General features: G+C 70.3%; 47 protein-coding genes and 1 riboswitch (2 of these 48 cut by a window edge). Of the genes, 18 read left to right on the top strand and 29 right to left on the bottom strand.

The genetic code is table 11. From position 1 onward, the window contains the following. A protein-coding gene (locus KBX71_RS00725) for a DUF2332 domain-containing protein (RefSeq protein ID WP_210815940.1) crosses the window boundary here: on the bottom strand, window positions 1-407 show its 5' end (the start). The gene continues 529 nt to the left of window position 1, outside the view; the window shows 407 of its 936 coding nt (coding positions 1-407); it begins with the start codon at window positions 405-407; its stop codon lies off the left edge, out of view. A 145-nt stretch (window positions 408-552) separates the two neighbouring features. On the opposite strand from KBX71_RS00725, the gene KBX71_RS00720 reads away from it, so the two are divergent. Further along, window positions 553-1,665, top strand: a complete 1,113-nt coding sequence (locus tag KBX71_RS00720; RefSeq protein WP_307846904.1) for an FAD-dependent monooxygenase — start codon at window positions 553-555, stop codon at window positions 1,663-1,665. 23 nt (window positions 1,666-1,688) lie between these two features. Here KBX71_RS00720 and KBX71_RS00715 read toward each other — a convergent pair whose 3' ends face one another. Together KBX71_RS00715 and KBX71_RS00710 are read right to left on the bottom strand one after the other, a co-directional pair. Further along, window positions 1,689-2,660, bottom strand: coding sequence for a CU044_5270 family protein (locus KBX71_RS00715; RefSeq protein ID WP_210815938.1), 972 nt, complete (start codon window positions 2,658-2,660; stop codon window positions 1,689-1,691). Between the two features lie 10 nt (window positions 2,661-2,670). Further along, window positions 2,671-3,240 (bottom strand): RNA polymerase sigma factor, encoded by a 570-nt coding sequence (locus KBX71_RS00710; RefSeq protein WP_210815937.1) that lies wholly within the window; start codon window positions 3,238-3,240, stop codon window positions 2,671-2,673. A 140-nt stretch (window positions 3,241-3,380) separates the two neighbouring features. Then, window positions 3,381-3,462: riboswitch (ZMP/ZTP riboswitch) on the top strand. A 13-nt stretch (window positions 3,463-3,475) separates the two neighbouring features. On the opposite strand from KBX71_RS00710, the gene KBX71_RS00705 reads away from it, so the two are divergent. Beyond that, window positions 3,476-4,375 (top strand): bifunctional 5,10-methylenetetrahydrofolate dehydrogenase/5,10-methenyltetrahydrofolate cyclohydrolase, encoded by a 900-nt coding sequence (locus KBX71_RS00705; protein WP_210815936.1) that lies wholly within the window; start codon window positions 3,476-3,478, stop codon window positions 4,373-4,375. A gap of 118 nt (window positions 4,376-4,493) precedes the next feature. Here the strand turns inward: KBX71_RS00705 and KBX71_RS00700 are convergent, their stop codons facing one another. Beyond that, on the bottom strand, window positions 4,494-4,712 hold the full coding sequence (locus KBX71_RS00700; protein ID WP_210815935.1) for a hypothetical protein: 219 nt from the start codon (window positions 4,710-4,712) through the stop codon (window positions 4,494-4,496). Window positions 4,713-5,018: 306 nt separating this feature from the next. Here KBX71_RS00700 and KBX71_RS00695 point away from each other — a divergent pair, with 306 nt between their 5' ends. Together KBX71_RS00695 and KBX71_RS00690 are read left to right on the top strand one after the other, a co-directional pair. Then, entirely contained in the window at window positions 5,019-5,879 is an 861-nt protein-coding gene (locus KBX71_RS00695) for a DUF5753 domain-containing protein (protein ID WP_210815934.1), read from the top strand. Window positions 5,880-5,889: 10 nt separating this feature from the next. Then, window positions 5,890-6,072 carry a DUF397 domain-containing protein gene (locus tag KBX71_RS00690; RefSeq protein ID WP_210815933.1) on the top strand — a complete coding sequence of 61 codons (183 nt, stop codon included), beginning with the start codon at window positions 5,890-5,892 and terminating at the stop codon, window positions 6,070-6,072. An 805-nt stretch (window positions 6,073-6,877) separates the two neighbouring features. Here KBX71_RS00690 and KBX71_RS00685 read toward each other — a convergent pair. After that, the gene (locus tag KBX71_RS00685; protein WP_210815932.1) at window positions 6,878-8,731 is read right to left on the bottom strand and encodes an ATP-dependent endonuclease; all 1,854 of its coding nucleotides are present in this window, start codon (window positions 8,729-8,731) and stop codon (window positions 6,878-6,880) included. Window positions 8,732-9,094: 363 nt separating this feature from the next. Between KBX71_RS00685 and KBX71_RS00680 the strand changes: the two genes are divergently transcribed. Further along, on the top strand, window positions 9,095-9,616 hold the full coding sequence (locus KBX71_RS00680; RefSeq protein ID WP_210815930.1) for a hypothetical protein: 522 nt from the start codon (window positions 9,095-9,097) through the stop codon (window positions 9,614-9,616). A gap of 176 nt (window positions 9,617-9,792) precedes the next feature. Here KBX71_RS00680 and KBX71_RS00675 read toward each other — a convergent pair whose 3' ends face one another. Then, window positions 9,793-12,666, bottom strand: a complete 2,874-nt coding sequence (locus tag KBX71_RS00675) for a vitamin B12-dependent ribonucleotide reductase (protein ID WP_374102562.1) — start codon at window positions 12,664-12,666, stop codon at window positions 9,793-9,795. 67 nt (window positions 12,667-12,733) lie between these two features. Next, complete coding sequence (gene nrdR / locus KBX71_RS00670; RefSeq protein ID WP_124822215.1) at window positions 12,734-13,222, bottom strand: transcriptional regulator NrdR; 489 nt, start codon at window positions 13,220-13,222, stop codon at window positions 12,734-12,736. A gap of 539 nt (window positions 13,223-13,761) precedes the next feature. Here nrdR and lexA point away from each other — a divergent pair. Continuing rightward, the gene (gene lexA, locus KBX71_RS00665; protein WP_210815926.1) at window positions 13,762-14,547 is read left to right on the top strand and encodes a transcriptional repressor LexA; all 786 of its coding nucleotides are present in this window, start codon (window positions 13,762-13,764) and stop codon (window positions 14,545-14,547) included. Between the two features lie 73 nt (window positions 14,548-14,620). Here the strand turns inward: lexA and KBX71_RS00660 are convergent, their stop codons facing one another. Both KBX71_RS00660 and hflX read right to left on the bottom strand, forming a co-directional pair. Beyond that, window positions 14,621-16,342 carry a hypothetical protein gene (locus KBX71_RS00660; RefSeq protein WP_210815924.1) on the bottom strand — a complete coding sequence of 574 codons (1,722 nt, stop codon included), beginning with the start codon at window positions 16,340-16,342 and terminating at the stop codon, window positions 14,621-14,623. Window positions 16,343-16,392: 50 nt separating this feature from the next. Then, window positions 16,393-17,847, bottom strand: coding sequence for a GTPase HflX (gene hflX, locus KBX71_RS00655; RefSeq protein ID WP_210815921.1), 1,455 nt, complete (start codon window positions 17,845-17,847; stop codon window positions 16,393-16,395). Between the two features lie 183 nt (window positions 17,848-18,030). Here hflX and KBX71_RS00650 point away from each other — a divergent pair, with 183 nt between their 5' ends. Continuing rightward, window positions 18,031-19,497 (top strand): NAD-dependent malic enzyme, encoded by a 1,467-nt coding sequence (locus KBX71_RS00650; protein ID WP_210815918.1) that lies wholly within the window; start codon window positions 18,031-18,033, stop codon window positions 19,495-19,497. Window positions 19,498-19,632: 135 nt separating this feature from the next. On the opposite strand, the gene dapF is transcribed toward KBX71_RS00650, so the two are convergent. From dapF to KBX71_RS00635, 3 genes are read right to left on the bottom strand one after another with little or no spacing between them, the layout of a single operon-like run. After that, a complete protein-coding gene (gene dapF / locus KBX71_RS00645; protein WP_210815916.1) occupies window positions 19,633-20,469 on the bottom strand; it encodes a diaminopimelate epimerase in 837 nt (278 codons plus the stop codon). Window positions 20,470-20,476: 7 nt separating this feature from the next. Further along, window positions 20,477-21,400 carry a tRNA (adenosine(37)-N6)-dimethylallyltransferase MiaA gene (gene miaA / locus KBX71_RS00640; protein WP_210815914.1) on the bottom strand — a complete coding sequence of 308 codons (924 nt, stop codon included), beginning with the start codon at window positions 21,398-21,400 and terminating at the stop codon, window positions 20,477-20,479. Next, window positions 21,397-22,164, bottom strand: a complete 768-nt coding sequence (locus KBX71_RS00635; protein ID WP_210815913.1) for a hypothetical protein — start codon at window positions 22,162-22,164, stop codon at window positions 21,397-21,399. The genes miaA and KBX71_RS00635 overlap by 4 nt, the downstream gene beginning before the upstream one ends. Window positions 22,165-22,314: 150 nt before the next feature. On the opposite strand from KBX71_RS00635, the gene KBX71_RS00630 reads away from it, so the two are divergent. From KBX71_RS00630 to KBX71_RS00620, 3 genes are all read left to right on the top strand, one after another. Then, window positions 22,315-23,523: a DUF349 domain-containing protein gene (locus KBX71_RS00630; RefSeq protein WP_196927862.1), complete on the top strand. Its 1,209-nt coding sequence runs from the start codon at window positions 22,315-22,317 to the stop codon at window positions 23,521-23,523. 899 nt (window positions 23,524-24,422) lie between these two features. Continuing rightward, window positions 24,423-26,021, top strand: coding sequence for a cellulase family glycosylhydrolase (locus KBX71_RS00625; RefSeq protein WP_210815911.1), 1,599 nt, complete (start codon window positions 24,423-24,425; stop codon window positions 26,019-26,021). A 236-nt stretch (window positions 26,022-26,257) separates the two neighbouring features. Further along, window positions 26,258-27,619: a cellulose binding domain-containing protein gene (locus KBX71_RS00620; protein WP_210815909.1), complete on the top strand. Its 1,362-nt coding sequence runs from the start codon at window positions 26,258-26,260 to the stop codon at window positions 27,617-27,619. A gap of 48 nt (window positions 27,620-27,667) precedes the next feature. Here KBX71_RS00620 and miaB read toward each other — a convergent pair whose 3' ends face one another. Further along, complete coding sequence (gene miaB / locus KBX71_RS00615) at window positions 27,668-29,194, bottom strand: tRNA (N6-isopentenyl adenosine(37)-C2)-methylthiotransferase MiaB (RefSeq protein WP_210815907.1); 1,527 nt, start codon at window positions 29,192-29,194, stop codon at window positions 27,668-27,670. Window positions 29,195-29,414: 220 nt separating this feature from the next. Here miaB and KBX71_RS00610 point away from each other — a divergent pair, with 220 nt between their 5' ends. After that, window positions 29,415-30,323 (top strand): alpha/beta hydrolase, encoded by a 909-nt coding sequence (locus KBX71_RS00610; RefSeq protein WP_307846902.1) that lies wholly within the window; start codon window positions 29,415-29,417, stop codon window positions 30,321-30,323. A gap of 78 nt (window positions 30,324-30,401) precedes the next feature. Here KBX71_RS00610 and fxsT read toward each other — a convergent pair whose 3' ends face one another. The 6 genes from fxsT to KBX71_RS00580 all read right to left on the bottom strand — a co-directional run bounded on the left by fxsT (window position 30,402) and on the right by KBX71_RS00580 (window position 39,596). After that, window positions 30,402-34,271, bottom strand: coding sequence for an FxSxx-COOH system tetratricopeptide repeat protein (fxsT, locus tag KBX71_RS00605; RefSeq protein WP_210815903.1), 3,870 nt, complete (start codon window positions 34,269-34,271; stop codon window positions 30,402-30,404). Beyond that, the gene (locus KBX71_RS00600; RefSeq protein ID WP_210815901.1) at window positions 34,268-35,539 is read right to left on the bottom strand and encodes a TIR-like protein FxsC; all 1,272 of its coding nucleotides are present in this window, start codon (window positions 35,537-35,539) and stop codon (window positions 34,268-34,270) included. Before KBX71_RS00600 ends, fxsT begins: the two co-directional genes overlap by 4 nt. Continuing rightward, window positions 35,536-36,195, bottom strand: coding sequence for a TIR-like protein FxsC (locus KBX71_RS00595; protein ID WP_210815899.1), 660 nt, complete (start codon window positions 36,193-36,195; stop codon window positions 35,536-35,538). Before KBX71_RS00595 ends, KBX71_RS00600 begins: the two co-directional genes overlap by 4 nt. Before the next feature lie 52 nt (window positions 36,196-36,247). After that, the gene (locus tag KBX71_RS00590) at window positions 36,248-37,072 is read right to left on the bottom strand and encodes an AAC(3) family N-acetyltransferase (RefSeq protein ID WP_307846900.1); all 825 of its coding nucleotides are present in this window, start codon (window positions 37,070-37,072) and stop codon (window positions 36,248-36,250) included. Continuing rightward, on the bottom strand, window positions 37,056-39,344 hold the full coding sequence (locus KBX71_RS00585) for an FxsB family cyclophane-forming radical SAM/SPASM peptide maturase (protein ID WP_307846899.1): 2,289 nt from the start codon (window positions 39,342-39,344) through the stop codon (window positions 37,056-37,058). Before KBX71_RS00585 ends, KBX71_RS00590 begins: the two co-directional genes overlap by 17 nt. 63 nt (window positions 39,345-39,407) lie before the next feature. Then, window positions 39,408-39,596, bottom strand: coding sequence for a hypothetical protein (locus KBX71_RS00580; protein WP_124817660.1), 189 nt, complete (start codon window positions 39,594-39,596; stop codon window positions 39,408-39,410). A gap of 164 nt (window positions 39,597-39,760) precedes the next feature. Between KBX71_RS00580 and KBX71_RS00575 the strand changes: the two genes are divergently transcribed. Next, the gene (locus KBX71_RS00575) at window positions 39,761-40,009 is read left to right on the top strand and encodes a DUF2277 family protein (RefSeq protein ID WP_124817658.1); all 249 of its coding nucleotides are present in this window, start codon (window positions 39,761-39,763) and stop codon (window positions 40,007-40,009) included. A gap of 48 nt (window positions 40,010-40,057) precedes the next feature. Here the strand turns inward: KBX71_RS00575 and KBX71_RS00570 are convergent, their stop codons facing one another. Next, window positions 40,058-40,537: a hypothetical protein gene (locus KBX71_RS00570; protein WP_124817656.1), complete on the bottom strand. Its 480-nt coding sequence runs from the start codon at window positions 40,535-40,537 to the stop codon at window positions 40,058-40,060. 228 nt (window positions 40,538-40,765) lie between these two features. Further along, window positions 40,766-41,755, bottom strand: a complete 990-nt coding sequence (selD, locus tag KBX71_RS00565) for a selenide, water dikinase SelD (RefSeq protein WP_210815894.1) — start codon at window positions 41,753-41,755, stop codon at window positions 40,766-40,768. A gap of 195 nt (window positions 41,756-41,950) precedes the next feature. Between selD and KBX71_RS00560 the strand changes: the two genes are divergently transcribed. From KBX71_RS00560 to KBX71_RS00545, 4 genes are read left to right on the top strand one after another with little or no spacing between them, the layout of a single operon-like run. Then, a complete protein-coding gene (locus KBX71_RS00560; protein WP_088946762.1) occupies window positions 41,951-42,706 on the top strand; it encodes an amino acid ABC transporter ATP-binding protein in 756 nt (251 codons plus the stop codon). 56 nt (window positions 42,707-42,762) lie between these two features. After that, window positions 42,763-43,641, top strand: coding sequence for a glutamate ABC transporter substrate-binding protein (locus tag KBX71_RS00555; RefSeq protein ID WP_210815893.1), 879 nt, complete (start codon window positions 42,763-42,765; stop codon window positions 43,639-43,641). A gap of 41 nt (window positions 43,642-43,682) precedes the next feature. After that, complete coding sequence (locus KBX71_RS00550; protein WP_210815892.1) at window positions 43,683-44,390, top strand: amino acid ABC transporter permease; 708 nt, start codon at window positions 43,683-43,685, stop codon at window positions 44,388-44,390. Beyond that, complete coding sequence (locus KBX71_RS00545; protein ID WP_210815891.1) at window positions 44,387-45,379, top strand: amino acid ABC transporter permease; 993 nt, start codon at window positions 44,387-44,389, stop codon at window positions 45,377-45,379. Before KBX71_RS00550 ends, KBX71_RS00545 begins: the two co-directional genes overlap by 4 nt. Before the next feature lie 94 nt (window positions 45,380-45,473). Here KBX71_RS00545 and rny read toward each other — a convergent pair whose 3' ends face one another. The 8 genes from rny to KBX71_RS00505 all read right to left on the bottom strand — a co-directional run bounded on the left by rny (window position 45,474) and on the right by KBX71_RS00505 (window position 55,948). Then, complete coding sequence (gene rny, locus KBX71_RS00540) at window positions 45,474-47,240, bottom strand: ribonuclease Y (RefSeq protein WP_210815890.1); 1,767 nt, start codon at window positions 47,238-47,240, stop codon at window positions 45,474-45,476. A 930-nt stretch (window positions 47,241-48,170) separates the two neighbouring features. Next, window positions 48,171-48,860, bottom strand: coding sequence for a regulatory protein RecX (locus KBX71_RS00535; protein WP_210815888.1), 690 nt, complete (start codon window positions 48,858-48,860; stop codon window positions 48,171-48,173). Window positions 48,861-48,874: 14 nt separating this feature from the next. Continuing rightward, complete coding sequence (gene recA / locus KBX71_RS00530) at window positions 48,875-49,921, bottom strand: recombinase RecA (RefSeq protein ID WP_053656326.1); 1,047 nt, start codon at window positions 49,919-49,921, stop codon at window positions 48,875-48,877. A gap of 184 nt (window positions 49,922-50,105) precedes the next feature. Then, window positions 50,106-50,306, bottom strand: a complete 201-nt coding sequence (locus KBX71_RS00525; RefSeq protein ID WP_030489422.1) for a DUF3046 domain-containing protein — start codon at window positions 50,304-50,306, stop codon at window positions 50,106-50,108. 5 nt (window positions 50,307-50,311) lie between these two features. Then, complete coding sequence (locus tag KBX71_RS00520; RefSeq protein WP_210815884.1) at window positions 50,312-51,703, bottom strand: MFS transporter; 1,392 nt, start codon at window positions 51,701-51,703, stop codon at window positions 50,312-50,314. A 195-nt stretch (window positions 51,704-51,898) separates the two neighbouring features. Further along, window positions 51,899-53,503, bottom strand: a complete 1,605-nt coding sequence (locus tag KBX71_RS00515) for a flavin monoamine oxidase family protein (RefSeq protein ID WP_210815882.1) — start codon at window positions 53,501-53,503, stop codon at window positions 51,899-51,901. 149 nt (window positions 53,504-53,652) lie between these two features. Further along, complete coding sequence (locus KBX71_RS00510; protein ID WP_210815879.1) at window positions 53,653-54,357, bottom strand: UdgX family uracil-DNA binding protein; 705 nt, start codon at window positions 54,355-54,357, stop codon at window positions 53,653-53,655. A 250-nt stretch (window positions 54,358-54,607) separates the two neighbouring features. Next, a complete protein-coding gene (locus KBX71_RS00505; RefSeq protein WP_210815877.1) occupies window positions 54,608-55,948 on the bottom strand; it encodes an aminotransferase class I/II-fold pyridoxal phosphate-dependent enzyme in 1,341 nt (446 codons plus the stop codon). 34 nt (window positions 55,949-55,982) lie between these two features. Between KBX71_RS00505 and KBX71_RS00500 the strand changes: the two genes are divergently transcribed. Next, window positions 55,983-57,227, top strand: a complete 1,245-nt coding sequence (locus tag KBX71_RS00500) for a bifunctional pyridoxamine 5'-phosphate oxidase family protein/GNAT family N-acetyltransferase (protein ID WP_210815875.1) — start codon at window positions 55,983-55,985, stop codon at window positions 57,225-57,227. Beyond that, window positions 57,227-57,671: the 5' portion of a leucine efflux protein LeuE gene (gene leuE, locus KBX71_RS00495; RefSeq protein ID WP_210815872.1), read on the top strand. 227 nt of this gene lie beyond the right edge of the window; 445 of the gene's 672 nt are visible here — the first part of the coding sequence; its start codon is at window positions 57,227-57,229; the stop codon falls past the right edge of the window. The genes KBX71_RS00500 and leuE overlap by 1 nt, the downstream gene beginning before the upstream one ends.

Below are 57,671 nucleotides of genomic sequence, written 5' to 3'. Positions count from 1 at the left end.
TGATCGCCGTATCGGTAGGCGTACCGGTCGGGGTAGAGGCAGAGCCCGGCCGACGCGCCGACCTCCAGCAGAGCGAGGGGCTGTGGCAACGCGGCGAGCACCGGCAGCAGGACCGCGCACCGGCCCGCCTCGTTCGTCTGGGTGGCCCGGATGAGCAGTTCCGTCTCGACGGCCGGCCAGTGCGTCACCACGAAGTCGTGGAAGGCGACCGGGTCGTCGACCGGGCCACCGAGCCAGCGGACGACGCCGAACAGCAGATTCGGCTGCCGCTTGGCCGGCGGGAGCCCGTCGATCAGGGCGAGGAGGTCGTCGTCGCGGGCGACGGCCTGCGCCAGCCGCTCGTACGTGGGCGACACTCCGCGCGCCTCGCGGCTGCCGAACTCGGCGTACGCCTCAGCGGTCGTCATGCCCTCATCGTCGCAGCCCATTCCTCGGAAATTCAGCCCCCATTCCCGTGCGCTGACTCACTCGCCTCGTAGAGTGCTGCGGCGGCCGGGACCGTTGAGCAGCAGCTCAGCGGGGTCGGGCAGGGGCAACGGGGAGGAACGTGTCGTGCGGGGTGACGGTGTCCGGGTACTGATCGTCGGCGGTGGTGTCGCCGGACTGGCGACGGTCGCCGCGCTACGCGAGTGGGGCGCGACGATCGACGTGGTCGAGCGGGCGCTCGGGCCGACCGACTCCGGCACCGGGATCTACCTCACCGGCAACGCGACCCGGATGCTCGACGTACTCGGTCTGCGGGAGCCGGTCGCCGACGTCGCCGTGGAGATCACCCGGCAGCGTAGCGCCAACCAGCGCGGGCGTCGCCTCTTCGACATCGACGTGGCCGCGCTGTGGCAGGGCGTCGGGCCGTGCGTGTCGTTGCCCCGGGCGCAGCTGCACCGGGCGCTGCTCGACGGCGTGGGCGACGCCCCGATCAGCTGGGGCCGTCAGCCGGTCGCGCTCCTGCAAGAGGGCGATCAGGTCGCCGTCGAGTTCGACGACAACAGCACCCAACGGTACGACCTGGTGCTCGGCGCGGACGGGGTGAACTCGACTGTCCGCCGGCTCGCCTTCGACGGCCAGGCCGCCCGGGACCTCGGCCAGTACGCGTACCGGTGGGTCGCTCCCCGCATCGACGACGAGCCCGTCTGGTCGGTGCAGTTGGGGCGTGGAAGGCAGTTCCTGACGATCCCGATCAGCGCCGAGCAGACGTACTGCTACTACAACGACGGCCCGGTGGCCGACCGGCCCGACTGGCGCGACGACCTGGGTGCGACGTTCACCGAGCCGGTGGCCACCATGCTCAAGGCCCTCGACTACGACGACAGCACCCTGCACGCCGGGCCGAACCAGGAGGTCGTGCTCGACTCCTGGTCCCGGGGGCCGGTGCTGCTGATCGGCGACGCCGCCCACGCCACCTCACCGAATATGGCCCAGGGCGCGGCGATGGCCCTGGAGGACGCCGTCGTGCTCGCGTCGTCGTTGGCCACCGCCGACTCCGTCGCCGACGCGCTGCGTGACTATGAGGCGCGGCGTCGACCGCGTACGAACTGGGTGCTCAGTCAGACCCACCGCCGCGACAAGGCCACCGGACTCCCGCCCGCGCTGCGCGACCTGGTCATGCGCCGCCTCGGCGAGCAGTTGTTCCGCTCGAACTACGGGCCCCTGTTCGCCCAGCCCTGACCGGTCTGCCGTGGCCAGCCCGCTCACGGCAGCTGGCCCGGCCGGTCGACGATTGCGACCCGCAGGAGCGCGGCAGCCGACCCCAGCGACTCCTTGCCGTTGCGTATCACCGAATTACGGGTGCCAAGGTAGACGTGGGAGTCCCGATCGAAGATGAGATCCAGGTTGCCGCCGATCACGCCGGGCATACGAATCGCCACCCCGTGCCGCCCGGCGACGTCCACCACGTCACCCGATATGACGAGCGCTCCGGGCTGCCGTGCCAGCACTTCGAACAGCGCCGCCAGCGCTCGGGGCGGCACGTAGCCGTCGAGCATCGACCACGCTGTGGTGTACGCCATGCTCTCGCCCCCGTACACGGCCTCCTCGTCAGCACCTTCGGGAAGATGCAGGTCGACCGGGTTCTTCCGAAGGTACCGAAACAGCTCGTCCGGGTCGGTGGGCAGATCGCCCTGGTACGCGGGCGGCTGGAATGCGTCGATTTCCCTGTCGGGATCGGCGGGATCACCCATGCGGAGCACCTTCAACTCGCTCCACCCGTTCGGGTCGCTCTCCGGTCGGTAACGTCCCTGCGTGTACGCGACTCCGCCGGCCGACTGCCACAGTTGGTTCCGGATGGTCTGGTACGGGCCGCTGGCCGGCATCTCCCGGATCGTCGCCAGGGTTTCCGTGAAGACGTACTGCTCGGGTCGGGCGGTGAGTTCCGGCTGCTGCCGGGCGGCGTCGGCGGCCAGATGGAAAATCTCCGACGCACTGGCCGTCGGCGGCGGCTGATTGCCCAACCTCATCGTCTGAACCGCCAACGCGCCGGCGGTCAGCGTGACTGCCAACCCGAACGCTCCGGCGAGGCGCCACCCGCCGAGGAACCGGGTACGGCGGCCGGAGGGACGGGCCGCCGACGCCATCTCGGCCCGTTGGGCGACGTGGGCGGTCAGATCCCTGAGGAGTTGCTCCTCGAAGCCCTGCGGCGACCGTTCGATCTCTTTCATCGTCATCTCCGTCTCATCAGGCGAGGGTGGTGGCGGGGCGGGCGAGCACGGCGCGGACGACGCGGCGGGCACGATGCAGGCGGACCCGAGCGGCGACCTGCGACACCCCCAGCACGGTCGCGGCCTCCGCGACAGTGAGGCCGTCCACGGCGACGAGTTCGACAAGCGCCCGGGTGCCCTCGGGTAACTCGCTCAATGCCCGATGGGTGCGGCGGGCCGCCGACTCGGCGTCGATCCGCTCCTCGATGCGAGCGATGTCATCGGGGCCCAGGTCCCGCCGTCCGGCCAGTCGGCCGGTCACCCGCAACCGTTGGGCCGCCCGACGCCGCTCGTCGCCGATGACGTTGCGGGCCACCCCGTACAGCCAGCCGATCTGGCTACCCCGGTCCGGCCGGTAGCCGGCCGCGGACTCGATCACCGCCAGGAACACGTCGGCGGTGAGGTCGGCGGCGAGGTGTGGATCGTCGACCCGCCGTGCCACGAACCGGCCCACCGCCTCCAGGTGCCGCCGGTAGAAGACCTCGAAGGCCACCGAATCGGCCCCGATGCCGGAAATGTCGTCGTCGGCTCGGCTTGGCTCACTCACAGGCCGTCCTCCCTCGTAGCCTTCACACCCCTTCTTCGTAAGCCGGAGCGCGGGTGTTACCGAACCATGGCGAGACTGCCCGGCGCTGACGGCGGCCCTGCTGGTCCAGTTGGGCAACCGCCCTGGTGATGCGGCATTATCGAAGCACCGGCGACTGGCGGCACGGGGATGGTTCAACCATCGGGGAGCCTGTCGCGGGCGTCGACCGCCTGGGCGCCTGCGTCGAGGAACCGTCATGACCACGATCAGCACATCCGTAGAGCAGCACACCCCGTCCGGCACGGCCCGGCTCCTGCCGGGCGCACCCGTCGCCGAGGCCGTCCTGGCCGAGACCGCCGCCGCGGCAGCCCGCCTCCGCAGCCGCGGGATCACCCCGAGCCTCGCCACCATCCTCGTCGGCGACGACGACGCCAGCGCCGGTTACATCGCCATCAAGCAGCGTCAGGCCGCGGCGCTCGGGTTCGCCTCCCCGCACGTGCATCTGCCTGCCACCGCCACCCAGGCCGAGCTGCACCAGGCCATTGCCCGGTTCAACAACGATCCGGCCGTGCACGGACTGCTCGTGCAGTACCCCGTACCGGGGCATCTGGACTACGACGCGGCACTGCAGACCATCGACCCGGACAAGGACGTCGACGGCATGCATCCGCTGAACATGGGCCGTCTCGCCGTGGGTCTGCCCGGCCCGCTGCCGTGCACCCCCGCCGGCATCGAAGCCCTCCTGGCGTACTACGAGATCCCCGTCGCCGGTCGAGAGGTCGTCATCCTCGGCCGCGGTGCCACCCTTGGCCGCCCCCTGGCGATGCTGCTCGCCCAGAAGCGCCCGACCGCCAACGCGGCCGTCACCGTCGTCCACACAGGTGTGCCCGACTGGGCCCGCTACACCCGCCGCGCCGACATCCTCGTGGCCGCCGCCGGCGTACCCGGGATCGTGCAGCCTGAGCACGTCAAGCCCGGCGGCGTCGTCATCGGCGCCGGCGTCCGCTACGACGGGCGGCGTCTCCTACCGGATGTGGACGAGGCGTGCGCCGAGGTCGCCGGCGCGATCACGCCTCGGGTCGGCGGGGTCGGTCCGACCACCGTCGCGATGCTGTTCCGCAACGCCGTACGCGCCGCCGAACGCGCAAGCCAGTAGCCCAGTTCCGCCGCCATAGCCAAAATCACCTGATGCTGAGTAGTCAAAACGGCTCGTCCACAACTACTCAGCATCAAGTGATCGAGCCGGCTTCCCTGCCCGTCCGGCCGGACGCGGTTCACCGGACCCAGCCCAGGAAGCGCCGGTGCAGCAGCCCGGCGGGCACCCAGGTCAGATCCTCGGCCGCCCAGACCAGATAGGACCCCATGTAGAGGGCCAACGACACAGGTGCGCCCTCGAACTCGGCACGCAGCTCGGTGCGCCGGGTCCGGCAGGGCCAGGCCATGGCGCACCCACCGCAGGTCCACACCGGAAGAACCGGGCCGTGCGTGGTCACTCCTGCTCCTCCCCTGGCCAGAAGCCTCGGCGGATCGGGATGCGGTGCCTGGCTCGGCACGGCAGGTCTGCCCCACATCGACAGATCCGCCGCCACCGCCGCCACGACCAGACCGGCCGGTGCCGTCGCGCCAGAGTCAGCGCCACCGCCAGCAGATAGTCGTCGTACGGCACCCGCGGTCCCATGAGGCTCCAAAGATGGACTCCTATTTTGGAAGCACATCAAGGCTAAGAGTTGGACTCCTATTTTGGGAGCCTCTTCGCGGCGTGTCGCGATGTTCGCCGACGGTCGGGCCATAATCAGCCGGTGGTGAACCCGACGATCCAGCGACGGCGCCTCGGACTTGCCCTCAAGCGGGCTCGCGAAGGTGCAGGCAAGACGCAGGACGAGGCGGCTGCTGTCATCGACGCGGCAGCAAGCAAGATCAGCAGAGTCGAGCTTGGACAGTCAGGGATCAGGCTCACCGACCTGAACCTGCTGCTCGATCTGTACGGGATCCGGGGCGATGAGGCCGAGCCCCTACGCGACCTCGCACGAGCAGGGCGGCAACGCGGGCGCTGGAGCACCTACCGGAACGCCGTACCTGACTGGTTCCGCCAGTACCTGGACCTCGAAGGTGATGCGTCAGAGATCCGCTGGTACCAGCCAGAGGTCATCCCCGGAGTTCTCCAGATCGAGCCGTACATCCGCGCCATGAACGCGATCGCCCATCCTCGCCCGTCCACCGATGAGGTCGACCGGCAGGTCGCCGTCCGCATGGAACGTCAATCGATCCTGCGGCAGAACGATGGGCCGGACCTGAACTTCATCCTCAGCGAGTCAGCGCTTCGACGAAGTCTCGGCGACGGGACGACCATGCGCAGCCAACTCCTGCACCTGGCGGAGGTCAGCGAACAACCCAACGTCGTGTTGCAGGTATTTCCGTTCGACGCGCAGACCTACGAGACGGCGTCGTTCAGCTTCATCATCCTGCGCTTCGGTGATGACGCGGCATCCGACGTGGTCTACGTCGAGACCTTCACCGACGCCGACTACCTTGACCGGCCCGACGCCGTGCGCGCCTACACTCGACTGTGGGACCGTCTCCGGGCAGCCGCTCTCGGACCGGTAGAGTCGCGCAAGCTCATCCTGCGGATGGCGGACGACATGGAGCGGCAACAGACCTGAGAGAGTGATCATGGGAACCTCGGATCGCCCGGTCTGGCGCAAGTCGAGCTACAGCGACAACAACGGCGGCGCATGCGTCGAGGTAGCTGTCGTGAACGGAGGCATCGCAGTGCGTGACAGCAAAGATCTCAGTGGATCGAACCTTCGCTTCACGAGAGGCACATGGACGAGCTTCATACGGAGCATCCGATAGCCCAAGTCCAACGCTCGAAACACCTGCCGCCGACCATCAACGCCCGCACCTTTGCGGCCCGCCCGCGCCCGCATTGTTGCAAGAGCATGCGCCGACCAACTTTGCCCGAGATGATCGTCAGCCTGTTCAGGACGACGATTTGGCGCGCGGACGACACGGATATCTCCGGGTCTCCCAATGACAGCAGGGCCTGGGCCCGTTTCGCAGGCCCGGACTCCAGCCACACCCTCGCGGTTGGTGGAGACAATCCGCTCGTGGATGAGCGCGGCAGCACCCGCGCTCGCCTCTTGTTGATCGTGCCGTCACGCCGACAAGAGTGCACTCAACCAGTCCAATAAGAGCGCAATCCCATCCTCTGATTCTCGGTGCGGGACAGCCAAGGCCGGGGCGACGCCGTTCGTCCCTACCTGCCCAACCGACCATGACGGGCAAAGTTGCGTGATTCTGCGGTTCAGTGCGTCTATCCGCCGGGCGCGTGACCGATGTGGAATATTGCGACTATAGTCCGTTTGCGCAGATCCCGACCTACGAGCCGAGAGTGGCCCTGACCAGGCGTTTTCTCAGAGGTCGGCTAGAAACTGTCGTACAACCGTGCGATGGTATGAGCACCTGCGGAGGGAGGGGCATCGTGTCGTCTGCCGCGCACCGCGTGCGCCATGCCGTTCCACCCCAACCCAACTCCTGCCGCTGGTGCGGAACGCCTGAACGCGAGCATGCCCAACGGTGGGCCCCTTCGAAGGGGTGGCACACGTGGGAGACCCCGACTGCTGCTCAGCGGCGGGCGCGAATGCTCGCGCGGCGAACATTACGAATCAAGGGCAGCTAGCTTCTCCAACTGCAGAAACGTGTCGCGGAGTTCTGCCGGAACCTCTGCAGGCGTCTTGAGACTTCGGGCCATCTCGTACATCATTGACGCCTTCGAGGTGGGACCGATATCGCTTCCTTCTTTAAACAAGTTCAGTAGCGAAGTACTGAACTTGCCAGCCCGCAGCGGTTCGACCGATTCCAGATCCCAAGACTTTCCGTCGTTGCGCGGCCACACCAGGTTCGCCACATCGCACCACTGCTCGTTCGTGAAGATGCACTCAAATTCTTTGTCAGGCGTCCCCAGTAAACGAACGTGATTGACGATGTCGATACCCTCCTTTGCCAGGTTCGCATCACTGAAGATCTTGTTGTTCCTTCGACTGTCTGCATCAATAACTAGCATCACCTGTCGCTTCGACCGGGCCAGGTATCCGACGAACTTTAGCGCGCCTTCGTTATTGTGGCATCCAACGATCACGATCCCTGCCGCGTGCACTGGCCGGCCCGTGCTGAGGCGGAAAAGCATCGGGAATGACAGTTGCTCAGTTACACCTTCTACGCCTACGAAGCATCGCTCGTGAAGCAATACCGTGTTGCGCAGCCCCAACGCGATAGCAACATCGGCGAGGTACTGCCCGTTCGCGTCGTTGTCCAGGTCGGACAGCAGCCGATTTATCCGCGTGCGTTCACCTTCAAGCCTTAGGTGAACAATGTCCTCGATTGCCGCACCGTCGATCAGATTCATGGAGTGTGTTGCTATCACCATCGAGACACCAGGGACGGAGCACTGCTCGCGTATGAGCGCCATTACACGCCGTTGCTGAAGGTAGTCAAGGTGAGTGTCAGGTTCGTCGTACGCCAAGACGACGTGCTGTTGGTCGTCAGGAGAAGGGTGACTCTCCGCATCCCGTCTAAGGAGCTCGCTTGCCCACTCCCAGACGGCAAGGCTGATACGGCGGTTTCTTCCCGCTCCCACAGTGCTGAGGCTAACCGTTTCACCGCTAGTGCGGGCCAGCAGTAGCTTGGTGGATCGCAGGCCAGAGGTGAAGGACACATTCGGCTCGACGTCTACGCGGACCAGGTCCGGGCACCGCTGTTGAATGTGTTCGACGAGCCCCTGCGCGTCCTCGCGAACCCGACGGCCGAGCTCCGCCTCCAAGTCTCGCACTCGCTGCTTGAGATCCTCGTCCTCAAGATGGGCTCTGTAGCGACTATTCAACGCCGCCTTGATCGCGGCTTCGGCTGATTCAGCGTCGCCGAAGAGTAGAAACTTCGGCAGCGCTGCACTGACATCCTTACTGGCCGCGATCCACGCCTGCGTTCGCGGCCGGGTGGCGGCGAACTGGTCCAGTGCTGTCACCCAACTACTCCTGGACCTGGCGTCAGCAACAGCCGAGACCCCGTGTCCGCCTGCGATGCGTTTCAGGTCGGCGAGCGATCGAGCCTCAAGATCACGGAGGTTTTCATCCTCGGGAGCGTCGACAAGCAGTTCCAGGCGAACCCCTGACTCCTGGTTTCGGATTCGGCGCATCCGGACCATGTCGGGCAGCCCAAGGGCAGATTCTTCTTTCTTAGAGAGTCGAAATTCACCCTCGACCCAGGTGGTCTCGACTCGCTCGACGAGATCTCGAGCCTCGACCTCGGACACAGCGTGGTCTCCACCAGAGGCCGGCGCGAAGGTCCGATCCTCGTCGGTGAGCGGATGAGTGCCGAGCAGGAATGCAAGCGCGTCGATCGTGGCGGACTTTCCGCTGTCGTTAGGGCCTGTCAAGATCGTAGGGCGTCGGACCGGGACGGGACCAACATCCTGCAAGCTACGGAACCCGCGCACCGAAATCGAAATGAGCTGCATGGACGTCCTCCCCGTTTCCGTCTCGCCTTAGCCATAGGCGAAAGCCCACGAGCGTGCAGCACCTATTAGACGCGACGCGCAAGTAGACAGGCTATACCAGGCCAGCCTCAAGATGCGGCAGGCCCACCGGCTCCCGGCGCTGCAATCCCAAGCGCGCTCGCGTCCTCGTCTGACGGACGAGTGTCAGGTGGTTGCAACATTCGCGGGTAATGGTTACACAAGGTGGTAACCGAAATAATCTCACTTTTTCCACTTAGGCCCACGCGGACACCAACTCCCGCTCCCAGTTAATGGAATTGCCTCACCGGGGGTGCCTCAGTAAGTTCTTAGGACGACCCCTCAAAACGCAATCAAGGAAGCGGTATGGATCTTTACGATTTGAACGACGCAACACGCGCAGCAATGATCAACGAGGTTGAGGCGGACATCGAGACCGGCAGCCTGTTCGTGAGTCGACGCCTGAACGGCACCGGCATGAGCCGGTGGCCCCGGATGATGATTGACGCCGCAAGGACTGGCGATCCGGAGTCACTGGCGTTCTGCATACGCAGCGAGGGTCTACTTGTCGATCTAGAGGTCTCTCACCGAAACGGCCAACCATACGAAAAGAAGGTCCCCACCAACGCTGCTGAAACCTTAGCGCAAGGGGAGTTTGTCCGCTTTTACATGAGAGCGGTGTGTATCCAAGCATTGAGCGCAGGCACGAAGGTTAGGGTCTATCGTGCGAAGTCCGCCATGAACCCTCGACGTGAGTCGGAAGCCAAGATCGGGAATGTCGTCGACCCTGCCGAACTGCTTGCGGACCTACGACGCAACGTCGGAATGGATACATTTCTCGGACTGCCACCCGGGCCTAATTCCGGTCTCTGTGTTCGACTGATCTGAGGCGAGACATCGCGGCTCACCAGGATCAAGTGATGAGAAGTAGGCCAGAGGCGGCACCGGGACCTACTTTTCATCACTTGATCATGGCGATGACGTCATGACGAACGGCATCGAAAAAACGGCGCTGCCCCGGCCTCCGACGAGGGAGACCGGGGCAGCGCCGCGTTTCGCGTACGTCAGCTGCAGCCGCTGGTGGAGCCGCAGCCCTCGCAGACGTAGCAGCTACCGGCGGGGCGCATCTTCGTACCGCAGGTGAAGCAGAGCGGTGCGTCGGCGGCCTTGCCGATCACGGCCTCCAGCAGTTCGGTGCTGGAACCCACGCTCGGAGCCGGCTTGGCGGCGGCCACGTCGGCCATCTCCTGGGCCGGCTGGGCGACGGCCTCGGACTTGGCCGGGGTCTCCACCGGTGCGGACGACGCCATCGCGGTCAGCTCGACGCCGGTGACGGCGGCGGCCTCCGCGTCGGCCTCGGCCCGCAGCTGCGCGGCCCGCTCCGAGGCGGTGAAGATGCCCAGCTCGGCACGGCGCTCGTAGGGCAGGAAGTCCAGCGCCAGGCGACGGAAGATGTAGTCCATCACCGAGGCCGCCATCCGCACGTCCGGGTCGTCGGTCATGCCGGCCGGCTCGAAGCGCATGTTGGTGAACTTGCTGACGAACGTCTCCAGCGGCACGCCGTACTGCAGGCCGATGCTGATGGCCACCGAGAAGGCGTCCATCACGCCGGCGAGGGTCGAGCCCTGCTTGGACATCTTCAGGAAGACCTCACCGAGGCCGTCGTCCGGGTAGGACGACGCGGTCAGGTAGCCCTCGGCGCCACCGACGGAGAAGCTGACCGTCTCGGACGGGCGCTTCTTCGGCAGGCGCTTACGCACCGGCCGGTACTCGATGACCTTCTCGACAGCGGCCGGCGCGGCCGCTGCGGTCTCGACGGCGGCCGGCTCGGTGGCCTTGTTGGACTTGGCCACCGAGAGCGGCTGCCCGACCTTGCAGTTGTCCCGGTAGATCGCCAGCGCCTTGAGGCCGAGCTTCCAGCCCTCGAAGTAGATCTTCTCGACGTCCTCGACGGTGGCCGCCTCCGGCATGTTGACCGTCTTGGAGATGGCGCCGGAGACGAACGGCTGAATGGCCGCCATCATCCGCACGTGACCCATCGGGGCGATCGTCCGCTCCCCCATGGCGCAGTCGAAGACCGGGTAGTGCTCCGGCTTGAGGCCGGGGGCGTCCACCACGTGGCCGTGGTCGGCGATGTGCTCGACGATCGCCTCGACCTGCTCCTCGGGGTAGCCGAGGCTGCGCAGGGCGCGCGGCACGGTCTGGTTGACGATCTGCATCGAGCCGCCGCCGACCAGCTTCTTGAACTTGACAAGCGCCAGGTCCGGCTCCACGCCGGTCGTGTCGCAGTCCATCATGAAGCCGATCGTGCCGGTCGGGGCGAGGACGCTCGCCTGCGCGTTGCGCCAACCGTTCTTGTCACCGATCTTGTTGCCCTGAGTCCACTGCTTGGTCGCCTCACGGACGATCGCGGTGGCCACCGGGCTGGTCGGCTTGATCTCGTCGTTGGCCGCGGCGTGCTTGCGCATGACCCGCTTGTGCGGCTCGGCGTTGCGGGCGTAGCCGTCGTACGGGCCGACGACGCCGGCCAGTTCGGCCGAGCGGCGGTAGGCGGTGCCGGTCATCAGGGATGTGATCGACGCGGCGACCGAGCGGCCCTGGTCCGAGTCGTACGGCAGGCCGGTGGCCATCAGCAGGGCGCCCAGGTTGGCGTAGCCGATGCCGAGCTGCCGGTAGGCGCGGGACGTCTCACCGATCTTCTCGGTCGGGAAGTCCGCGAAGCAGATCGAGATGTCCATCGCGGTGATGACGAACTCGACGGACTTGACGAACTTCTCCACCTCGAAGCCACCGTCGGCACGGAGGAACTTCATCAGGTTGAGCGAGGCCAGGTTGCACGAGGAGTTGTCCAGGTGCAGGTACTCCGAGCACGGGTTCGACGCGGTGATCCGCCCGGTCTCCGGGCAGGTGTGCCAGTCGTTGATCGTGTCGTCGTACTGCAGACCGGGGTCGGCGCACTCCCAGGCTGCCTGCGAGATGGAGCGGAACAGCTTCTTGGCGTCGACGGTCTCGATCACCGAGCCGTCCAGCCGGCCGCGCAGGTCGAAGCCCTTGCTGTTCTCCACCGCCGACATGAACTCGTCGGAGACCCGGACCGAGTTGTTGGCGTTCTGGTACTGCACGCTGACGATGTCGGAGCCACCGAGGTCCATGTCGAACCCGGCGTCACGCAGCGCGCGGATCTTGTCCTCCTCGCGCGCCTTCGTGACCACGAACTCCTGGATGTCCGGGTGGTCGACGTCGATGATGACCATCTTGGCCGCGCGGCGGGTCGCGCCGCCGGACTTGATGGTGCCGGCGGAGGCGTCCGCGCCGCGCATGAAGCTGACCGGACCGGAGGCGTTGCCGCCGGAGGAGAGCAGCTCACGGGACGAGCGGATCCGCGACAGGTTGACCCCGGAGCCGGAGCCGCCCTTGAAGATCAGCCCCTCCTCCTTGTACCAGTCGAGGATCGAGTCCATCGAGTCGTCGACGGCCAGGATGAAGCAGGCGCTGACCTGCTGCGGCGACGGCGTGCCCACGTTGAACCAGACCGGCGAGTTGAAGCTGAACACCTGGTTCAGCAGCATCCAGGTCAGCTCGTGCGCGAAGACCTCGGCGTCGGCCGGGCTGGCGAAGTAGCCGTACTCCTCACCCGCGGTGCGGTAGGTGGTGACCACCCGGTCGATCAACTGCTTGAGCGACCACTCCCGCTCCGGGGTCCCCACCGCGCCCCGGAAGTACTTCGTGGTGACGATGTTGGCCGCGTTGACGCTCCAGGACTCCGGGAACTCCACCCCACGCTGCTCGAAGTTGATCGAGCCGTCCCGCCAGTTCGTCATCACGACGTCACGGCGCTCCCAGGAGACCTCGTCGTACGGGTGGACACCCTCCGTCGTCCACACCCGCTCGATCTTCAGCCCCACGCCTGCCTTGCTTCGTGAACGGCTAGTTGTCACGCCGTTGCCCCCCTCGTCTGCGCGGTCACCCACCGCGCGTCCCAATCTCTCGAAAAACTGTGAAGACTCAGCTGGTACGGCCGGCGGCCTCGACCGCATCGACCCGGGCCTGCGCCGCGGCCCGCAACGTCTCGATCTCGCGCTCGAAGTCGGCGAGTGAGTCGAACGAGCGGTAGACGCTGGCGAACCGCAGGTAGGCGATCTCGTCCAGGTCGCGCAGCGGACCCAGGATCGCCAGGCCCACGTCGTGACTGGGGATCTCGGCGGCCCCCTTGGCCCGGACCGTCTCCTCCACCCGCTGCGCGAGCAGCGCGAGTGAGTCGTCGTCCACCGGCCGGCCCTGGCACGCCTTACGCACCCCGCCGATGATCTTCGTGCGACTGAACGGCTCGGTCACCCCGCTGCGCTTGACGACCGCGAGGACCGCCTCCTCGACGGTCGTGAACCGCTTGCCGCACTCCGGGCAGGAACGCCGCCGCCGGATGAGCTGGCCGTCGTCGGCCTCCCGCGAGTCGACCACCCGGGAGTCAGCGTGCCGGCAGTACGGACACCGCATCGCCCACCTCCATAAAATGATCAACTGCGAGCACACCGGACACTCCCGGACACGACCGACCGCGACGGTGCCATCCTCGGATGACGCCCGCCGTGATCGACGTTACGGGAGTGCGGTCGGTAGTCAGACCCAACCTGTAGGCAACTTACGCCCGTGTCACTACTACATCTAGGGGTCGACCGTATGTCGCCGGGGAAGCCGGGTCAAGTTGATCGGCGTGTCCGGCGCGTCACGGACCATCCGGCCATCCACGCCCCGCAGCACGCCCGAAGACCCAACGCCACGGCCCCACCCGGGTTACCGGCCGGTGGGCCAGACTCGGCCGGAAAACGGTCGACGATCGAACACCAGTGCTACCTGACGTACCATTTATCAGAACATCCGTACGACAGGAGTGCTTTTTCACCCCGACACGCCGGTGAGAGGTCGTACAGATGTTTGAAAATGACTGATCTCACCTATACGGTCATGAACAACGTGGCACCACCGCACGCACCACGAGCCGACGAGGCACCCAGCGCCGACCAGGGAGGACGGACGTGACCGAGGACCGGGCCAGCCGGCCGAAGAGCCCGCAGCAGATCACCGAGGCGGGCCCCCCGGCCACCCGACGCCGCAGCCCCGCGCGCAGCCGGACGGGCCAGCCCGCCGTGCGCCAGGTCACCCCGGTGGTCAGCGCCTTCCCCGACCCGGCGACTGTCGACCTGACCGCCCGTCAGCGCCGCATCCTGGAGTTCATCCGCAACTGGGTGGAACGACACGGCTACCCGCCGAGCGTCCGAGAGATCGGCGAGGCGGTCGGCCTGGTGTCGCCGTCAAGCGTCGCCTACCAGCTCAAGGAGCTGGAGAAGAAGGGCTTCCTGCGCCGCGACCCGAACCGGCCGCGCGCGGTGGACGTCCGCGCCCCCAGCGAGGCGATCGACGACGAGATGTCGAGGGCACAGCGGCCGACCCCGGCATACGTGCCGATGCTCGGTCGGATCGCCGCCGGTGGGCCGATCCTCGCCGAGCAGGCCGTGGAGGACATCTTCCCGCTCCCCCGCGAGCTGGTGGGTGAGGGCGAGGTCTTCATGCTCCAGGTCAAGGGCGACTCGATGCTCGACGCGGCGATCTGCGACGGCGACTGGGTGGTCGTCCGGCAGCAGCCGACCGCCGACTCGGGTGAGATCGTGGCCGCCATGCTCGACGGCGAGGCGACAGTCAAGACCTACCGGCGGCGCGACGGGCACGTCTGGCTGATGCCGCAGAACCCCGCCTTCGACCCGATCCCCGGCGATGACGCCACCATCATGGGCCGGGTCGTGGCGGTGCTACGCCGGATCTGACCGATCGGCGGGTGAGTGCTGACAGCGCTCACCCGCACCGGTCGGCAGGGTCTGACGAGCGCCTCAGCGCCGATCAGTAACGGTCACCCCGGTGGCCGCGACCGCCCCCGGGATACTGCCCGTACGGGTCGACGGGCGGCTCGTCGTCGTCGCGTCGGCGGCCGGGCCGCTGACCCCGGTAGTCGGGCTCCTGCCCACCGCGCCGGGGCGGCTCCGCGCGACCGGGCTGACCGCCGTCGCCGCCGTACACGCCACCACCAGGACGACCGCCGCCGCCCTGCGGACGACCACCGCCGCCCGCTGGGGGACGACCGCCGCCGCTGGCCGGGGGACGACCGCCGCCACCCGCCGGGGGACGACCGCCGCCGCCGTAGACGCCGGCACCGCCGCCGTCCGGTCTTGGCGCACCGTAGCCACCGTCAGCCGGGGCCGGCCGAGCGCCACCGCCGTACACCGCACCACCCACCGGGGCTGGGCCGCCGCGACCCGCACCACCTGCCGGGGCCGGGCCGCCGCGACCCGCACCACCGCCGTAGACCGCGCCGCCGGCCGGCGCGCCGCCCCCGTAGACACCGCCCCTCCGCTCGTCATCGGCCGGGAACCCGTCGACGGCACGACCCGCACGCGGGCCGAACGGCTCGCCATCCGGGTCGGACGTGTCTGACGCGTCAGCCCCAGGCGGCCGACTGCGGGCACGAACGATGCCGAAGATGCCGCCGGCGACCAACAGCAGGCCGATCAGCCCGACCGCCCCGACCAGGTACGTGATGTCGTCGAGGCTGAGCCCGTCGGTCCAGGATTTCGAGGCGGCTGGCTTGCCGCCCTCCTCCTCAGCCAACGGCGCGGCGGTCGAACTGGACGGGGTGTAGCTGAGGATGTCGAGTGGCTCGTCTTCGGCGAAACGGCCGGCGTCGGAGACGGTGAGGAACGACTTGCCGTCCGAGGTGTAGCTGATGGCCTCGCCGAACGGGTCGGCCAGCGGCGTCACCCGCGGCTTGCCGGTGGTAAGTGCGCCCACGATGTCGCCACCGGTCACGTCGAACTCGAAGGCGTCCGCGTAGGTGCGCAGGACCACCCGAGTGCCGTCCGGTGCCCGGGACGCGCCGGTGATGGCGATCCGGCCGAAGGTGTTGAGGGTGTTCTCCGTCTCGGTCTTCGGCAGCGTGATCTCGCCTGCCTTACGCATCGGCACCGGGTCGGTGTCGCCGCTCTTCAGGGCCGCCGACGGCGTGAAGATCTCGGCCTTGCCGCTGGTCACCTTTGTGATGATCAGCGGTTTTCCGTCGTCGCCGATGAGTAGCGCCTCGGCGTCGTGCGGTTTGGCCTCGGGGTAGGAGAGCCGGTGCAGCGTCGGCTCCTTGGCGCCGGTGACAGGCATCGACCAGAGCGCTACGCGGCTGCGGCGCTCCTTCGAGTCGGGGTTGTCACCGGTGTCGGCGATCCAGAGGGTGCGCCCGTCCTTGGACAGGGCGAGATCCTCGGTGTCGAACGGGCCCTGCCCCGAGTAACGGACCGGCTCCTTCGAGATCTTGCACTTGGTGTCCAGGAAGAAGACCCGCTTGCGTGCCGTGACCTCGGTGCCGTCGTTGATGACGATGTAGCCACTCTTGGTGGCGATCAGCCCGGACAGCTCCCGTAGGCGCTCGTCGGCGATCGTGCATCGCTTCTGGCCGGGTTTGGCGGCGGGCGGCCCCGACGCCCCAGGGGCGGGAGCCGCAGCGGCGACTCCGGCGAGCGCCACGGTTGCCCCGAGCAGGCCGAGGGCAACCGTGACCGAGGAAACAACGCGGCGCATTCGGCCAGTGTCGCATGCCGCGCGTTTCCGGTGGATGACGCCGTGGCCGCTCAGGACCGGCTGCCGGCCGCCTGCCCCTGCCGCTCCACGTCGAACGCCGCCAACTCGGCAGCCAGCTCCGCACTGACGCGGACATGCAGCAGGGTGCCCTCCGGCAGGTGCGAGGTGCTGAGCACCTCACCGGTGCGGTGCACCCGGGACACCAGGTCACCCCGGTCGTACGGCACGACCGCCCGGACCTCCACGGCCGGCTGCGGCAGCCGGTCCTCGATCGCCGCGCGCAGCTCGTCCATGCCCCGCCCGGAGTACGCCGATACGAAAATCGCGTCCGGCCAGAGCCGCTTGAGCCGCAGCAGGGTGTCCTCGTCGGCCGCGTCGGTCTTGTTGACCACCAGCAGCTCGGGGAGCCGATCCGCGCTCACCTCGGCGAGCACCTCGTGCACCGCACGGACCTGCTCCTCCGGATCCGGGTGGGTGCCGTCGACGACGTGCACCACCAGATCCGCCTCGGCGACCTCCTCCAGCGTCGAGCGGAAAGCCTCGACGATCTGGTGCGGCAGGTGTCGGACGAAGCCGACAGTGTCGGAGAGGGTGTAGACCCGCCCGTCCGAGGCGGTGGCCTTACGGGTGGTCGGGTCCAACGTCGCGAACAGCGCGTTCTCCACCAGCACGCCCGCGTCGGTCAGTCGGTTGAGCAGGCTGGACTTGCCGGCGTTGGTGTAGCCCGCGATGGCCACGGCGGGGACGGAGTTGCGGGTGCGTCGGGCACGCTTGGTGACGCGTACCGTCCGCATGTTCTTGATCTCGCGACGCAGCCGGGAGATGCGGTGGCGGATACGCCGCCGGTCGGTCTCCAGCTTGGTCTCACCGGGACCACGCACACCCACACCGCCACCGGCGCCGCCGCCCCGGCCGGAACCACCGGTCTGGCGGGAGAGCGTCTCACCCCAACCACGCAGTCGGGGCAGCAGGTATTGCAGCTGGGCCAGCTCGACCTGCGCCTTACCTTCCTTGCTCTTGGCGTGCTGGGCGAAGATGTCGAGGATCAGCGCGGTGCGGTCGACGACCTTGACCTTGGTGCGCTGCTCCAGGTTGCGCAGCTGCGACGGGGACAGCTCACCGTCACAGATGACCGTGTCGGCGCCGGTGGAGAGCACCACCGCGCCGAGGTCGTCGACCTTGCCGCGGCCGATGTAGGTGGCCGGGTCGGGTCGGGTACGACGTTGGATGAGCCCTTCGAGCACCTGCGAACCGGCGGTCTCGGCCAGCGCGGCGAGCTCGGCCAGCGAGTTTTCCGCGTCGGTGACCGTGCCTTCGGTCCAGACACCCACCAGGACGACCCGCTCCAGCCGCAGCTGCCGGTATTCCACCTCGGTGACGTCGGTGAGCTCGGTTGACAGGCCCGGGACGCGTCGGAGGGACTGCCGCTCCGACAGCTCCATCTCGCCGGTGGTGACGTCGTCGAGCTCGTCCTCGACGGGGACAAAGCTCTCCTGGTCTCGCAAGCGGTTCTCCTGTCCGTTTTGATAAGTAGAACGTAATCCTGACATGCCACAACGCCGAACGCACCTGCTATATGCCCATGGTGAAGGTCGCCAAAAGTGGGGGCGAATGCTGGTCGGCCACGACAACCCGGTAGAAATGCGGGCGGCGGCCGATCGGCCGCACAGCCGTTACGGAGGGATCCCGTGGCCATCACCCGACTGCCGAGCGCCGGATTTTCGATCACCATCCGGATCGCCGTTACCGCGGACGCTTCCTCGATCGGCCGGCTCACCACCTCCGTCGGCGAGGCCGGGGCGATCGTCACGGCGCTGGACGTGGTGGACTCGGACCCGACCCACGTGATCGTCGACCTGACCTGCGACACCGCCGACGCCGGCCACGCCGACCAGGTGGTCGACGCGCTGACCGCGCTGGACGGCGTGGACGTGCGCAAGGTGTCGGACCGGACGTTCCTGCTGCACCTGGGCGGCAAGATCGAGGTGACCTCGAAGGTCGCGCTGCGCAACCGCGACGAGCTGTCCCGGGCGTACACCCCGGGGGTGGCCCGGGTCTGCATGGCGATCGCCGAGAACCCGGCCGACGCACGGCGACTGACCATCAAGCGCAACACCGTCGCGGTGGTCAGTGACGGCTCGGCGGTCCTCGGCCTGGGCAACCTCGGCCCGGCCGCGTCGCTGCCGGTGATGGAGGGCAAGGCCGCGCTGTTCAAGCGCTTCGGCGGGGTGGACGCCTGGCCGGTGGTGCTGGACACCCAGGACACCGACGAGATCGTGCAGATCGTCAAGGCGATCGCGCCGGCCTACGGCGGCATCAACCTGGAGGACATCGCCGCGCCGCGCTGCTTCGAGATCGAGGCCCGGCTGCGCGAGGCGCTGGACATCCCGGTCTTCCACGACGATCAGCACGGCACCGCGATCTGCGTGCTGGCCGCGCTGACGAACGCGCTGCGGGTGGTGGGCAAGCGGCTCGAGGACGTCCGGGTGGTCGTCTCCGGCGCCGGCGCGGCCGGCACCGCGATCATGAAGCTGCTGCTGCGCCAGGGCGTCGGCGACATCATCGCGTACGACCGGGAGGGCGCCCTGCACCGCGGGCTGACCGGGCTCAACTCGGCGTGGCAGTGGCTGGCGGAGAACACCAACAAGGAGAACTACTCCGGCGACCTGCCCGGCGCGATCCGGGGCGCCGACGTGTTCATCGGGGTCAGCGCGCCGAACCTGCTCACCGGCGACGACATCGCGCAGATGGCGAAGGACTCGATCGTCTTCGCCCTCGCCAACCCCGACCCGGAGGTCGACCCGCGGGAGGCGCGCAAGCACGCCGCAGTGGTCGCCACCGGCCGCTCGGACCAGCCGAACCAGATCAACAACGTGCTCGCGTTCCCCGGGGTGTTCCGCGGCATGCTGGACGCCCACGCCGAGGAGTTCACCGAGGAGATGGCCCTCGCGGCCGCTCGGGCCATCGCGGACGTGGTCGGCGAAGAGAAGATCAACCCGACGGTGATCGTGCCGAGCGTCTTCGACCCCCGGGTCGCCCCGGCGGTCGCCGCCGCCGTGCGCGCCGCCGCGCACAACCCGAGCCCACTGCCGGCAGCCGACCCCGGCCCGGCGGACCTCCCGGAGATCGCGGCGAACGCCAGCGCCACCCCGTAACCCCCTCCTCCCGCCCCACCCTCCGTCGATCATGAAGTTGTTGTCATGACACGCCGAGCTGGCTGGCAGTAACTTCATGATCGACGCGGTGCCGCCGGAGGCCCGGAGGCCCGGTGGGGGCGGGCGGTGGGTGGGTCAGGCGGGGAGGTCGACCTCGCCGGTTGCCACCAGGACGGCGGGGCCGGACAGCCAGCAGGAGTTCTCGGTGACCGTCACCGTCAGTCGGCCGCCGGGCACGTCGACGGCGACCACTCCGGTGTCCCTGCCAGCGTCGCGCAGGGCCACGGCGCCCACCGCGCACGCGCCGGTGCCGCAGGAAAGGGTCTCGGCGCTGCCGCGCTCGTACACCCGCATCAGGGAGTGCGCGTCGGTGGCGTCGACCGGGTCGCCCGCCACGATGAACTCCACGTTCACCCCGCTCGGGAAGACCGCCGGGTCGAACCCGGGCGCGACGGTCAGGTCCAGCGCCGACAGCTCCACGCCCGCCGGCAGCACGCAGACCAGGTGTGGGTTGCCGACGTCCACCACCGCACCGGTCAGGGTCAGCCCGCCGAGGGTGGCGGCGGAACTGTCGTACACCTGGGGTCGGCGCATCTCGACGGACACGGCGTCGCCCTCGACCAGCGCGCGCACGACGCCGGCCCGGGTCGCCACCGGGAGCGCCGCGCCGGCGGGCGTGGCCAACCCGCTGTCGAGCAGGTAGCGCACGAAGACCCGGGCGCCGTTGCCACACATCTCGGCGAACGAGCCGTCGGCGTTCCAGTAGTCCATGAACCACTCGGCCTCGCCGGCCAAACCCGCGCCGTCCGGATGCTTGGCCGCGCGGACAACCCGCAACACGCCGTCCGCGCCGATGCCCCGCCGCCTGTCGCAGAGCGCCGCGACCAGCTCCGGGGTCAGGTCGAGCTGACCGTCCGGGTCGGGCAGGAGGACGAAGTCGTTGCCGGTGCCGTGGCCCTTGGTGAACTCCACTCCCCCATTATCGCGTCTCGGCCGGCACCAGACGCAGGGCGGCCCCGATCAGGTCCGGGGTCGCCGAATCCAACCAGTTGATCTGCGGGTCGCGCCGGAACCAGGACCGCTGCCGGCGGACGAACCGCCGGGTGGCCCGGACCGTCTCGTCGTGCGCCTGCGCCTCGGTCAGCTCACCGGCGAGCAGTCGCAGCACCTGCTGGTAGCCCAGCGCCCGACTCGCCGTCCGCCCCTCGGGCAGCCCGCGCCCGACCAGCTCACGGGTCTCCGGCACCAGGCCGTCGGCCCACATCCGGTCGACCCGCAGCGCGATCCGCTCGTCCAGCAGGCCGGTGTCCAGGTCGACGCCGAGCTGCACCGACGGGTAGTACGGCGTGGGCTGCGGCAGCGAGGCGGCGAACGGCGCGCCGGTGAGCTCGATCACCTCCAGGGCACGCACGATCCGCCGACCGTTGCCGGGCAGGATGCTCTCGGCGGCGACCGGGTCGGCGGCGCGCAGCCGCGCGTACAGCGGGGCCGGGCCGACCTCGGCCAACTCCCGTTCCAGCCGTTCCCGCAGCGCCGCGTCGGTGCCGGGGAACTCGAAGTGCTCCAACACCGCCCGCACGTACAGCCCGGAGCCACCGACCAGCAGCGGCACCCGGCCCCGGGACACGATGTCGTCCACCGCCGAGCGGGCCAGTCGCTGGTACTCCGCGACGCTTGCCGCCTCGGTGACCTCCCAGATGTCCAGCAGGTGATGCGGCACCCCGTCCCGCTCGGCGACGGTCAGCTTGGCGGTGCCGATGTCCATGCCCCGGTAGAGCTGCATCGAGTCGGCGTTGACCACCTCCCCGTCGAGGGCGTGCGCCAACGCGATGCTCAACGCCGACTTGCCGGCCGCGGTCGGCCCGACCACCGCGACGACAGTGCCGACGACGCCGCTTGTCACACCCGCTCCCAGGACGCCACGAAGTAGGCCACACCGTAGGGGGCGGAGTCGTGCAGCAGCTCACCGCGCCACCCCCCGCCGGCCGCGCGGGCCGCGCCGGCCAGCACCTGCCAGGGGGCACGACCGGCGGCCTTCAGCGCCGCCGACACCACCGGGTCGAGGTCGAGCAGGGCGTCCAGGTCCGCGTCGGCCAGCGCTGCGGCAACCCCCCGGTCGTACGGGAGGGCGCGCGCGTCGTCGTACCCGGGTGCCTTCTCGCCCCGGCAGGCCGATCCGTCCCCGAGCACCAGGGACGCCACCCGGTCACCGGCGGCACCGACGTCGTCGGCGAGCGCGGCCAGCTCGGCCGGGCCGGCGTCGGCGGCCACCTGCACGGCGGTCACCGGCGGTGGGCCGTCGTGGCGGGCCAGCAGCCACGCGCCGATGGTCAGGCTCAACGGCAGCACCGCGCCCCGGTCCGGCTGACCGGGCACCAGCGGAACGTCCAGGTCGACACCCCAGGGCTGGAGAGAACCGGTCGCCGGGGTGCGGATCGGGCCGGTCACCGGGCCGGTGCCCAGCAGCAGCACAATGTCCGGATCGGTGGCCAACAGCCGGCGGACGGCGGTGTCACAGGCCGCCCGCAGATCGTTCAACTCCGGGGCCGCGGAGCCGGCCACCTCGGGCACGAGCAGGGGCGGATGCGGGCAGACAGCGGCGGCGACCAGTGGCACCCGTTCACCGTAGCGGGAATCCCCGGTGCGTCTCCGCGCCGATCCGGTCATTCGGCCCCTAGGACACCGTATGGTCACGGTCGGCGATAGGCGCTCGACGCGGACCGGGTCGGACCTGTGACAATGCCGGAAGCAACTTGGCTGCGCCGTGGCGGCGACGGGGGATCGATCCCTCGACGCCGGGAGAACGAGGATGGGCACATGAGCGACTGGACTGCCTTCGGACGGGTGGACGCGGACGGCACCGTGTACGTCAAGACCACCGAGGGAGAGCGGGTGGTCGGATCCTGGCAGGCGGGAGCACCGGAGGAGGGCCTGGCGCACTTCGCCCGCCGCTTCGCCGACCTGGTGACCGAGGTGGACCTGACCGAGGCGCGACTCAAGTCGGGTGCGGCGGACGCCGGGCACTCGTTGAGCACGATCCGGCGGATCCGCACCACGCTGCCCGAGGCCAACGTGGTCGGCGACATCGACGCGCTGGCCGCCCGCCTGGACAAGCTGGCCACCCTCGCCGAGGAGAAGGCCGGCGAAGCGCGCGCCGCCCGGGACGCCGCTCGCGGCGAGGCCCTGGCCCGCAAGACCGCGCTGGTCGAGGAGGCCGAGAAGCTGGCCGCCGAATCCACCGGGTGGAAGACCGCCGGGGACCGGCTCAAGGAGATCCTCGACGAGTGGAAGACCATCCGCGGGGTCGACAAGAAGGCCGACGGTGAGCTGTGGAAGCGGTTCGCCGCCGCCCGGGACGGCTTCACCCGTCGCCGCGGCGCCCACTTCGCCTCCCTGGACTCGCAGCGCAAGCAGGCGCAGACCGCCAAGGAGGAGCTGGTCGCCGAGGCGGAGAAGCTCCAGGAATCCACCGACTGGGCCGCCACCGCCAACCAGCTCAAGGACCTGATGACCCAGTGGAAGGCCGCTCCGCGGGCCTCCAAGGAAGCCGAGCAGAAACTCTGGGAACGGTTCCGGGGTGCGCAGGACGCCTTCTTCAGCCGGCGCAGCGAGGTCTTCTCCGCACGGGACAACGAGCAGCGCGGCAACCTGGAGCGTAAGCAGGCCCTGCTCGCCGAGGCCGAGGCGTTGGACATCGACGCCGACCCCAAGGGTGCCCAGGCCAAGCTGCGGGAGATCCAGGCCCAGTGGCACGAGGCCGGCCGGGTGCCCCGCGAGGCGGCCGCCGGGCTGGAGCGCCGACTGCGCGTCATCGACGACAAGGTCCGTGACGTGATGGAATCGGCGTGGCGCCGCACCACCAAGGAGGACAACCCGCTGCTCGCCCAGATGCGGACGCAGGTGGCGGAGGCCGAGGACCGGCTGGCCCGGGCGCAGAGCGCCGGGGACGCACGCCGGATCAAGGAAGCCGAGCAGGCCCTCGCCTCCAAGCGGCAGTTCCTCCAACTCGCCGAGCAGGCCGGCTGAGCTGACGATCGTCCGGAGCCCTCGGTCCCCACCGTGACCGGGGGCTCCCGCGTGCCCGCCTCGCGCTACTTGCGCTACTTGCGCTACTTGCGGCCTCAACCGCCCCCTGCGCCGCGCTCAGGCACCCCGCGCCTCGTCCTACCCGCGCGCCTCACGTCCCCCACACCCTGGGCGCGCCGCGCCCGCGTCAAGATCCACGCAACTTCCCGGGTGTTGCTGCCTCGGACACGCGGGGGACAGCAACATCCCTGATGTTGCGCGGATCTTGACGGCCAGCAGGGTCCTGGGGGCCGGGAGCGGGGTTTCAGCCGCCAATGACCGTCAAGGTCATGCTTGATCCAGGATTTAGTGGCCACCTAGCGCCGGGACACCACTACATCCATGTTGGAGCGCGATCATGCTTTGGGAGCGCGTTGCGAACGGGCGCGGTGCACGCCACGCCACGCCACGCCACGCCACGCCACGCCACCAAGATCGTGCTCGAACCTGGATGTAGTGGCATCAGCGTGCCCGAAGACCACTACATCCATGTTCTCGCGCGATCGTTCAGGGGGCACGCGGTGCAGAGCGGACGGCGCGCGCGGGGCGCGGGCACGGCGCGCGCCGTGCTCGGGCGGGGGCGGCGGGGGTGGGCGCGGGTAGCGCGGCGTGGGGGCAGGTTGACGCATCGGCGTGGGTTGATCAGAATGAGCGACGGAGCCAGGTAGGGCCACCGGCACGAGGGCGACGGAGGCGGAACATCCGCCGTCGAGGGTCGCCGGTGAGCTTCCGCGAGTGACCACGTCAGCGTGACATGGGCCGTCGCGCACTGTCCGCGTACCCCTGGGGGGTCGTGACGTGCGGACGGCCGCCGCCGGCGTCGTTTCTGGACGGCGCCGGACCTCCGAAGTGGAGCTCGAATGTTCCGTCCCAAAGCTCTCGGCGGCGCGCTCACTGCGCTCGCCACCGTCGCGGCCGGCGTGTTCCTCGCCACCGCCGTCAGCACCAGCCCGGCCGTTGCCGCCGGCACCGGTACGGGTTATCTGCACACCAGCGGCAACCAGATCGTGGACAGCACCGGTGCCACGGTCCGGTTGACCGGCATCAACTGGTTCGGCATGGAGACCGACAACAAGACCTTCCACGGGCTGTGGTCGAACAACCCGTGGAAGGGACAGCTCGACACGATGGCCCGGTTGGGTTACAACACGTTGCGGGTGCCGTACTCGAACGACGCGCTGAAGTCGGGCGCGACCGCCAGTGGGATCAACGACTTCGTCAACCCGGACCTGATCGGGCTGTCGCCGTTGCAGATCCTGGACAAGGTGATCGACTACGCCGGCAGCAAGGGCATGCGGATCATCCTGGACCGGCACCGGCCGACGGCGGCCGGGCAGTCGCCGCTCTGGTACACGTCGACGGTCTCCGAGGCGACCTGGATCAACGACTGGAAGATGCTCGCCCAGCGGTACGCGGGCAACCCCACGGTGATCGGCGCCGACCTGCACAACGAGCCGCACGCGGAGGGCACCAACCCGGCGGCGACCGGCGCGTGCTGGGGCTGTGGCGACACGACGCGGGACTGGCGGCTCGCCGCCGAGCGGGCCGGAAACGCCATCCTCGGTGTCCAACCCAACTGGTTGATCTTCGTGGAGGGGGTGAGCTGCCCGAGCGGCGGTCTCTCCAACGTCTGGGACAACGACCCGAGCAACGACGAGGACTGCGGTTGGTGGGGTGGCAACCTGTCGAAGGCGGGCCAGTTCCCGGTACGGCTGAACGTGGCGAACCGGTTGGTCTACTCGCCGCACGAGTACGCCACCTCGGTGTACCGGCAGACCTGGTTCGACGCCCCGGACTACCCGGCGAACATGCCGGCCATCTGGGACAAGTACTTCGGTTACCTCTACAAGCAGAACATCGCGCCGATCATGATGGGCGAGTTCGGCAGCACCCTGGTCGACCCGAAGGACAAGGTGTGGCTGGAGAAGCTGATGGCGTACACCGGGACCGGGGTGACCGGGATGTCCTTCACCTACTGGTCGTGGAACCCCAACTCCGGTGACACCGGTGGCATCGCGCTTGACGACTGGACCAACGTCAACACCGCCAAGCAGGCGATCCTCCAGCCGTACCTGATCGCGCCGTCCGGTGGCGGCGGCCCGACCGGCGGGCCGACCGGTGGGCCGACCGGTGGGCCGACGGATCCGCCGACCGGCGCCTGCACGGCCACCTACCGGCAGGTCAATGCCTGGCAGGGCGGCTTCCAGGGCGAGTTGACAGTGAAGAACACCGGCACCGGCGCGGTGAACCCCTGGTCGGTCACCTGGAGTTGGCCGTCCGGGGTGACGCTGGGCAGTGGCTGGAACGCCACGGTCACGCAGTCCGGCACGACTGTCACCGCGGCCGCGCCGAGCCACGCCCGATCCCTGCCGGCGGGCGGGTCGGTCACCGTGGGCTTCACCGCCAACGGCACCGCCAGCGCGCCGGGAACTGTGAAACTCAGCGGCACCAGCTGCTGATCCACCGGGACGGCCGGTGCGCACCGCATCGGCCGTCCCGGCCATTTACATCTAGGCTCTTCTATGTTCTCATCGGGAAAGCGCTTGCCTCTTCGTCGGTGGGCGCGAGCGCGGGAGCCGCTCTCCTTCACGAACCTGCACTGGCGGGCCCGAGGACCACTGGTCCCGGCCGGGATTCGCCGCCCACGGGCATGGGCGTAGCGACACCCCCGTCCGCCTCATCGAAAGGAAGCAGCATGCGCACAGGACGGCGTCGAACGACGCTGATCGCCACCACCGCCGCAGCCACCGCCACCCTGGTCACCGCCGGGCTACTGACCTCCGTGTCCGCCCAGGCGGCCGCCGGCTGCCAGGTCACCTACTCGGCCGCCAGCCAGTGGCCGGGCGGGTTCACCGGCAACGTCACGGTCACCAACCTGGGCGACCCGGTCTCCGGCTGGACGTTGCGCTGGTCGTACGGGGCCGGCCAGCAGGTCAACCAGGCGTGGGGCGCCACCATCTCGCAGAGCGGCAGCCAGGTCTCCGCGACAAACGTCGACTACAACGGCAACCTCGCGACAAACGCCAGCGCCACGTTCGGCTTCAACGCGAGCTGGAACTCCAGCAACCCGGCTCCGAGCAGCTTCACCCTGAACAACGTCGCCTGCACCGGCAGCACCGCACCGACCACCCCGCCGCCGCCCACCCCGCCGCCGCCCAGCACACCGCCGCCGACCACTCCGCCGCCGACGAGCCCTCCGCAGACCGGCCTGGTCGGCTGGGCCACCCAGAACGGCGGCACCACCGGCGGCGGCAACGCCGGCACCACCACCGTCACCACCGCCTCCGCGCTGACCAGCGCGCTGAACGCGACAGGCGCCGCGGTGATCCGGGTGTCCGGGACGATCTCCTGCTCGGGCATGCTGCGGGTCCGGTCCAACAAGACCATCCTCGGCAACTCGGGCGCCACGATCGCAGGCTGCGGGCTCAACATCAACGGCGACCGCAACGTGATCATCCGGAACCTGACCTTCCGGGACTGGAACGACGACGCGATCAACGTGCAGGAGTCGGCCACCAACATCTGGATCGACCACAACAGCTTCAGCAACGGGTACGACGGCGCCGTCGACATCAAGCGCGGCTCGGACTTCGTCACCGTCTCGTGGAACCGGGTCTTCAGCCACGACAAGACCATGCTGCTCGGCCACAGCGACGACAACGCCAGCCAGGACGTCGGTCACCTGCGGGTCAGCTACCACCACAACTGGTTCGACGGCAGCAACCAGCGCAACCCACGGGTGCGCTTCGGCAACCCGGTGCACGTGTACAACAACTACTACCGGGCCAACGGCGGCTACGGCGTCGCGTCCACCGAGAACGCCGGGGTGCTCGTCGAGGGCAACTACTTCGAGAACGTCGACGACCCGTACCACCGTGGTGAGGGGGACTCGGGGCCCGGCAGCCTGGTCGCCCGCAACAACCACTTCGTCAACTCGCCCACCGGGCAGGCCGGCGGCAGCGTGGCCGGCATCCCGTACTCCTACCAGCTGGACACCGCGAGCAACGTCAAGTCCATCGTGACGGCGGGCGCCGGCGCCGGCCGGATCACCGTCTGACCCGAGCCTCGCGCGGAAGGGCCCCTCGTCCAGGGGCCCTTCCGTTCGTCAGTGGGTGGCGCAGCCAGCGGCGGGAGCAGGCGCGACCGGCGGTGCGCCGATCGTCGGCAGACCGAGCAGAACCCCAGGGGTACGCGGGGAGCGACCCGCCTCGGCCGCGTCGCCGGCCCGGGTGCGGCGGTGCGCCACCGGTGCCCCGTCGGCGTTCAGGTGGTGCGGTGCGGCGTACGTGATCGCGGTGTGCACGATGTCGCCGGGCCGGATCTGACCAGCGAGGGACTCCCCGTCGGCGGCCTCGGTCGCGAAGTGCACGAGCCGACCGTCGCGCGCCCGACCGGACATCCGGCCGGTCCGCTCGTCCTTGCGGCCCTCACCGACCGCTACCAGCACCTCGACGGTCTCCCCCACGAGGCGCTTGTTCTCCGCCCAGGTGATCTCCTCGACGCAGGTGATCAACCGCTCGTAGCGCTCCTGCACGACCTGCTTGGGCAGCTGATCGTCCATGGTCGCGGCGGGGGTGCCGGGCCGCTTCGAGTACTGGAAGGTGAAGGCCGAGGAGAACCGGGCCTCCCGGACCACGTCCAGGGTGCGCTGGAAGTCCGCCTCGGTCTCACCGGGGAAGCCGACGATGATGTCGGTGGTGATGGCCGCGTCCGGCATCGCCGCGCGGACCTTCTCGATGATCCCCAGGTAACGCTCGGAACGGTAGGACCGGCGCATCGCCCGGAGCACGTCGTCGGAGCCGGACTGCAACGGCATGTGCAGCGAGTGGCAGACGTTCGGCGTCTCGGCCATCGCGGCGATCACGTCGTCGGTGAAGTCCTTCGGGTGCGGGCTGGTGAACCGGACGCGCTCCAACCCGTCGATGTCGCCGCACGCCCGCAGCAGCTCAGCAAAAGCGGAACGGCCGCCACTGCGCTTCCAGTTCGGCTCGCCGGCGTCGCCGAACGCCACACCGTAGGAGTTGACGTTCTGCCCGAGCAGGGTCACCTCCAGCACACCCTCGTCGACCAGGGCGCGCACCTCGGAGAGGATGTCGCCTGGGCGGCGGTCCTTCTCCTTGCCGCGCAGCGCCGGCACGATGCAGAACGTGCAGGTGTTGTTGCACCCCACCGAGATCGACACCCAGCCGGCGTACGTGGACTCGCGGCGGGTGGGCAGCGTGGACGGGAAGACGTCGAGGGACTCCAGGATCTCCACCTCGGCGGCGGCGTTGTGCCGGGCCCGCTCCAGCAGCACCGGCAGCGCGCCGATGTTGTGGGTGCCGAAGACCACGTCCACCCAGGGCGCCTTGCGGACGATGTCGCCCCGGTCCTTCTGGGCCAGGCAGCCGCCGACCGCGATCTGCATCCCGGGGTGCTTGTCCTTGACCGGGCGCAGGCGACCGAGGTTGCCGTAGAGCCGGTTGTCCGCGTTCTCGCGCACCGCGCAGGTGTTGAAGACGACGATGTCCGGGGTGTCGTCGGTCGGCACCGCGCGCACGTAGCCGGCCTGTTCGAGCAGGCCGGAGATCCGCTCAGAATCGTGCACGTTCATCTGGCAGCCGTACGTCACGACGTTGTAGGTCCTAGCCACCGTCTTGGTGCCCCTTCCCCTCGGGCTACCAGGGTAGCGGCCCGTTCGGGGGGCCCAACCCACCGGCATTGACCCGCTGGCCCATGGCGGGCATCCACGACGGGCAGTACGCTGCACAACAAGAATGTGTTCTGGGCGATTTCGGGGGCTTTGCACTCGGCGCCGACGATGCGCGGCTCCGTTCACGGGGGAGCACATGACGACCCGCGGGAGGCCAACCGTGACGCGACAAGATGCGACACAGCGCACCGTCACGACCCCGGACGGGCGGCGCCTCGCGGTGGAGACCTCGGGCGCTCCGGACGGGCCGGCGGTCTTCCTGCTGCACGGCACCCCGGGCAGCCGCAGCGGCCCTCGACCCCGGGGCATCGTCGTCTACCGCCTCGGCGTGCACCTCGTCTGCTACGACCGACCCGGGTACGGCGACTCCGACCGGCACGAGGGTCGGCGGGTGGCCGACGCCGCCGCCGACGTGGCGGCGATCGCCGACGACCTCGGCATCGACCGGTTCTCGGTGGTGGGCCGGTCCGGTGGCGGGCCACACGCCCTGGCCTGCGCCGCGCTGCTGCCGGACCGGGTCACCCGGGCCGCCGTGCTGGTGGGGCTCGCCCCGGCCGGCGCGCCCGACCTGGACTGGTACGCGGGCATGGCGGAATCGAACGTGGAGGACTTCGGGCAGGCCGACGAGGACCTGGCCGAACTCACGCTCAACCTGAAGGTCCGCGCCGACGAGGCCCGCCGGGACCCGATGACGCTGCTGGACTTCCTCCGCCCCCAGCTGCCCGACGAGGACATCCGGGTCGTCGACGACGTCGCGATCCGCCGCCTGCTGACCGACATGTACTCCGAGGCGCTGCGACACGGGCCCGAGGGTTGGATCGACGACGTGTTGGCGATCCGGCGTGGCTGGGGGTTCGACCTGGGCGCCATCCGCGCGGAGGTCCGGCTCTGGCACGGCGAGCAGGACCGCTTCTCCCCGGTGGAGCACTCCCACTGGCTCGCCGCACGGATCCCGCGCGCCGAGGTGCAGGTGCAGCCCGGCGCCGCGCACTTCGGGGCGGTGGAGATCCTCCCGCAGACCCTGGCCTGGCTGGCCACGCCTGCCCTCGCGACCAGCCCGCAACTCTGAGCGTCGGCCCGGCCCGGCCCGGCCCGGCCGGGCCGACGGGCCGGCCCGGCCACCCGACCCGCCCACCGAACGACCAGGTCAGATCGTGTGTGGGTCGATCACCCGGACCACGAACCGCCGTTCGCGCAGGGTCTGCACGGTGGGGTGCTCCACGCCGATCACCTCGGCCAGCCGGTCCGCCACGACGCCGACGTCCTCGGTGGCCGGGCCGTCGCCGGCCCGCCTCGCCGCCAGGGCGAGATCGCCGAGGCAGCGCAGCGTGTCGGGGTGGTCCGCACCGATCACCGCGGCCAGCCGGCCGCCGGTCTCCCGCAGCCGGTCCCGCGCCGACTCCCAGTCACCCTCCTCGGCGAGGCACACCGCCTGGTTGACCTCCGCCGCGAGCGTGTGCGGGTGGTCCGGGCCGAGCACCTTGCGCAGGTCGCCGACCGCCCGGCTCGCCGACGCGAGCGCGTCCGACCGGCGTCCGAGCGCGCGTTCCGCCGCCGAGGTGTTGCTCAGCGTCGCCAGGACGTGCGGGTGCTCCGGGCCGAGCCGGAGCAACTCCTCGAACGCCTGGCGCACGGCGTTCATCTCGGTCAGGGCCCGAGCCGCGTCGCCGACGGCCAACAGGTTCGCGGCGCGACTCGACCGGCACGCAACAGTGTCCGGGTTGTCCGGACCGAAGCGTTCGTCGAGTTCGCGGTAGGCCGTCTCGAACATCGGCGCGGCCTCGCTGCCCCGACCGGAGCTGCGCAGCGACACCGCCAGGTTGACCTGAGCGGCGAGGCTCTGGCCGTCATCCGGCCCGAGCACCTCGCAGTACGTGTCGTACACAGTGCGTAGCAGGGTGGCCGACCTCTCGTACTCGCCGGCTTCCCGCAGGTCGCTGCCCAGCCGCACGGCGGAGACGAGGGTGTAGGGATGCGTGGGGCCGAGCACCAGCCGCCGCCGCTGGTGCACCTCGTCGTCCCATCGACGGGCCGACCGGTAGTCGCCGACCAGCCGGTACGACACGGCGAGGTTGTTGGCCGCGCTCAGCGTCCGGGGGTGGTCCTCGCCGAACACCTGCAGCCAGGAGGCGTAGGTGGACCGGTCCCGTTCCAGGGCCTCGGCGTAGCGGCCGAGCGCCCGCAGGTCACCGCCGAGGCTGCCGGCGGTCATCAGACTGTGCGGATGCAGCGGGCCCAGCAGCCGGCGTTGCTCGGCCAGCACCGCCTCGTCCAGGTCCCGGGCCTCGTTGAACCGGCCCAGGCTGCGCAGGATGTTCGCCCGGTTGAACCGCAGGTGCAACAACTGCCGGCCCAGCGCCGACGCCTCGACCTCGTCGTGCGTGTCGCCGAGCCGAGCGCTCCAGGTGTCGTCCACCTCCTGGCTGAACACGTCGGCCTGGTCCAGACCGCCGCGCTGCCACAGATAACGGACCCGGTCGATGAGCAGCTGACACACCGGCTCGTCCGGGCAGGTGAGCGCCTCGGAGACCTCCAGGTGCGGCCAGAGCATGCGCAGCCGGGCCCAGGTGGTCGGGTCGTCCACGTCGCCCCGGGGCCGGGACGCGGCCAGCACCAGGTGCACCTGGTGTCGGGCGGCGGTGATCTCGTCGTCGGTCATCCGGTCGCGGACCACCGCCTGCAACAGCCGGTGCACCTGCACCCGACCGCCCTGGACGTCGAGTTTGAGCAGTGCCAGGCGGTTGATCTGCTGGACCAGGGCGCCGCGCACGAGCCGCTCCGACACCGACGGGTCGAACGGCACCAGTGCCGCCGCCATCTCGTCGCTGTAGATGAGTTCGAGGGCGATCTCGGGGGCCAGCACCGAGCAGAGCTGCAACAGCCGGTACGCGGCGGGCGCCTGCTCGAGCAGCCGGTTCAGCGACAGGTCCCAGGTCGCCTCCACGGAGAGGGCGCTGGGACCGTGCCGCTCGATCTGCCGCAGGTAGTCGGCGACCGACGTGCCGGTGTCGGCGAGCCAGGCGCCCGCCGCGGCCACCGCGATCGGTAGGTCGCCGAGCGCCTCGGCCACCCGGTCGGCCTCCTCGGCGCTGATCGTGGGCACCCGCTGGGCGAGGTGCGCCACGCTCTCGGTGCGGTCGAAGACGTCCACCTGGATCGGGTTCGCCCGGTCACCCCAGGCGCGGTTGCGGGAGGTCAGCAGGACGTGCCCGGGGCCCTGGGGCAGGAAGGGCTCGATCTGGTCGAGCTCCTCGGCGTTGTCGAGCACGACCAGCCACCGCTCGTACGGCTCGCCGCGGCCGAGCACCTGGAGCACCGACCGGACCGTGTCGGGCAGGGTCGGCCCGACGAGGATGCCGAGGCGACCGGCGAGGTCGGCGAGGGCGGTGTCGACGAACTGCGGCGGGTCCGCCACGATCCACCAGACCACGTCGTACGCGGCCTTGAACCGGTGCACGTATTCCAGAGCCACCTGGGTCTTACCGACACCGCCCATGCCCTGCAGGGCGACCGGCAGCACCACAGCGCTGCCCCCGCTCTGCAACTGCGCGCGCAGCCGCGCCAGGTCGTCCTCCCGGCCGGTGAACCGGGCGTTCCGGTTGGGGGCGTTGAAGATCAACGGCTCGGTGCCGGGGTAGCGGGTGGACCCGCCCGCCGGCCCGTCCGCCGACGACGGCACCGGCCGACCGACCAGCCGCAACACCCGCTCGACGGCGGTCGCGGCGCTGACGTTGACCAGGTTGGTGGAACTCTGGGACGGGAATTCCGCCAACGGGCGCAGGTCGGCGACGTACACGGCCAGGGCCGTGGAGCCGGTGCTCGTGTCGCGGTCGGGCAGACCACCGGACGGCGTCGCCACGTAGGCCGGCGAGACCACTGTCAGCGTGCGCGGGGCCGGCGTACCGGCAGACCCGACGGCGGCAGTCGGCTCCACCACCCGCAGCCCCGCCGAACTGAGCACCCGCTCCAGCCACTCGGCCCAGATGGCGTCCTCCGGCGCGTACCGGAGCACGATCTGGTCGTCGATCGCCTCGGTGCGTCGGCGGAACCGGGCCTTGCCCCGCTCCCGCACCGACTCGTCCATCAACGGCAGCGCGGTCACCGCGCCGTCGGTGAGGATCCCGGTCAACGTCTCGAACGCGGCCAGCAGCGACGTCGGTGAGCCCGGCGGATCGCCGAACGTGGCGAGAGTCTCCTCGTACGCGTAGAACGGCCGGTACGGAACCTCCACCGCGGCCCAGTAACGCCGCCGTTCCGCCTCGGTCATGCCGGCCGGCAACCCGGCGAACCGGCGCATGGCCAGCAGGCGGCCCGCCTCGGCCCGCTCCTTCTCGGCCTGGTCGACCCGCATCGGCACCGGCAGGACCCGGATGTCGCGCCGCCGGTACCGGTCCCGTACCGAGTGCGCCACCCGGGCCGCGCCGTCGATGCCCTGGTCGCTGAGCGTGAAACAGTCGACCAGAGTGTCCGGTAGGTGCAGGGTGCAGATGTCGGCGACATCGCTCAGGCCCGTCCGGCTGTCGATCAGGGTGAAGTCGTACTGGCGCTTCATGTCCGCCCGCAACGCCTCGAAGAACTGCGCCCCGCCCAGCCGGTTGTAGAAGTTGTCCCAGTCCAGCCCGCTCACCGAGACGGCGTAGTCGCTGTTCTGCCGGCCGGCGGAGAGGAAGTCGAGGCCACCGCCGTCGGGAAAGTTCCAGCGCAGCGAGAACGCGTGCCGCCCGACCCGGGCGTACTGCTCCATCCAGCGGTCCGGCCGGTCGTCGACCCGGGTGGTCTCCCACTCGTAGTCGCGGATCATGTCGATCACACCGCTGGTGCCCTGGATCGCCTCGGCGTCGAGAAACGGGTGGAAGAAGCGGTGCAGACCGGGTGACTCCAGGTCCCAGTCGGCGACGAGCACCCGCCGGCCGCTGGCCGCCAGGATCCAGGCCACGTTGGCCAGCGCCATCGTCCGGCCCGTCCCACCCTTGAACGAGTAGAAGGTGACGACCTGGCCTTCGCGATCGTTGTTCATCGGTTTTCTCCGTGGGGACGCGGTGGGGCCGGATCATCAGGCGGGAACGCGGGGTCGGCGGAAACTGTCGAGCCGGCGGCGGGCAGGCCGTCACGCAGGCTCGGCACCGGCTCCGGCGGTGATTCGAAGGAGACGACCGGGCCGTACTTGAGGAACTGGCGGCGTGCCTCGGTGACCAACGCCGGCATCAGGTCGACGAACTCCGGCATGCTGCACGCGCGCTTCACCTGGGGCCGACCGGCGTCGCTCAGCAACTGGGTCACCTCGGTGGCCCAACGGGTGACGTCCTGGGTGTCGTCGTCATCGGTGACGACCAGCGGAACGACCCACTCCCGCAGGCCGTGCAGCATGCGGGCGAGAACCTCGGCCGCGTCCGGCGCCGCCGCGATCCACGGGTCGACCAACAGCACGGCCGGTCGCCGATCCAGGAGCGCGGAGGCCTGCGCGAAGTCCTCGGTACGGGCCGACAGCCCCAGCCGCTCGGCGGTGCTGGCCGCGTACTCGGCGGCGGGCAGTTGCTGGCTGCGCCCGTACGGCCGCCAGAGCCTGCCAGTGGCGGCGTAGCCGGCGGGGTCGCGATCGGTCGGCAGGCGGTCCCGGGTCGGGGCCAGGACGGCGACGACGAAGTCCGGATCGGTCGGTGCCGGACGGACGACCTCGTCCAGACCGGGCGCCCGGGACGGGCCCATCGGTCGCCGCTCGGCGGTGTGCACGATCCGGCTCGCCAGGCGTCTCAGCAGAAGCTCGTACTGGGCACGGTAGGAGGCCAGCATGCAGAACGCGCGCAGGCCGTCGGCGGCGTACTCCGGGACGTCCCGGCCCAGGTCCAGGGCGGCGTCCAGCTCCGGATGGGCCTCCCACGGAGGGGACGGTATCCACAGCACCGGAGTGAGATGGCCGGCGGTGACCCGGGTCGACCCGGCGGCGGCCAGCCGGGCCCGGAAGGACTCCTGCTCCCCCAGCGCCCAGGGACGCTTGAAGTAGCCGGGTGAGTAGAGCGGGACGAAGACCTCGGCGTCACCAAGCGCCTCGGCGAGCGCCGCCTTCCAGTCGGCGCCCAACGGAATGTGCTGGTCGAAGAAGCCGATCCGCATCCCGGCGACCGGTCGCGCCTGGCGTCGCACCTCGTCGGTCAGGTCGGCGAAGAACTGGCCGACCCAGACGTCGGCGTCGGCACGGGCGCCCGGCCGCGGCGCCGAGTGGGCGTAGCTCAGGAAGAAGTACGTCCCGCGCGCGCCCGATCGGCGCCGGTCCGTCGGCGGGCTCACTGCGGCTCCTCGGCGAACCTGTTGCACAGCTCGTCCACGCTCGCCGGCACCCAGGGCTCGACCATGTACGACCGGTGGATGGCCACGATCCGCTGCGCCAGCCGCCAGACCACCGCCCGGTACGCGTTCTCCCACTGCATGGTCAGCAAGCCATAGACCCCGTCCCGCTGGTAGTGCACCGCGATGTCGGGATCCGGCATCGCGGTCGGGGAGAAGCGCTGGATGTCGCGGAGCACCCGAGGCAGTGCCGTGCCGTTCGTCGGCGACCAGGTGACCGGCACGATCGCCGTCTCGTGGACCGAGGCGGAGCTGTGTCGTGGGGTGATCCGTCGGCGGGAGAACGCGTCCCACTCTCGGCCACACCAGTCGCTGCCGAGTAGCGCGCTGGACACCAGCGGAACGAAGACCTGGCAGGTGCCGGCGGCCTGGAGAAGCTCCGGGCTCCAGCGTTCGCCGCCGGCGATGGAGGTGTCCAGGAAGCCGGCGTCCACTCCGGTCACCGGGCCGACCAGCTCACTGACGTGGACGGAGAGGTCCTCGAAGAATCGGGAGACGTACTCGGCGGGTTTGCCGGTGGCCCGGCCGACCGGCGCCCGCGAATAGCTGACGAAGAAGAGCGGGGCGCGTGCTCTGGAGGGTGCGTCCACTGTGCTCACCGCTGCCCCTCCGCCCTCCCCACGCGGCCGGATCATCAGCGTAGTCCCCGCGTCAACGTTGCGCCGCCAACCGGTTCGCGGCGAACCAGGCAGTCGCGAAGTCGACAGCGGCTCGCGCCGGCAGGAGGCGCCCGTCGGCCCGTCCCACCCGACCGTGCCGCACCAACGGCGTCTCGTCGAGCGCGGCACCCACCTTCGGGAAGTCCCGGTCGTCCAGGTCGAGAGCCCGGAAGTCGAGGCGGACCCGCCGCCCGTCGACGAGCCGGAAGCAGTGGTAGTCGCGCTCGGGCAGCGGCACCGGCAGTCGGTACTCGGCCAGGTGCAGGGCGCTGCACGCCTCATAGCCGAGGCCGAGCAGCAGGATCTGCCCGTCCGCCGCGTAGAGGCCGCCAACCGGTGAGCGTTCCCCCAGGTGGCAGGTGAGGTCATGGCCGTCGGTGAGCTGCCGGGCCCGGGGGCCGAGCGCGGTGAACGAGGTCTGCGGATGGTCACTGCGCACCGCACCGGGGATGCACCGGGCGTACTCGGCGAGCGCACCCATCCGCTGGGAGGGGGTGGTCCGGCGGTCCCAGCCCGGCAGCGTCGCCTCGTACCGCTCGCGCCGCGCCCGGTCCATTCCCGCGGTGGCCGCCAGGTGGGCCCGGGAGGTTGTCGAGTTGCCGTCGGTGTGGGTGGGCACCAGCAGCGTGCCGGCCGGGCCGAGGACGTCGCGCAGCGCGCCGGCGAGGGTCGCGGGGCCGTGCTCCAGCGGGCCCACCCGACGGAGGCCGCAGTGCACCAGCAGGCACACCCCCGGGCGTACGCCCAGCGCCCGCAGGTCGTCGGCGAGGCGGGGACGGCCCAGTCTGGGCGGTGGGTGCTCATCTGGACCCGACACGGGTCTCCTCCAGCGCGTGGCGCAGCTGGGCGACGAACCGCTCACCCGCCGCGGTGAGCGACCGGCTGGCCAGCAGCGCGTCGGCGCCGTCCCGGGTCCACGCCAGGAAGTGGGCCGCGTGCGCCGACGCGTCCGGCTGGTCGGTGGCGGCCCGGGACTGCCAGACCTGGGTGACGGCGAGGTGGGCGTAGACGCCCTGGAGCACCCCCTCGGGAGGCCGCGGGTCGGGGCGCCAGGGCACCCGGATCCGGGTGCCCTGCCCGGGTTCGACCAGGTCGTACAGGTCGAGCACGGCACCCAGCTTCGCGTGCTGCCACTCGTGCACGAGCAGCACCGCCATCGTCTCCGGGTCGGGATGGGGGGTGACGGCGACCGCGCCGAACGCGTGCCGGGCGGTCGCGCTCCGCAGGGGTCGCGCCGGGTCGGGCGCCAACGGCACCACGGCACGCAGACCGCCGTCGAGCGCCGCCGCGTGCGCCGGCACGTCCCGGTGCACGACCCGCCAGGCATCCGCCAGGGTACGGCCCAACGCCCGCGCCGCCGGAACCTCCAGCCGGGACGCCACCGGCTGGCCGTAGCAGTCGCGGTAGGGGTCGCCGTCCTCCAGGAGCACAGGGCCACCGGGCACCGACACGTCACGGGTCGGAAGCCAGCCGGTCGACGGCGGCGCCAGCGGATCGAGGAGCACCATCTGCTCGACCGACCCGGCCCGGACCTGGAACCCGCCGGGCCGGACGGTCACCTCGGCGCTCTCCCCCAGGCCGGGCAGCACCAGGCTGCCGAGCGTGGGCAACGTGATCGCGTCGGCCCGCACCGGCACGTGCAACACGGCCGGGACACCGGCCCGCACGGCCGCGGCGATGGCGAGGGCCGGCAGTGGGTCGACTGCCGCGCCGAGGCCGGGCAGGACCGACGAGTCGAGGCGATGCACCAGACCGGGCCGGACGAAGGGGTGCGCCAGGACGGCCCGCACCACCTCCGGCGCCGCCTGGTCGAGGTGGACGAGCAGGTCCCAGGCGGCCGTGGCGCCGGACCGGTCCCGACAGGCCGCCAGCAGCGCCCGGGTGATGGAGAGCTGGGTGGCGGCGAGCAGCGCGAGCGTCGACGCCGACCCGTGCCCGGTCGCCAGGTCGTCGAGCACCTCGTCGGCGGGCGAGGTGGCGGGCGAGGTGGCGGACCACTCGCCCGACTCGGCTGGGGTGGGCGGCGGGTAGGCGTCCACGGTGTCGATCAGGCGGAGCAGGTCGGCGCAGTACACCGAGGGGTTGTCGAAGCCGGAGCCGGTGCGCCAACGGTGGGCGTACAGGCCGCCGCCGCACCTGTCGACCACCGGGCACGACCGGCAGGTCAGGCAGAGCCCGTCGACGCCGTCCTGCCGGACGGCGACCCCTGGGTGCCGTGCGACCTCGTCCACCGAGTTGTCGAACACGTCGAAGCCGGTGCCGGCCGCGCCGTGGTACGCGGTCTTCAGCGAGTCGACCTGCTCCCAACTGCCGTCAGCCTCGATGACCAGCACGTCGGCCGGCGCCAGGCCGAACGCCTCGGTGCCGCCGCCGCCCGGGCGCAGCGCCTCGAACATCCGGATCGACACCGGGCGCCCGTCGTCGACCCAGCGCCGGTGCAGCCGCCCCAACCAGTCGGCGTACGGGGTGGGCTCGGGGCCGGGGCGCTCCGGGGGTTGGTCCCAGGTGGCGTGGGGCAGCAGCAGGTCGACCCGGGGCGGGCTCTCGGCCAGCAGCGCCTCGTACACCCGGTCGGGATCGTTGCGGACGTCGACAGTGCAGAGGATGCCGGCGTAGCTGGTGCGGTGTTCCGGCCGCCGGAGCAGGGCCAGCGCCCGCCGGACGTGGTCGTGGCTGCTGCCGCCGTGGGCGAAGACCCGGTGGCGGTCGTTGGCCGCGCGGTCGCCGTCGAAGGACACGCCGACCCGCAGGTCGTACTCGACGAACAGCCGGCACAGCTCCTCGTCGAGCAGCACGCCGTTGGTCTGCATGCGCAGGTCGAGCCGCGCCCAGGGGGTGATCGCCGAACGCAGCTCGGCCAGCACGTCCCGCAACCCGGCGGCGCCCAGGAGCAACGGCTCACCCCCGTGCAGCACCACGTGCACGACCGGCAACCCGTGCTCGCGGGCGTGCTCGGCGATCCGTCGCGCGGCGGCCTGGACGGTGGCCGGCGGCATCCGCGTCGGACGGCCACGCCAGGTCTGGTCGGCGTGCTGGTAGATGTAGCAGTGGTCGCAGCTCAGGTCACACCGGCTGTGCACCTTCAGCACGAACTGGCTGATCCGCCGGCAGGGTCCGCCCACTCCGGGCGGACCGCACCGGCAGACCATCACTCAGATGGACGAGTTGAAGGCGGCGACGGCCACTATGCCGGACGGCACGGAGTCGTTCGTGACCACGCGCCTGCGCACCGCCTCGATCAGATCGGCGTGCTCGACGGCGATCCGTTCCAGCGGGGTGTGCAGGCTACGCGTGAGATCGTCTAGGTCGGGACGGGATGAGCGGGCGGGGGCATGGTCCACAATGAGTCTCCGGGGGCCCGGGGCGCTGGGAGCGCGAGAGCGGCGGCTGTGGCTCGAACGGCTCTGGTCCGTGCCCAGGATAGACAAATATCGACCCAGTGTCACCGTCGGTACCATTGCCGGCACGGCGGGTGCAGACCGCGGTGAACGGAGGAGGAGCTCACATGTGCCGGAGCATCAAGACGCTGCGTGAACCGTTCACCCCGCAGGTGACAGACGCGGACGTCGAGGCGGCGGCGTTGCAGTACGTCCGGAAGATCTCTGGCTTCCGGGCGCCCGCCGCGCACAACGCCGCCGCGTTCGACGCCGCGGTGGCCGCAGTGGCCGAGGCGACGCGCACCCTGCTCGACCAACTGGTGGTGCGGGGTGCCGGATCGGGCACCACCGACCGGTCGGCCACCGCCTCCAACTGATCGCCACCCACCGGCCCGACACCCGGCCGGGCCTGACCCCGACGAGGGTCAGGCCGCGGCTAGCGCCGGTGCGACAGTGTCCGGCGCCCAGCGCGAGCGGTGGCACTGCGACCAGCCCCGACAACCCGGGTCGCCCAGTGAACAGAGCCGCAACCTGCTGAGCACCTCACCGTCCTCGGTGTCCCGCACGTCGAAGTGCACCGGACGGACCGTGCCGTCCGGGGCGACGAGCAGGTGCCGGCCCGCGTCGAGCGTGTCGTCGCGCAACAGGCAGTTGCGGCCCAGCAATCGGGCCAGTGCGGCGATGCTCGCGTGCTCGGAGAGCTGCTCGGGCACCCCGTAGCAGTCCACCACCGTCGCGAACTCGCCCGGCGCCAGCCAGACGTCACACACCACCGCGTACGCCGGCAGCCGCGCCGGGTCGGCCACCGCCAACGGCATCACCACCCGACCAAGCGCCTCGGCCAGCGCCGGGTAGACCTCCACGGGTTGAGCCCCGTCGATTCTCCAGTTCCACAGCTCGGTCATTCCGCCTCCTCGCTGCGTTCGTCCCCACCGGCCTCCGGATCGGGCCTTACACCGATGGTGGGGGGCATTTGACCCCAGCCGGGGGCAAGTTACCGGTCTGTGACCATTCCGGGCAAAATTTCCCTGAGCGGCATTGCTCGGAGTAGCGGGAAGGTGACAGTTTATCGGGTATGGTGCGCGATCCGCACCACCGCCACCCCGTGTCCCCAGCGGGTCACAGGCCCCCGGTCAGCGCAGGACGATCCGGTGCTCCCCACGGGGCAGCAGCTCACCCACCACCGGAGCGCCGGGTATCTCGCCCGCGACCAGCAGGCCACCGGAGGTCTGCGCGTCGGCCAGGAGCAGCCGCTCGGCCTCGTCCGCCGCGCCGAAGTCGGTCCACTGGGTCACCCAGTCCAGGTTGCGCCGGCTGCCGCCGCTCACGAACCCGTCGCGCAACGCCTCGCGCGCGCCGGCCAGGTAGGGCACCCGGGCAGTGTCGATGGCCACCGTGAGCTGGCTGGCCCGGGCCAGCTTCGAGGCGTGCCCGAGCAACCCGAACCCGGTCACGTCGGTGCCGCACCGGATGCCGGCGGCGACCGCCGCACGGGCCGCGTCCCGATTGAGCGCGCTCATCGAGGCCACCGCCTCCGGGAAGCTCTCACCTGTCGCCTTGTGCCGGGTGTTCAGCACACCCACCCCGAGCGGCTTGGTCAGCGACAACGGCACCCCGGCCCGCCCGGCGTCGAGGGTGATCAACTCCTCCGGTCGGACCGTGCCGGTGACCGCGAGACCGTACTTCGGGCCGTCGTCGTCCACGCTGTGCCCGCCGGCCAGGTGACAACCGGCTTCCCGCGCCACGTCCTGGCCGCCGCGCAGCACCTCACGGGCCAACTCCAGCGGCAGCACGTCGCGCGGCCAGCAGAGCAGGTTGAGCGCCACCAGCGGGGTGCCGCCCATCGCGTACACGTCGGAGAGCGCGTTGGCCGCCGCGATCCGACCCCAGTCGTACGCGTCGTCGACCACCGGGGTGAAAAAGTCGGCCGTGCTGACCAGGCCGGTCCGCTCATCGAGACGCACCACCGCCGCGTCATCGCCATGATCCAACCCGACCAGCAACTCGGCGGTACCGGTCGCCGGGCCGAGACCGGCCACCATGATCTCCAGCTCACCTGGCGGGATCTTGCAGGCGCAGCCGCCGCCGCGCGCGTACTTGGTCAACCGTACGGGTTCGGTCATCCCCCCATGATCTCGACAAGGCGCCACGATCGCCACCATGACCACCCAGTCGCTGACCGAAATCGGACGCCCGACAACGATCGTGACCGGTGTTACCGCTCCGTGACCCGCTGGGTTGCGTTCTGCCACATCAGGCCGCCTACAGTGGCCGCACCGGGGGTCAACCGACCCCGATCCGGGAGACGACAGGGGACGGTGGACGACGTGACGACGGGCGAACCGCTCATCGTGCTGGACGCGGTCAACAAGTGGTTCGGGCCGCTGCACGTGCTGGACGACGTCTCACTGTCGGTGGGTCGGGGCGAGGTGGTCGTGGTGATCGGCCCGTCCGGCTCCGGCAAGTCGACGCTGTGCCGCACGATCAACCGACTGGAACCGATCAACTCCGGCACCATCACCTTCGACGGTCAGCCGCTGCCGGCCGAGGGCAAGCCCCTCGCGAAGCTGCGCAGCGAGGTGGGCATGGTCTTCCAGTCCTTCAACCTCTTCGCGCACAAGACCATCCTGGAGAACGTCACCCTCGGCCCGATCAAGGTCCGCAAGGAGAAGCCGACCGCCGCCCGCGAGCGCGGCCTGGCCCTGCTCGACCGGGTCGGCATCGCCAACCAGGCGGACAAGTTCCCGGCCCAGCTCTCCGGCGGTCAGCAGCAGCGGGCGGCCATCGCCCGGGCACTGGCGATGCAGCCCAAGGCGATGCTCTTCGACGAGCCGACCAGCGCCCTGGACCCGGAGATGGTCGGCGAGGTGCTGGACGTGATGACCTCGCTGGCCAGTGACGGTATGACGATGGTCGTGGTGACCCACGAGATGGGCTTCGCCCGGCACGCGGCGAACCGGGTCATCTTCATGGCCGACGGGCAACTGGTCGAGGACGCCCCACCTGCGGAGTTCTTCGCGAACCCGCGCAGCGAGCGGGCCCGAGACTTCCTCTCCAAGATCCTCACGCACTAGGCGTCCGTAGTGGAGCGCGCCGTACTCGGTGGGCTCCGTTGAAGAAGGAGAAGAGTATGCGTATCAAGCGCGTTGCGGCAGTCGCCGCGGTCGCCGCTCTGGCGCTCGGCCTCACCGCCTGTGGCGGCGACGACGGCGGAGAGGGCACCGGCGCTGACAGCAAGTCCTTCACCGCCGGCACCACGATGGAGAAGCTGAACAAGGCCCAGAAGATCAAGGTCGGCACCAAGTTCGACCAGCCCGGCTTCGGCCTGAAGGGTCTGTCGGGCAAGCCGGAGGGCTTCGACGTCGAGATCGCCAAGATCATCGTCAAGGAGCTCGGCATCCCCGCGGACAAGATCGAGTGGGTCGAGGCCCCCTCGAAGGTCCGCGAGGACGTGATCGTCAACGGCACTGTCGACCTGGTCGCCGCGACCTACACGATCAACGACAAGCGCAAGGAGCGGATCGCCTTCGCGGGCCCGTACTACGAGGCCGGCCAGAACATCCTGGTCAAGAAGGACGACACGACCATCACCGGTCCGGACTCCTTCAAGGACGGCACCAAGAAGGTCTGCTCCGTCACCGGCTCCACCCCGGCCGAGACGATCAAGCAGTACGTCAAGGACGTCGGCACCCAGCTGGTGCTCTTCGACACCTACGACAAGTGCCGCGACGCCCTCAAGGGCGGCCAGGTCGACGCCGTGACCACTGACAACGTGATCCTGCTCGGCTACATCGCCAAGGACGAGGCGTCGTTCAAGCTGGCCGGCAGCAACTTCACCAAGGAGCCGTACGGCATCGGGGTGAAGAAGGAGGACGCGGACTTCCGCAGCTTCATCAACGACACGCTGGACAAGGCTGTCGCGGACGGCAGCTGGAAGAAGGCCTGGGACGGCACCGCCGGCAAGTTCGGCGCGGAACTGGGCTCGGCGCCCACCATCAACCGCTACTGATCTGATCCTTCGATCTGGAGGGTGGGGAGGAACACCGAGCCGTGAACGTGCTCATCGACAAGTTCGACGTCTTTGCGGGTGGTTTCTGGCTCACCCTCCAGATCTGCATCCTCGCCGCGATCGGTGCCCTCGTCCTGGGCGCCGTCGTGGCGGTGCTGCGCATCTCACCGGTGCCGCCGCTGCGCGCGCTCGGCACCAGCTACGTGAACGTCTTCCGCAACATGCCACTGACCGTGGTGATGTTCTTCGCCGCGTTCGGCCTGCCGGCGCTCGGCTCCAACGCGGACTTCCTCCGCATCCCGGTGATCGACTCGCTGTTCAGCCGACTCGGCACCGACCTTCCGTACTTCCGGTTCGCACTGATCGCCCTGGTGCTGTACACCGCCGCGTTCGTCTGCGAGGCGCTGCGGTCCGGCGTGAACGCGGTGCCCGCCGGCCAGGCGGAGGCGGCGCGGTCACTGGGCCTGACCTTCGGGCAGAACCTGCGGTACGTGGTGTTGCCGCAGTCGTGGAAGGCCTCCGTCGTGCCGCTCGGCTCGGTGATCATCGCGATGATCAAGAATTCGGCGCTGGTCGGCTTCTTCGGGGTGGTCGGTGACCTGTCGGCCACTGCCGACCAGCTCACCTCGGCCGAGGGCTACGCCTTCGTCCCGGTCGCCATCGGCGTCTCGATCGGCTACCTGATCATGACCGTGCCGCTCGGCGCCCTGCTGGACCGGATCGAGAAGCGACAGGCGGTGGCCCGATGAGTCAGCGGACCAGCGTCCTCTACGACGTTCCTGGCCCCCGGCAGCGGCGGATCACCCTGATCAGCAGCATCGTCGCCGGCGTGGTCCTGCTCGTCGGGGCCTACTTTTTGATCTACCGACCCCTGGACGAAAAAGGCCAGTTGTCGATGGAGCTGTGGGGGCCGCTCATCGACCCCTCCAACGAGAACTTCACCCAGGTGTGGGAGCGGATCGGCCTCGGCTTCAAGAACACCCTGATCGCGGCGGCGATGGCCATCGTGGCCTCGCTGGTGGTCGGAACGCTGCTCGCCGTGCTCCGGATCCAGCTCAAGAGCCTGACCCGACGGCGGTTCGTCGGCGCGGCGACGCCGCTGGCGTACCTGCTGCGTGGGCTCAGCGCGCTGCTGTCGGCGATCACCCGTGTCTGCGTCGAGGTGTTCCGCGGCCTGCCCGTAGTGATCACCATCTTCTTCGTGGCCCGCGGCTTCCCCGAGTTCGGCCTCTACTTCGACAACCTCTGGTATCTGGTCATCGGCCTCACCATCTACAACTCGGTGGTGATCGGCGAGATCCTCCGCTCCGGCATGGAGGGGCTGCCGGGTGGCCAGGCCGAGGCCGCTGAAGCCATCGGGCTCTCCCCGACACAGACCACCCGGATGATCCTGCTGCCGCAGGCCTTCCGGATCATGCTGCCGGCACTGATCAGCCAGCTGGTCGTGGTGCTCAAGGACACCTCGCTGGGGTTCATCATCAGCTACGAGGAGACCCTGAACATCGGCAAGCAGATCATCGGCGCGCTGGGCAACCCGATCCAGGTCTACGTCGTGATCGCCGTGCTCTTCATCGTGGTGAACTACTCGCTGTCGAAGCTCGCCCAGTACGTTCAGCGGCGGCTCGCCCGGGGCCGAAAGACGGCGGGCACCCCGGCGCAGAACCCGCCGCCGGCGGCCCTGATCTCCCAGGCCGAGGGCGGCGGCGGAGGCGGCGGAGGCGGCGGCATGGGCGCCTGAGCCACGGCACACCGACCAGAAGGCCGCCCCGAGCAATTCGGGGCGGCCTTCGGTCATCTGCCAGTGTCTGCGCGGCGAGCGCCGCCGGTCCGACTCAGCGGGCGATCTCGGTGACCCGGGACTCGCGGACCACTGTGACCCGGATCTGACCCGGGTAGGTCAGCTCCTCCTCGATCTGCTTGGCCACGTCGCGGGCCAGCACGGCCGCCCCGATGTCGTCCACGTCGTCCGGCTTGACCATCACCCGGATCTCCCGGCCGGCCTGCATCGCGAAGACCTTGTCCACGCCGATCTTGCCGGCCGCGATCTCCTCGATCCGCTCCAGCCGCTTGACGTACGCCTCAAGGCTCTCCCGACGCGCGCCCGGCCGACCACCGGAGCAGGCGTCGGAGGCCTGGGTGAGGACGGCCTCGATGGTCTGCGGGGGTACCTCGTTGTGGTGCGCCTCGATGGCGTGCACCACGTCCTCGTGCTCGCCGTACTTGCGGGCCAGGTCCGCGCCGATGATGGCGTGGCTGCCCTCCACCTCGTGGGTGAGCGCCTTGCCGATGTCGTGCAGGAACGCCGACCGTTTGATGATGGGCACGTCCAACCGCAGCTCGGCGGCCATGATGCCGGCGATGTGAGCGGTCTCGACCAGGTGCTTGAGCACGTTCTGCCCGTACGAGGTGCGGTAGCGCAGCCGACCGAGCAGGGTCACCAGCTCCGGGTGGATCTCGGTGATGCCGACCTCGACCAGGGCGTCCTCGGCGGCGCGGAGGCAGAGCTGCTCCACCTCCTGCCGGGCCAGGTCGTAGACCTCCTCGATCCGGTGCGGGTGGATGCGCCCGTCCAGGACCAGCTTCTCCAGGGTCACCCGGCCCACCTCGCGACGGACCGGGTCGAAGCAGGAGAGCAGCACCGCCTCGGGGGTGTCGTCGATGATCAGGTTGACGCCGGTCACCGACTCGAAGGCGCGGATGTTGCGCCCCTCCCGGCCGATGATCCGCCCCTTCATCTCGTCACCGGGCAGGTGCAGGACGCTGACCACGCTCTCCGCGGTCTGCTCGCTGGCGACCCGCTGGATCGCGTCCACCACGATGTGTCGGGCGCGCTGCTCGGCCGTGTTGCGCGCGTCGGACTCGATGTCCCGCACGAGCAGGGCCGCTTCCCGCTTGGCCTGCGTCTCGATGGCGTCGACCAGCTCCAGTCGGGCGGAGTCGGCGGTGAGCCCGGCGATCCGCTCCAGCTCCCGACGGCGCAGCTCCTCCGACTCGGTCAGCTCGGCCTCCCGCTGGGCGAGCGCGGCCTCCCGAGCAGCGAGGGCGGCCTTCGCGGCGGTGAGCTGCCGCTCCCGCTCGGCGAACCGCTCCACCTCCTCGGTGTGCATCCGCTCCCGCTCGTCCATCCGAGCTGCTCGACGTTCCACCTCGGCGGCCTGCTCCCGGGTGGTGGCGGCGAGCACCGCGACCTCCCGCTCGCCGCTGCGCCGGGCCGCCGTCCGCAACTGCTCGGCGTCCGCCTCGGCCTGCTTGTGGGCGCGCTCCAGAACGGTGTCCGCCTCGGCCCGGGCGTCGTCGAGGACCCGACGCGCCTCGGCGCGGGCCGCCTTCGCCTCGGCCTTCGCCGCCGCCGCCTCGGTACGGGCCGCGGCGGCCGCGGACTTCGCCACGTCGATCGTGCTGTTCGCCTCGTCGGCCGCGGTCCGCAAAGCAGCGAGGGACTGCTCCTGGCGGTCCTTCTCGGCGATGAAGGCGGGATCCTCCGGAGCCGGCGCTGCGCCCATCCGGCGCATGGTCCGGATGCCGACCAGCACGGCCCCGATCACCACCACCGCGAGGACGAGGACGGCCGCGAGGAGCACGACGTCGAACGCGTTCATGCCGGGACCCCGTCGGGTCTACCGATGAACCTGTGCCGCCGCCCCGCCATGGCCGCCTCCCCTAACGTCGAGACCGCAGCGACCGTGCCGGGGGCACACTCCTGCGGCTGTGGACGCCCGACCGGAGCGGCTGGCCGTGGGTAGCTTTCTCCGCCGGCGGTGCCCGTGGGCAGCGTCGGCGACCGGGTGCAGTTGTCGCAGCGTTCCGGACCGGCCTGTCCGGAACTGCCGCCAAAGGCCGCGGAGTCGGCCAAAGTGATGCTGTTCTGTTACGCGATCTATGTTGTGCGCTTAGCCTGCGCTGGTCGGGCAATGTGAGCCTGTATGGCGAGGCTAGGTCGCCGGGGGTGCTCCGGTCAAGGACTCATGATCAAACCCCCCGAACGGAGCGAAGTTGCGGCGTCACTCAAAGCTGATGTCGTGTCGGACACGGAAGGACAAACACGGCGAGCCGACGGCCTCGATACGGATGTCGTGCCTGTTCAGAGACTGCGGCGCCCCGCGTAAGAGCCGACTTTGTGACACCAGCGACCCCCCGCTCGCGCCCAGCCCTCTCGTCGGGCTCGTCACTTCAAGATCGCGCTCGATCCTGAGAGTCAACACCGTTGCGTGAGGGCTGCAGCCCGGCGAGAAGATCGCACCGATCTTGCAGTTTCGGCTGTCGATATGGGCGGAATGCCCCTTATGTCGGGACAGAAAGTGCAAGATCGCGGAGCAGGGGCGGCGCGCGGTCGAGGATCATGGAGTTGTGGCGCCCGGATTGGTGCTTTACGGGCGTTTGGTTGCCCACCACAACTCCATGATCGGCGAGGCAACGCCGGTGTTGACTTCCGGCACCGAGCACGATCTTGGCGCCGGGCGCTCGGCGGGCGCCAATGCTCACCCCGACGGGCGGCCCTCAGCGTCGAGTCGACATACCCATCGCGCCGCTCAGTCGGTCAGACGGTTGTCGCGCTCCAACTCGCCCTCGGCATCGGCGAGCGCGTCGGCGTCGATCTGCTCGGCGAACTCTGCCGCCTCGGCGCTCTGCGCGGCGAGCGCGTCCTTCACCGCCCGGATCGCGACGCCAGGCGGGTAACCCTTGCGGGCCAGCATGCCGACCAGCCGGCGGAAGACCGCATCCGGCTCACCTCGGGCGGTGCGCAGCTTGCGTTCCACGAGGCCACGGGCGGTGTCCGCCTCGGTCTCCTCGTCCAGCTCGCCCAGCGCCTCGGTGGCCACCTCGCCGTCCACACCCTTGCGGCGCAGCTCGTTGGCGAGCGCCCGGCGAGCGAGGCCGCGCCCGGCGTGCCGGCTGGACACCCAGGCCCGGGCGAACGCGGCGTCATCGATGATGCCGACCTCGTCGTACCGGTCGAGGACCTCGGCCGAGACCTCCTCGGAGATGCCCCGCTTGGCCAACGCCCCGGCCAACTCGGCCCGGGTGCGGGGCCGGACGGCGAGCTGGCGCAGACAGATCTCGCGGGCCACCTCGGACTCATCCCGAGGAGGGGATGCCGGCTTGTCCGCCTGTGGCTCGGCCTGGCGGCCTCGCCGGGGGCGGGGCGGATCGGTGGCATCGCTCGTACGAGGCGGACTGGCATCCCAGCCCCGCCCCGTACGAGCGCGTCGTCCTGCCATGGGTCAGCGACCGGTCAGAAGTCGACAGGCGGCAGCTCCGGGCCACCGGCGGCGTCACCCGCGCCGACCCCGACGCCGAGCTTCTCCAGGATCTTCTTCTCGATCTCGGCGGCCACGTCCGGGTTTTCCTTCAGGAACTCCCGGGCCTTCTCCTTGCCCTGGCCGAGCTGGTCACCGTCGTACGTGTACCACGCTCCGGACTTGCGGATGATCGCCTGCTCCACGCCGACGTCGATCAGCGAGCCCTCACGCGAGATGCCCTTGCCGTACATGATGTCGAACTCGGCCTGCTTGAACGGCGCGGCGACCTTGTTCTTCACGACCTTGACCCGGGTGCGGTTACCGACCACGTCGGTGCCGTCCTTGAGACTCTCGATGCGTCGCACGTCGAGCCGGACCGAGGCGTAGAACTTCAGCGCCCGACCACCGGTGGTGGTCTCCGGGCTGCCGAACATGACGCCGATCTTTTCCCGCAGCTGGTTGATGAAGATCGCCGTGGTGCCGGTGTTGCTGAGCACACCGGTGATCTTCCGGAGCGCCTGACTCATCAGCCGGGCCTGGAGGCCCACGTGACTGTCGCCCATCTCGCCCTCGATCTCGGCGCGCGGCACCAGGGCCGCCACCGAGTCGATCACGATGATGTCGATCGCGCCGGAGCGGATCAGCATGTCCGCGATCTCCAGCGCCTGCTCGCCGGTGTCCGGCTGCGAGACCAGCATCGCGTCGGTGTCGACGCCGAGGGCCTTCGCGTACTCCGGGTCGAGCGCGTGCTCGGCGTCGATGAAGGCGGCGATGCCGCCGAGCCGCTGGGCACTGGCCACCGAGTGCAGTGCCACAGTGGTCTTACCGCTGGACTCGGGGCCGTAGATCTCGACCACCCGACCACGGGGCAGGCCGCCAATGCCGAGGGCAACGTCGAGCGCGATGGAGCCGGTCGGAATGATTGCGGTCTGGACGACCGGCCGGTCACCCAGCCGCATCACCGAGCCCTTGCCGAATTGCTTGTCAATCTGAGCGAGAGCAAGGTCGAGTGCCTTCTCCCGGTCAGGCCCTGCTGCCATGTTTGCCACCCCTGCCTTCGCCGGCGTCTTTGCTGAGCTTCGCGTCACGCGGACACGCTAGGCGCTAGGTCCGACAGAAAACCAGCCGACGGGCCGCGAGCTGTGGACGAGCACCCCGCTGTGGACAGTAGCCGAACAGGTGTACGACTCGGCAAGCGACACGCGGAACCGACGAAAAGGCTGCTCAGCGTAGTCGAGCGGGCACGCGGTCGGGGTACGCGGCACAGACCGCCCGCCACACCACGTGCGTCTGCTCCCCCGATGCCAGGGCCTGCTCGATGGTCCGTCCGCCGAGCTGGGACAGCACCTGATCGCGGGCGATGCTGGCCGCGTAGCCGGGCCCGAACGCCTCGTCCAACCGCGTCCAGAAGTCGGTCAGCCGCACAGTGATCAGCCCTCCTCGTCCGGTGCCCCGGTCGGCACCGGGCGCAACGCTAGCGCCACCAGGGGCACCGCCGCGACCGCCGCGAGCAGGGTGAGCACGGGATAACCGGCGAACTGCATGACAAACCCGCTGACCACGGCAGCCCCGGCCCCGGCCAGTCCCATGATCAGGTCGGACAGCCCCTGGACGCTCGGCCGCACCTCGGCCGCCACCGACTCGGACAGCAGGGTCGAGCCGGCCACCATCGTCCCCGACCAGCCCAGGCCGAGCAGGACCAGACCGATCGAGAGCCGAGGCGTGTGGTGCCCGGCGGTGCCGGCGACCGCGCAGGCGGCCAGCAGCAGCCCGGCCCCACCGAGGATCACCGCCCGTCGACCGAGCCGGTCGGTGAGCCAACCCACCACCGGGGAGAACGCGTACATGCCGGCGATGTGCAGGCTCAGCACGATGCCGACCAGCCGCAACACGTCGGCGTCGGCGTGCGACTCACCGAGTCGGACCGGCGTCATCGCCATCACCGCCACCATCACCAGGTGACCCACCGCCACGGCGGCGATGCCGAGTCGGGCGGCGGGCTGTCCGCGTACCACCGACCAGGCCGCACGCATCCCGGCGCCGCGCGGCGCGCGCACCCCGACCGGCGCGGCCGCCGGCGTCGCACCGCCACCTGCCGCCGGCGCCTCGGCCGCCACGGCGGTCGCCGTCGCGTCGGCGGCCGGCGGCAGATCGGCAGCTGTCGCCTCGGCCGCCGCGAGCCGCCGCGCGGTGAGCAGCGGGTCGGGCCGGAGCAACCCGAGGAGTACGACGGCAGCCAACACGAACGCGGCCGCGCTGAACGCGAACGGGCCGGCCAGCGGGGGCAGCCCCCAGCCGGTGGTGACCCGGTCGGCCAGCGCGGCGAAGTTCGGCGCGGCCACCGCGCCGATGGTGGTCGCCCAGACGATCAGGGAGAGCTGCCGCCCCCGGCGGGCCGGCTCGGCGAGATCCACAGCCGTGTAGCGGGCCTGCAGGTTCGCGGCGGTGCCCCCGCCGAAGAGCAGCATGCCGAGGAAGAGCAGCGGCACCCAGCGCGTCGCCGCGGCCAGCACCACGAGCACGCCGCCGACGGCGCCGACCGCGTACGCCAGCACCAGGCCCGGCCGGCGACCGTGCCGCGCCATGATCCGGGTGACCGGGACGGCGAGCAGCGCGGCACCGACCACCCCGGCGCTCTGCGCGACACCGGCCACCGCGGTCCCGGCGATCCGGGCCGCGAGCAGCGCACCCACGGCGATGCCGATGGTCACGCCGGTCCCACCGATGATCTGGGTGGTGAAGAGCAGCCGCAGGGTACGCCGCTGGATCGACGTGACATCGGGGGCGACGGCGGTACGCGGCGCGGTCAGGTCGGTCGCCATCGGCGCTCCTCACATCCGGGGGTGCCTCATCCTCGCGCACCCACGCCGGCGCCCACCGCCCGCCCGCCTGCCTGCCCGCGAGCAGAGTTGCCAGTCCGCGGATCCGGGTCAGGGTGAGCACTGTCAATCTTGGACACTTTCCGTTACGCGCGAACGGAAAGTGTCCAAGATCTGGACGGCGCACGGCTAGGTCGGTCAGCCGGTCATCACCCGCTGGTGCAGCGCGGAGACCGCCGAACGTGCGGCCACGAACGCGCCGTGCTGCCAGGCCACCTCGTGGCTGAGCCAGTCCCCGGCGAAGTAGACCCGCCCGGCCGGCTGGAGCAACAGGTTGTAGCCGGCCGTGCCGTACCGGGGTGACGTCCAGGCGCCCTCGACGTAGCGGGTCCGGTCCCAGGCGTGGGAGTACGAGGTGACCAGCTCACTGCGGTACTTCTCACCGTGGATCTTCACACCCTGGCTGATCGCGCGCTCGCTGCGCTGCTCCGGCGTGAGACCGCTGTACGCCCTGGCGTTCGCTCCGGTGTTGTAGTAGCCGACGACCAGGCCGCGCTTCCCGTGGAAACCGTAGGAGGGGTACCAGATGTGCGACAGGTCCAGGTCTGTCTCGGTGATGCCGCCGTAGATCCGCTGATCGGTCTCCCACCAGCGGCTGCGGTACTCCAGGCCGATCTTTCCGGAGGCGGTGACCGGGAAGTCGGCCAGGGCCGCGGTCACCGGTGTGCCGAGGTTGTGCGGCACGCGAGCCATCAGGTGCGGCGGCAGCGCGGCCACGCAGTAGTCGGCGGTGACCTGCGACTGCCGGCCACCCTGCCGATAGGTCACCTCGACCCGGCTGCCACGGTCGGTCACCCCCGTCACCTCGGCGTTGAGCCGGATCCGATGCGGGCCCACCGCCCGGGCGAGGGCGCGGGGGATCTGGTCCATCCCGCCGACTGGCTGGAACATCAGCATGGCCTGGTCGTAGCCGAATTCGAAGGAGAAGTACCTGCCGACGTTGCTGGCGAAGACGTCGGAGAGTGCCGGCGGCGCCCCGAGCAGGCTTCCCACGTCGTTTCCCGCGCCGGGATAGGCGGAGTAGCCCCGACGGTTGGTCCCGGAGTACGCCCAGTCGTTGGTCCGTCCGCCGATCGCGCCGAAGCTCTGCAGGAACGACAGCAGACGGTCGCGGTCCTCGGTGGTGAGCCGGGCGTCCAGCGCGCCCTGGTCGGTGGCCTTCGCGAGCAGTTCCGAGACGTAGCCGTACACGTCGGCCTTGGCGGTGCGGTAGCGGACCGGACCGGTCATCCCGGCGGACTCGTTGTAGATCAGGGCGTCGGCGTTCTGGTTGGTGAAGACCTCGATGGGTACGCCGAGCTCCCGGCAGTAGTCCATCGTGACCATCCATTGTGCGATGCGCCCCGGCCCGGCGTTGAAGTAGACCCCGTCGGAGAAGCCCGCCCGCTGGGTGCGCCCGTCGAGATCCGTCTCGACGTCGCCGCCCCGAATGGTCAGGTTCCGCCCACCGACGCGGTGCCGCGCCTCGAGGATGGTGCAGTGGTAGCCCGCCTTGCCCAGCTCGTACGCCGCGGTGAGCCCGGCGATGCCGCCGCCGAGAACAACCACGCTGGCGCCCGGACGCCCGGTGAGAGTGAAGTCGGACCGCTCCGGCGGCCGGAATGCCGGGGTGACCGACGCCGCAGCGCTGGGGGCCAGCCCCATGGCGCCCATGGTGGCGAGCATCGCTCCGGCACCACCGCTGATTCCGACCGTACGCAGGAACCCACGCCGGCTGACCATCGACTGCGTCTGATCGCTCATAACGGCCTCCCCTACAAGATCGACTCGCATGAGTCTGCAGAGGATCTGTTACGCGGTTCACGCATCGCCGTTTCCGGCGGGTATCGCCTCGCCGCGCGATCCGGGCGGCAATTTCCGTCGGCTCGGATCGGGGCGGTTGCGGTCGGCGGCTAGCCCGGCAGGGCGCGGGTCACGACGGTGAGGTCGGCGACCAGGCCCTCGTACGCCTTGTCCTGGTCGTCGGCCCGCAGGACGGCGGACGGGTGGATGGTGGCCAGCAGCCGAGCCTGCGGCGCGTCGGCCCGCTTCCCGGCGTTGTCCACCGGCACCTGCTGGAAGTCCGCGGGGTGTTGGGCCGACTCCGGCCAGGGCAGTAGCTCGCCCCGCTGACGGGTGACCCGGAAGGACGGGCCGAGCAGCGCCTTGGCGGCGGTCGCGCCGAGCACCACCACGATCTCGGGGCGCAACCGGGCGAACTCGGCGACCAGCCAGGGCCGGCAGGCGGTGATGTGCGCCTGGTCCGGGGTCTGGTGGATCCGCCGCTTGCCGCGCAGCTCAAAACGGAAGTGCTTGACGGCATTTGTCAGGTAGAGGTGACCCGGGTCCAGCCCGGCGTCGTCGACCGCGCGGCGCAGCAGGCGTCCGGCCGGGCCGACGAAGGGCAGCCCCTTCTGGTCCTCCATGTCGCCGGGCTGCTCGCCGACCAGCACCACGCGGGCGCTCTCGTCGCCCCGGCCGAAGACCGTCTGCGAGGCGTCCCGGTACAGCTCACAACCCCGGCAGCCACCGGCGGCGGTGCGCAGGTCGTCGATGGTGTCGGCGTCGGGCGGGATGAACCGCTGGGCGCCCGGAGCACTCCCGGTCTGCTCGGCCATGCCGACTGTTATATACCCGTTCGATGCTCGTCGCCGGGTACGCCCCGACGCACGGCCGCCTCGCGTCAGTACCCGTTGCCGCCCCCGTCCCCGCCAGACGCGATCGCGATCAGCACGATGACGATGATGATGATCGCCACCGCGATGGCGATCCAAATCCCCTTACGAGCCCCACCAGAAGCCATACCCCCACACCTCCGGGCGCCCGCATACCCGTCTCCCCCGCCGCAAACCCCTGCGACGGGACGGGTTAGGTGGGGAAGCCCTGGGTGGGGGGTGGGTTTTCGGCTTGGGCCAGGGCGGCGGCCAGGGGGGCCAGGTCGGTGGTGTCCAGGGAGCTGACGGTGATGCGCAGGGCGGGCGGGGCGGCGATCCGGTAGAGAGCGCCGGGTGCCACCGCCCAGCCGGCGTCGCGGAGGGCGGTCACCGTGCTGGTCTCGTCCGCGACCGGCAGCCAGACGTTGATGCCGCTGCGACCGTGTGCGGTCAGGCCGTGCCCCGCCAACGCGGCGAGCAGCCCTTCGCGCCGCTGCTCGTAGCTCAGCGCCGCGCGCCGCACCAACTCGGTGACCGCCGGGTCCCGCCACAGGCCGAGCACCAGGCGTTGCAGCACCGTGGAGACCCAGCCGGCGCCGACCCGGGTACGGCCACTCACCCGGGCCACCGTCGTCTCGTCGCCGACCAGCACCGCCATCCGCAGGTCCGGGCCGAAGGGCTTGCTCACCGAGCGGACGAAGGCCCAACTCGCTGTCGCACCGGCGAGCGGGTGCAGGGGTACGCGGGCCAGCTCGGCGGCGTGGTCGTCCTCGATCAACAGCAGGTCCCGGCGGCCGGCGAGCAGCGTCCGCAGCGCCTCGGCGCGGGCTGCGGAGACGGCGGCGCCGGTCGGGTTCTGCGCCCGGCTGGTGACGATGAGCGCCCGCGCTCCGGCGGCCAGCGCGGCGGCCACCCCGGCGACCAACGGCCCCTCGTCGTCCAGCGGCACGCCGATCGGGCGCAAACCGAGCGCGGCGACCAGGTCGAGCAGGTTGGCCCAGCCCGGGTCCTCGACTGCCACCGCGTCGCCGGGGCGCAGGTGGGCGCCGAGCAGCCGCTCGATGCCGTCCAGCGCCCCGCCGGTGAGGGTCAACTCCCCGGCCGGTACGCCGTCGGCGCGCAGCCGGGCGCGGGCCGCCTCGGCCAGTTCGGGCAGCACTCCGGCATCGGAGTAGCCGACCGACGGGCCGCCGTCGGCGGCGAGCGCCGCCAGGTGCGGGCCCAGCGGGGGAAGCAGCCGGGGGTCGGGTTCACCCCGGGACAGGTCTCGGGCGCCGGGCAACGGTGCGGGGCGCAGCGCGGAGCGGCGGGCGGCCACCGGCGGGCGCTGGCGTACCCGGGTGCCGTGCCGACCGGCGGTGGCAAGCAGGCCGCGCTGGCGTAGCTCCTGGTAGGCGCGGGCGACGGTGGCGGGGCTGACCCCCAAATCTGCGGCGAGTGCCCGCACGGGCGGCAGGGCGGCGCCCGGCGGCAGGGCTCCGGCACGAATGCCCGACTCGATGCTGGCCGAAATCTCGACGGCTGTCGTACCGGTGAGCTGATAGTGTGCTGACACAAATAAGAGATTGTACTAGAACAAAGGGGCGCGCATGTATCCACCCACCGCCCGGACCACACCCCACCGTTCCCGCGACAAGATGAGCTACGACCGGGCCGCCGCCCACGCCGTGCTCGACGAGGCGTACGACTGCGCACTCAGCTTCGTCGTCGACGGCCAGCCACGGGTGCTGCCCACCCTGCACGTCCGCATCGGCGACACCCTGTACCTGCACGGGTCCACCGGCAGCCGGCCCCTGCTCGCCGCCCGGGGCGACGACGGGCTGCCGGTCTGCGTCGCGGTGACAGTGCTCGACGGGCTGGTCTACGCGCGCTCCCAGTTCCACCACAGCGCCAACTACCGCTCGGTCGTCGCCCACGGCACCGCCCGACTGGTCACCGACGAGCGGGAGAAGCTCGCCATGCTCACCGCGCTTGTCGAGAAGGTCGGCGCCGGACGCAGCACCGCCGCCCGTCCGCCCAGCCGACGCGAGCTGGCCGAGACCGCCGTACTGGCGTTGCCACTGCGGGAGGTGTCCGTCCGGGCCCGCGCCGGCGGGGTCCGCGAGGACGAGGACGACCTGCACCTGCCGCACTGGGCCGGCGTGCTACCGCTGCGCCTCACCGCCGGGCCACCCGAGCCGGACGCCGGGGTCACCGCGCCGCTGCCGGCGTACCTGCGGACGCCCCGCACGCCCTGGCACGACCCCGTGCCGCTGCACGGCGAGCACGTTCGGTTGGAGCCGCTGGAATTGGCGCACACCGACGAGTTGCACACCACCACAGCGGACGAGGAGGTGTGGCGGCACCTCAGCGTCGCGGCACCCACCGCCCCCGCCGAAACCGCCGAGGTGATCGGCACCGCCCTGGCCGCCCAACACCGGGGCGAGCGGGTGGCCTGGGTGCAGCGGTGCGCGGCGACCGGGGCGGTGGTGGGCACCACCTCCTACTACGACATCGACCCGGAACGCCGGGCGGTGGCGATCGGGCACACCTTCCTCGGCCGGCCCTGGTGGCGTACCGGGATCAACACCGAGGCGAAGCTGCTCCTGCTCAGCCGGGCCTTCGACGACCTGGGCGCGGTACGGGTCGCCTGGCACACCGACATCCGCAACGTCCGCTCCCAGGCGGCCATCGAACGGCTCGGCGCGACCCGGGAGGGGGTGCTGCGGATGCACAGGCAACGCCCGGACGGCTCCTGGCGGGACACCGTGCAGTACGCGATGACCGTCGACGAGTGGCCGAACGCACAGGCCAGGCTGCGAGAAAGACTTCTGCGGACGGCACCGGTGGCGTGATGATGGCGGGCGTGCTGGGGATCACCGACATCTGGACGTACGTGCTGGGCACCGTGGCCATCATCCTGCTGCCCGGGCCGAACTCGCTCTTCGTGCTCTCCACCGCGGCCAAACGGGGCGTCGCGGTCGGCTACCGCGCCGCCGCCGGAGTGTTCGTCGGCGACGGGGTGCTGATGTTCCTCTCCGCCGCCGGGGTGGCGTCGTTGCTCAAGGCGTACCCGCCGCTGTTCATGGTGATCAAGTACGCCGGTGCCGCGTACCTCGGCTATGTCGGGGTGACCATGCTGCTCGGCGCCGCGCGGCGCTGGCGCGACCGCAACGACCCGAGCACGCCGCGGCTCATCGACGCCGCGGAGCCGGCGGCGATGCGCAGCCCGTTCCGCAAGGCGCTGGTGATCAGCCTGTTGAACCCGAAGGCGATCCTGTTCTTCATCTCGTTCTTCA

It is taken from the genome of Micromonospora sp. D93 (assembly GCF_018070365.1).
Taxonomy (GTDB): Bacteria; Actinomycetota; Actinomycetes; order Mycobacteriales; family Micromonosporaceae; genus Micromonospora; species Micromonospora ureilytica.
This window is presented reverse-complemented; position numbering and strand designations above follow the sequence as displayed.

Excerpts from the sequence above, each read along its gene's own strand:
- KBX71_RS00715 (WP_210815938.1), bottom strand. The coding sequence starts at position 2,660 with ATGACGATGAAAGAGATCGAACGGTCGCCGCAGGGCTTCGAGGAGCAA.
- KBX71_RS00705 (WP_210815936.1), top strand. The coding sequence starts at position 3,476 with ATGACCACGATCAGCACATCCGTAGAGCAGCACACCCCGTCCGGCACG.
- KBX71_RS00690 (WP_210815933.1), top strand. The coding sequence starts at position 5,890 with ATGGGAACCTCGGATCGCCCGGTCTGGCGCAAGTCGAGCTACAGCGAC.
- KBX71_RS00685 (WP_210815932.1), bottom strand. The coding sequence starts at position 8,731 with ATGCAGCTCATTTCGATTTCGGTGCGCGGGTTCCGTAGCTTGCAGGAT.
- KBX71_RS00680 (WP_210815930.1), top strand. The coding sequence starts at position 9,095 with ATGGATCTTTACGATTTGAACGACGCAACACGCGCAGCAATGATCAAC.
- nrdR (WP_124822215.1), bottom strand. The coding sequence starts at position 13,222 with ATGCGGTGTCCGTACTGCCGGCACGCTGACTCCCGGGTGGTCGACTCG.
- KBX71_RS00660 (WP_210815924.1), bottom strand. The coding sequence starts at position 16,342 with ATGCGCCGCGTTGTTTCCTCGGTCACGGTTGCCCTCGGCCTGCTCGGG.
- KBX71_RS00635 (WP_210815913.1), bottom strand. The coding sequence starts at position 22,164 with ATGACCGGATCGGCGCGGAGACGCACCGGGGATTCCCGCTACGGTGAA.
- KBX71_RS00630 (WP_196927862.1), top strand. The coding sequence starts at position 22,315 with ATGAGCGACTGGACTGCCTTCGGACGGGTGGACGCGGACGGCACCGTG.
- KBX71_RS00625 (WP_210815911.1), top strand. The coding sequence starts at position 24,423 with ATGTTCCGTCCCAAAGCTCTCGGCGGCGCGCTCACTGCGCTCGCCACC.
- KBX71_RS00620 (WP_210815909.1), top strand. The coding sequence starts at position 26,258 with ATGCGCACAGGACGGCGTCGAACGACGCTGATCGCCACCACCGCCGCA.
- fxsT (WP_210815903.1), bottom strand. The coding sequence starts at position 34,271 with ATGAACAACGATCGCGAAGGCCAGGTCGTCACCTTCTACTCGTTCAAG.
- KBX71_RS00575 (WP_124817658.1), top strand. The coding sequence starts at position 39,761 with ATGTGCCGGAGCATCAAGACGCTGCGTGAACCGTTCACCCCGCAGGTG.
- KBX71_RS00570 (WP_124817656.1), bottom strand. The coding sequence starts at position 40,537 with ATGACCGAGCTGTGGAACTGGAGAATCGACGGGGCTCAACCCGTGGAG.
- selD (WP_210815894.1), bottom strand. The coding sequence starts at position 41,755 with ATGACCGAACCCGTACGGTTGACCAAGTACGCGCGCGGCGGCGGCTGC.
- KBX71_RS00555 (WP_210815893.1), top strand. The coding sequence starts at position 42,763 with ATGCGTATCAAGCGCGTTGCGGCAGTCGCCGCGGTCGCCGCTCTGGCG.
- KBX71_RS00545 (WP_210815891.1), top strand. The coding sequence starts at position 44,387 with ATGAGTCAGCGGACCAGCGTCCTCTACGACGTTCCTGGCCCCCGGCAG.
- rny (WP_210815890.1), bottom strand. The coding sequence starts at position 47,240 with ATGAACGCGTTCGACGTCGTGCTCCTCGCGGCCGTCCTCGTCCTCGCG.
- KBX71_RS00535 (WP_210815888.1), bottom strand. The coding sequence starts at position 48,860 with ATGGCAGGACGACGCGCTCGTACGGGGCGGGGCTGGGATGCCAGTCCG.
- recA (WP_053656326.1), bottom strand. The coding sequence starts at position 49,921 with ATGGCAGCAGGGCCTGACCGGGAGAAGGCACTCGACCTTGCTCTCGCT.
- KBX71_RS00520 (WP_210815884.1), bottom strand. The coding sequence starts at position 51,703 with ATGGCGACCGACCTGACCGCGCCGCGTACCGCCGTCGCCCCCGATGTC.
- KBX71_RS00515 (WP_210815882.1), bottom strand. The coding sequence starts at position 53,503 with ATGAGCGATCAGACGCAGTCGATGGTCAGCCGGCGTGGGTTCCTGCGT.
- KBX71_RS00510 (WP_210815879.1), bottom strand. The coding sequence starts at position 54,357 with ATGGCCGAGCAGACCGGGAGTGCTCCGGGCGCCCAGCGGTTCATCCCG.
- KBX71_RS00500 (WP_210815875.1), top strand. The coding sequence starts at position 55,983 with ATGTATCCACCCACCGCCCGGACCACACCCCACCGTTCCCGCGACAAG.